This is a genomic window from Paenibacillus glacialis (genome assembly GCF_001637205.1).
GTDB classification, from domain to species: domain Bacteria; phylum Bacillota; class Bacilli; order Paenibacillales; family Paenibacillaceae; genus Paenibacillus_AQ; species Paenibacillus_AQ glacialis.
Genome location: NZ_LVJH01000003.1, coordinates 57,672 through 115,342, shown reverse-complemented (window position 1 = coordinate 115,342; position 57,671 = coordinate 57,672). Strand labels below are relative to the sequence as shown.

Sequence of the window (57,671 nt, the reverse complement as noted above, 5' to 3'; positions counted from 1 at the left end):
CAGCCCAAAAACTACAACTCACACCAAAACTACAAATTAGGGTTATACTAAGTAACATATCCGCTTCCACACAAGGATGATTTAAAAATAGCTATTACAACAGGAGGAATCAGGCATGGAATATAGACTCGTCAGGGAACATGAAATGAAAGAAGCTGCGCTTTTAGCAGAAGAAGTATTTTGTAAAGACAAAGAGCGTTATATGGAATACTCCTTTCCTACATTATTTCGACCAGGGGTGAGCCAATCCTATGCCGCCTTCAATGATCAAGGAAAACTTGTATCCTTCATCGGAATGGTTCCCTTCATTATTCACTCTGATAATGTACGTCTATATTCATATTCGATTGGTGCGGTCTGTACAGACCCAGCATATCGGGGACAAGGACTTGCGGGAGAGTTGTTTACTCTATGTCAGCAACATGCTAAAGAAGCCGGTGCTTCACTGATGTTCATTTCCGGGGATCGTTCTTTATATACTAGAGCAGGTAGTGTGACATTTGGTAAGTCTAAAAAATACACCCTCGAAGCGACTATTGCAGAAAAACTTAATACTCATACATCTCAGTGGACATTTTCTGAATTTGAACCAAAAGATATGTTTGCTGTTCATTCTTTAATGCTAGATAAATCCTCTGCCATTCAATGGAGTCTAGCAGAACTTGCCCAATTCATTGGTGCAAGTCCAATGGCAAACATTCACAATATGAATCAACGTATCCATGTAGCTAGAACGCCAGAACAAGTGATTGTAGCAGTTGCTGTATTCGCTGTACCGAGAATCCCTTCTCCCGACAATGTTGGGATGCTTATAGAATACGCAGGGTTACCCTCTGCTGTAATTGGGCTTCTCTCCAACGCTCTCACCCAGTTCGAACTGACTTCCCTGAGCCTGACAATACCGTGGCAAGATGTAGAACTTGCCAATCTTCTTCAAGCTGTCGATGCCTCTGTAGAGCGACAAAATAATATTGGAACAGTTCTTGTTATCGATGGGGAGGCATTGATTGCTCAATCTGGTTATAGGAAATCTGCTACCAATAATATAGCAATCTCCGTTCTGTCTGACGGTCGTTATGAGTTACATACACCTCATGGATCATCATTTATTGATGGTAACCCAGAGTTAGTATCACTTTTATTCGATCCTGATTCTTCTGTAGAGTATCCAGCGGACGCTAGACTGCAACCTATAGCTTTGCCTTATATGTATGGTTTATATTTTATCTAGATTCAAAATACAAGGGTAATAACACACTATTAATAAGGAAATTGAAAACAAAGACTCGCAATTTCCTAATTAGGATATTGCGAGTCTTTGCTTCTAATCTTATTCACTAATGAGTAGCTGTAGATTTATTCCCCATACATTTGACGACAATCTTGAAAACAGCAAATCCCAATAAGGCGCCCGAAACATTTAGTATGAGATCATCCACGTCAAAACTACCGATTAAAAAAATAACCTGCGCGCACTCTAGGCTTAAACTTAAAGCAAGAGATAGAATAAATACCATTATGAATGACATTTTTTTATGTCTAGTCATGAGTATAAGAAAAATTCCGAACGGCATAAAAAGAGCAATATTACCTAACAAGTTAATTAAATCATGGCTTGATAACCAATGAATATTGTTGGATATTTCTTTAAACGGAGTAAAATTACCTGAACGCATTCGTTCTATCATATTGTCCGGATTTCCTAGATTCCTCTGAAGCTGATGCCGCAGAAAGGTCACATCCATTGTACCGAACTTAAACAAAATAACTTTGATTAATACATACAGATACACTGCAAATAGTATGGGCACTATGATGCCATTCATGAATTTTGATAGTTTCATACCACATCCTCACCTTCTTGAGATTATGTACAACGAAGTCAGGGATGTATAGTCACAATGACGCCGTCTATATTGTTACCTGACACCTCATAGCGGCGAACCGTCGGCATGAGAATCGTCGTATTTTTCATAATAGGATAATAGGAGATCTCGTATTCTTCATGATCTATCGTTGTAGTAATGGTCTTCTGTTCTTTCAAGAAATCCAGATATTGTTCCAACGTAAGATTCTTCTCCTGCATAATCACACTGTGTGGTAATCCCACATAGCGATAATGCCATGGTTCATACTGAATCCCTGTGATTGCTGATTTGTCTTTAGGATATCTTAAAATAAACCCATATGTAGAGGCATTTTTTTGTAACCACTTTCCTTCTTCCGCTTTATTCATTGCCATTTCAGTAGATCCTATATCAAGCGATAAGCCTAAGTTATGTTCGCTATAGCCCGCTGGCAAAGCATAATCGGAACCCATTTCTTCATAAAGCCGATTCTGATCTTGCTCATCTCGATAACCGCTACTTATCAAAAAATGACGAACGCCATCTCGGGCAGCCTCATCGATCATCGTGTTGAATTGTTTCACTACACGTTGTGACAATTGAATCGTGTTATCCAGCAACCCATATCCTTGTACGAGTTCCTGATTCTGAAACAGATTGATCACATCAGGCGTTACACCCTCTTGATGTACCGGATACTCCTTGTTCACTAACAGGAGATCCCCCTGGTAGATCTGATCCATTCCCACATCTATCGATTGATTATCATCTTGATCTATCGCATCTATCGCTTGATTATCACCTTGATCTATCACATCTTGAGCAAGATAGTCTTCTATGGATAGATGATCCTTTGTGACTTCTGGCTCCTGTTTCATGACTTCAAAACCAAATAGTAAAAGTAAAATAACAAGCAAAAAAGCCCACTTCTTCATCTTAAATTTCCTCCTCAACCTATCATTCATTAAGAATAGAGAAAACTGTTTAAAAAGAAGTCGGGCAAATATAAAGTTTTTCTTAAATTTGTGTCATCATTGCGGTAATCGCACTTCAAAAATCGTACGAATCACACTACTTTGGACAGATATCACTCCGTTATGCTGCTCCACAATATTCTTCGCAATGAGCAAACCCAGACCAGTACCTCCATCTTGATGCGTTCTCGCCTGATCACCGGTATAAAACATCTCAAAGATATGAGGTAACTCTTGCTCAGGAATACAATCGCCATAATTGATCACTTGAACCACGATCTCTCCTCCATCAAGATGGCAGTTCATATCTACAAACTGTCCGTCCTTACCATAACGCGTGGCATTGGCCAGCAGATTCTCAAATACACGTGCCAACAACTCACCATCACCCGAAATATTCACATTCGGAGTCACATTCAATCTAGCAATTAGATTATTTTTCTCAAAGACAGGATATAATTCTTCGTTTAATTGGTTGAGCAGCTCACTAAGATCGATGGATTGTTTATCAATGGTAATCATACCGTAATTCATTCTAGTGATCTCAAATAGTGAATCGATGAGCTTCTCTAAACGTTGAGATTTGGTGAACGCGATCGTCGAATAATGTTTGACTTGTTCTGTTGTTAGTTGATCATCCTGAAGAATCAAATCTAAATAACCTATAACTGAGGTCAGTGGCGTACGCAAATCATGAGCTAAATTCAAGACCAACTGGTCCTTACTACTTTCTGCAAAATCCCCTCTTACTACCGCTTCTTGTAGTTTTTCGCTTGCCAAATTAATGTCTTCCGCAATATCCTTGAACTCGTCATTGGATGAAATATGAACGCGATTGTTAAAGTCACCATTGGCAAGACAATGAATTCCCGTAGATATCTCCTTGAAATAGGTTGCGTAGGGTTTGGTCAGAAAAAAGAAAAACAAAATCGCTAGCGGAATGAAAATAATCAAAAAGAAGTTGAGATCCCCAAAGTTAGCTATGACTTTGCGAACTTGAGCTAATGGATCTTCAAACCGAACCTTCACATAATAAAGTTGAAGAGCTTTATAAATAATAAAAGTGATAGCACCTGAGAACAGCATACTTAAACCTAATAACACGATCATTTTAGACCGAAAACTTCGTATCATGTTAGCCATTGAATGTATATCCAACCCCCCAAATGGTTTTAATCCATTTGTTTTTATTTTTATCTTCTCCTAGTTTCTTCCTTAGCGTGCGAATATGCACCATGACCGTGTTACCACTTTCAAAATAAGCTTCGCCCCACACTTGTTCAAATATATTCTCAGCGCTGAATACTTTCCTCGGATGACCCGCAAGTAGATACAGAATATCGAATTCTTTAGGTGTTAACACAATATTCTCACCATATAAAGTAACGGTTCGTTGTTCAGGATCGATGGTCAATCCACCGACTTCCAATACGGATTGTCCCTCTGTTGTCGATCCGTTCAACTGCATAGAACGTCGTAGTTGAGCATTGACCCTTGCAACCAATTCCATGGGGTTAAACGGTTTGGTCATATAATCATCTGCCCCCATCACCAATCCCGTAATCTTGTCCAAGTCAGACGTTTTGGCACTTAAAAAAATAATGGGCATATGATACTTTTCTCGAATCTGACGTGTCACTTCGTAACCATCTAGTCCGGGCATCATAATATCCAATATCGCTAAATCAATCGAATGCGATTGAACAGCATGAATGGCTTCTCTCCCATCAGATACTTTGATGAGGTGGTAGCCCTCTTTTTCTAAATGCAACGCAATGAGATCTGCAATCTCTGCTTCATCATCAGCTATTAAAATCGTGATTCGTTTCATTTATATCGTACTCCTCTATGCAAGTAACTTTAACTATAAGTGTATCCTACCATAATATTTATTTAACATTCGTTATAATAGAGAAATAACCTAACTATACCAAAAAAAAAAACTTTCAACCCTATGCTCATGGGTCTGAAAGTCTTTGTAACATCGACTTATTTAATGATGAATAATCTCCTGTGTTCTTCCTTTTCCTTTTAATGAATTCTCGAACATATCAATAATCTCCAGAAATCTTTCTGCCTCACGGAACACATGATCTGCAAGCAATGGATGAATAATGCTCTTAATTTTACATTGATCTATGAGATCGCGGGCTGTTTTCTTGAAATCACGTAATGACTTTACAGACACCCTATTCTGATCCAGGAACTGATCTAATATCGGAGCGGTCTGAGATTGAGGTCTCATCGAGTCGATATCCCTTGCTTGGACTAGTAACTGATCAAAATCATTACTAAAATCTCGGGCTTGCTCAGCAAGCTTGCGTTCCGATGGATCTAACAAGTGACCAATAAACTGAGCATGTTCGCCCATAATTCTTAAGAAAAACACATTCTCATCAATAATTGCATCATATAATGGTTCTAATTGACCTCGATTTAACTCTTCTAAACGATTTCGAAAGTAATTGGCTTCCCTACTCACATGGTCGACCAGAAGTGGGAAGTTTGTCTGACCAGGCAGTTTACAACTAAGTATTAAGCCGAGTACTTTTCTTTTGAATGCCCAAATGTGACATACAGCAGAATGTACCTCTTTATTAAATTCTTTAATCGTATTGGGATCCACGTCAAGGGTGAAGCAGTGAACCCGCCTTTCAATGTCTTCAAACACACGATAGAAATGATCCGCTTCTTTTTTAAGCACGGTATCCTCACAACGAAAACCCAATCCTAAAAAAAATGAATGTTCCTTCATTATTCTGGACCAAAAGCTAACCTCATCTAAAGACTGCGCGACAAATCGATCTGACATTCGTTCCCCTCCCAATTATGCATTAGTTAAAGCATATGCAGAATAGGCTTGGGCTAATGTCAGATCCTTTTAGACTTAAGGACAGGTATCCGTCTCTTCGGAAACATAAGAAATAGCCAATCAAGTGAAACTTATACTTTCTTATATATTAAGAATGACAGCAAGGAGCAGAAATTGAATAGCACCTACAATCTCGATAATCCCTACTTTCGTAGGCTTGATCTGTTTGCCAGCCAATGCGAACGAACGTACCAATGGAAAGACATAACCAATCATCATCCATGGATTTCCTAGAACCATAGGAATCAGTACACTCAAGACATGATAGATTTGTGCGTATACGATCCAACGTTTATTCTTCCGTTCACGAAATACAGACTTCACAAAAAATACGGTGCCCATGAAATAGATAACGTTATATATGACGATCATAGCCATCGTTCGATCCCAGCCTCCACCACCTAATAAATATGCTGCGGCTCCGCCAAGGGAGAAGATGATAATCGCACACAGATTATTAATCAGTGCCCGCTCTATCTTGTGCTTTACATGCCAAATATTCACGCTAACGAACACAAGCAATAGCGGTCCAAAGAAGAAGATTGGAGGATAACTAACTAATGGAGGAATTAAAGATAGAATAGCGATAGAGCTATAGATCGAACCCCACTTCATGAATCGATGACGATTCGCATTCTTCTTCATCATTTGAAGAAAAGAATAAGAGGACATGTACAAGAAAAACCATGCAAGAAATAGAAACAGATGCATCCATTGTGGATTGCCTGTCATCATACCCATGGTAAACGGAACGATGACCATTGCCCATCCTCCATGTTCATGAGGGATAACCATTCCTTGTTGTTTCATTATTCCCGCTCTCCTTAATCTCACATGTTATCCACCAATATAGGACATGTTTATTTTCTTACGATTGATCGCTGTTTGTTCGGTGCGGATGTCCGAATAGCGATCATCGCGAACTTCCCATACGTTGCGTATCTCAGCAAGTAAGTCATCGTCCGATACACCCTCCCGAACAAGATTACGTAGATCAAATCCTTGCGAAGCAAACAAACAGGTGTACAACTTGCCGTCGGATGATAATCGCGCTCTTGTACAAGTCGAACAGAATGACTCGGAAACCGAAGTAATAAATCCGACCTCCGATTCACAATCCGTATACTGGTATCTCTGTGCTACTTCTCCAAAGTAATGTTGCTCCACAGGCTCTAGTCCATAAACAGCGCTCAATTGATCAAACATTTGTTTCTTCGTAACGACACGCTTGTAACTCCAGCCATTGTCATTTCCGACATCCATAAATTCAATAAAACATAACGTAATACCCTTTTCTTTAAAATAGGCTGCCATCGGGAGTATTTCTTGATCATTCACTCCCTTTTGCACAACCATATTCACTTTAATCCGAAAACCTATGGACTTAGCAAATTCGATATTCTCTAAAATAATGGAGGGTTTAATCCCACGCCCATTCATTTGTGCGAATAAATCTGGATCAAGTGCATCCAAGCTAATGTTCAATCTGCGTAAGCCCTTATCATACAAAGCCTGTGCATGCTGCTTCAATAAGAGTCCATTGGTTGTTAGACCGATATCCTCGACCCCTTCTATATTCAAAAGCATTTCTACTAACAGTGGCAAATCCCTGCGTAATAAGGGCTCCCCACCCGTTAAGCGAACCTTCTTCATTCCGAGAGATGCAAATAGACGGGCCACGCGATGAATCTCTTCAAAGGTCAAGAGCTCGTCTTTCGGCAGAAACATGAAGTCATCACCGAAAACTTCCTTTGGCATGCAATAGGTACATCGAAAATTGCATCGATCCGTGACCGATATACGCAAGTCACGGATTGGGCGTTGTAATAAATCATACGTGGGCTGCGTGGACATCATTTATCCTCTCTCTTTCTATATTTTGCAACAAAATATAAGGGCTTCTCGGTCAAAATAGACCGATTGCCCTCATACTCGTTATCATGTTATATCGCTAAATGTTCCTACGTAACGGACAATTTCTCCTGAGTCATCCTTCACTGCATTAATGATTAACAGCTCTAAGTATTCTTCCCCACTTTTTCTACGATTCCAAATCTTCCCTTGCCATTGACCATCTTGTGTAAGCTGCTTCCACATCTCTCCATAGAACGTGTGCGACTGCTTACCTGATTTCAGAATACTTGGGTTCTTATGGATAACTTCTTCCTCTAGATAACCTGTTAACTTCGTGAAGGCCGGATTCACAGAAATGATACTTCCGTTCATATCAGTAACCATTATTCCTTGTCCGGTTGATTTAACCACTTCAGAAGATAAAGATAATCTATCTTGGTAATAAAGCCAGACCACAAGGATCAGACTCGCGAGTGCCACTTGTGACAATGCCATAAACCCGATCGAATATTGCCCTGTCATCGAGTGAATGATCGAAAGCATCAATGGAGGGAAAAACCCACCTAATCCGCCCATCATGGAAACAATGCCGTTCACCGTTCCTGCCTGTTTATTGAAATATTGAGGGACAAGTTTAAAAATAACGCCATTTCCTAAACCCGCACAGAAAGCAATCGTCAAGCTACCAACTGTATACAATCCGATCGACGGAGAGAAGGCCAGTAGAATACCTGCCAGAGTAAGACCAAAGAATACACCCATAAGTAAGATCAAAGGCTTAAACTTATCCCCAAGCCATCCCCCAATAGGTCGTAAGAAAGTCGCTACTGCGATAAATCCAGCTGTTCGCATTCCTGCATCTACTTTTGAAAGATCAAAATAGGTGACAAGGAAATTCGGTAAATAGACTGTAAAAGCAACAAATGAACCAAACGTAATGAAATAGAATAGCGAGAATAACCATAACTTTTGGTTTTTGTATACGCCTCTCATTTGTTCAATGATCGGTGTCTTCACTTTAGGTTCATGTCGATCCCCAAAGAAAATATTCAAGAGTGCAAAAACAACTAACAGTATCAGGTATAACTTCACCGTCGTGGACCATCCCACTTGAGTCGCAATGATCGGCGCTGAAAAGGTGCTGATCGCTGTTCCAAGATTCCCAATACCATAGATCCCGTTAACAAAACCATGTCTTTCTTTCGGATAATATTTCGGTAGCGATGTGACCCCAACGGAGAACACTGCACCCCCAACCCCCAGAAACAATCCACCTACGACCAAATCTTTAAAGGAAGAAGCCTCACTAATATAGAATACTGGAAATAACAGAAGAATAAAACTGGTAACAAATATGACTCGTGCTCCAAAAACATTTGCATAGTAACCAAATGGAATCCTTAGAATCGATCCCAATACGATGGGTATAGCCGTGACAATGGCAAGTCGATCCGCAGGAATTGAAATATCTTCCCGAATGAATGGAAGTAGTGAAGAAATAATAACCCATACCATAAATCCAAGTATTAGATTCATCGTTTGCAATGGTAGTTGTACTTTTTTAATCATCCACATCACCTTTTCCCTGTGTGTAATGAATGACAATTGTATTGATTCCCATGTCTATTATAAATGGATTTCTTCCAAAAAAATAATAGGGATTTCCCTTATTCACCCAAGGAAATCCCTATTTCTCCTTCAGAAATCGAGCAATTTCTTCTTCAATGCATACTCGACAAGCTCCGGTCGGTTCTTCAAGTGTAGTTTCTCCATAATCTTTGCCTTATGCACTTCCACCGTTTTGACCGAAATGAACAATTTCTCAGCAATATCTTTATTCCCATACCCTTTTGCGATCAGAGGCAAAATTTCAATTTCTCGGTTGGACAATATTTTGAATGGATCCGAATCGTTGGCGTCTTGATTCTTCTTCATTAGTTCTCTAACGAGGGATGTCGCCATTTTGGAATTAATGTATGTATCGCCCTTATGGACTGTACGTATAGCTGCCAGTAGTTCTTCATCCGGTGCATTCTTCAACATGTAACCAGATGCACCATTCTTCAATACGTGAAACAAGTATTCCTCATCATCATACATCGTTAAGATTAGAATTTTTGTATCTGGATAATCACTACTTATTTTGCCTGTTGCAATTAATCCACTTTCACCTGGTGGCATGCTTAAATCCATTAATAAGACATCAGGATGGTGTTTGGCAACCATCTGGTAAGCCTCTAACCCATCTGCGGCTGTAGCGACGACCTCCATATCCTCCTGATAGCTTAGGATCATTGAGAATCCGCTCCGAACTACCGCGTGATCATCTGCGATGACAATTCTCATTATATCGACGCCTCCCCCTTATTCATTGGGTGATACAGGAATGCTTAAGTGAATAACCGTACCTTGGTCGATCTCTGATCTCATCATTAATTGCCCATGGACTAACTCGGTTCGTTCTCGCATACCGAATAAACCAAGACCGGTTCCCTTAACGTCTCTAGAATTGAGATTAAATCCGGAACCTTCATCCCTCACGACTAACTGCAGCTTCCCCTGACTCTCGAATAGGGTTACATGCACTTCATCTGTATTTGCATATTTGAGCGCATTCAGAATCGCTTCCTGACATATACGATAGACTACCGTTTCGATCTCATTGTTATATCGAGCAGAAGATAATTCGGATGAGAATCTGACGAGAAAACCATAGTTTTTCTCAACCCATTTGAAATGAGAACGAAACGCAGCCTCCAAACCTAAATCATCTAACGATGCTGGTCGTAGTTCCACAGATAAATGGCGAATCTCTTCCAATAATCGGGTTAATGATGCTTCCGTTTGCTGAAGTTTGTTCAATACGACTTCATCTACATTCATATATTTTAAGACCCGTAAATCCACGAGTGAACTAAGCAATTCTTGAGCAACGCTATCGTGCAATTCACGAGAGATACGCTTTCGTTCATCTTCTTGTGCTTTAATCACATATTTGGTCATATTGGATCGATATAACATTTCTTGTGTTTTAAACTGTTTGGTTAAGTCAAGTAGCATAAATACATGTATACCTTGCAATTCATCAATCGTATGATAGCTTGCAGCATAGGGAACAACCCCTAAATCTTTCGTATTGAAATATACTTGAAATGAGGAGAAGTCCTCTTCAGGATTGGCCAAATAACAATTCAGACAAGAGATCATGGCCTCCTCGTTCGTATAACCAACACAAGTTTGACAGATGGATACCTCTTTGTTCGAGTACATCTGCTCAATAATTTCAATATCTATAATATTCTCAGCAGCCGGATTCATAGCCATAATCTTTCCCTCATTGCCGATAAAAAAAATAGCTTCTTTGCTGTTTCTGTACATTTTATCTAGAAGTTCTGCCATGTAGACTTGATTCGTTGGAATCATTGGTCTACCATCTCCTTGGTATCTAAAGATCCGAATACCGGTTCGATTTCGCTTTGAAACTCTTCAAATATGTCTTCCGTCAATTGGTTGCCATGACGAAATCCTACCAATAACACACCCATCACCCGATTACCCTTCCATAATGGAACAGCACCTAAGCTTTGAAGTTGCTCCGCAATAATGATCGGGTAATTGAACAAATCTTTGGAATCTAGGCCCATATTTACATCCTCCATAAATATCGGTTTGCCTGTCTTAAACACGATTCCAGCCACACCCTTACCTGAATATAGAACAATTCTTTTGTAACGCTTATTTAAATTACCCGAAACATACTGCCAGGTTAATACAAATTGATCTTCTGCCGGTTGCACTAGTGCAATAGAAACAAAGTCAAATCCAAAACGATTCCGAAGTGTGTCGATCTCTTGTTGATAATCAACATTAGACTCGTCATTCATTCCAATTAACTCCTCACATATAGAAAAGAAGGCATTCCGCCTTCTCCCCTCAAGTCAATGTCTACGGTTCTTTCTATACAGAATATAACTTCTACCTACATAGTTCAACGGAACACTCCACACATGAACAAGCCGTGTAAATGGCCATAATCCCAATATAGCAAATCCTGATAAGATATGAATTTTGAAAGAAAGGGGTACGTTCAACATCAAGCTAGCATCTGGTTGTAACGTAAATAAACCACGGAACCAGATGGAGACTGTCTCACGATAGTCAAAGCTCGGCTCTACCACATTCGTAACAATGGTGCTATAAAGTCCCATAAATACGATGAATAACAGGAGTATATTTACAATAATATCAGAAACGGAACTTAATTTGCGGACATTTTTAATTGATAAACGACGGGTTGTTAAGATAATCATTCCACCCAGCGTAAGAAATCCGAACAAACTACCAATATATATGGCACCTAGATGATACATATGATCATCAACTCCGAGAGCATGCATCCATGATTTTGGAATCGCAAGACCTGAAATATGACCGGCAATCACGGGCATGACACCCAAGTGAAACATCATGCTACCAATCCTTAACTGCTTCTTTTCTACAAATTCACTAGACTTTGCGGTCCAATTGAATTGATCATTACGGTAACGGAGAATATGTCCCACAATGAATACTACAATACAAGCAAAAGGAAATATGACCCATAGGAATTGATCAAACATGTTCATGGGTGTTCGCCTCCTGCTCAATACAATCTTTTAACGTTTCACGAATGGCCTTGATAAGATTGTAATAAGGGCTATTCCATTTCTCTAACGCTTGTAAGAGATGATATGTTCCATCTTCAATCACACCGATCATCACTTCAAAATCCCTAGCAGCGTGTGGATTCCCCCGCCACTCCGCGGCGTAAATAAACTCGCACATCAGCGGTAGATAATCAGACAATTCTTGCTCTGGCATATCAAGTCCAAACATTTGGTACATGATTTTGAGCTTAACAAGCATTTGCCCTCGTTCCTTGGAATCCTCAAACTTAAAGTATGTCATATACAGCGTTGCTTCCTTTTGAAAGTCAAAGGTTTGTGCATACAACTCCTCGATCTGCTCCAAGCTGTATTCTTGCATAAGACTCCAATATTTCTGAATATAATCATACGCAGGTGCAGCGGAATCCAGCCAGTCATCGATATCCAGTGGAAGAAAATCAAGCTTCTGCGGGTACGTTAGCTGCTGAGCGAACAAACCAAACACTTGTTTATGTTCATGTAGTATCTCTAGATTAATCACGCCAGATCCCCCCATAGAACTTCTCATCGTGAACTGGTTTACCTTCATGATCCATCGTTGGACCTGCGGGACCACAGCCTCCGCAATTCATATCAAATCCCTCAGATCCTTGCGAGCGATAAACGTCCATGTGAGTTTCCTTGTGTGATGTTGGAATGACAAACCGATCCTCATACTTCGCGATAGCAAGTAGGCGATAGATTTGTTCTGTCTGGTGCTTGGTTAGGCCTAATCGAGCTAGACGGCTTTCATCAAAAGGTTTACCTGTCGATACAGATCGCATATAGATACGCATCATAGCCAGTCGCTGCAGGGATTCCTTCACGGGCTCTGGATCTCCCGCAGTCAGCATATTCGCTAAATATTGAACAGGCATACGCATTTCTTCAATTGCAGGGAAGATCATATCTGGATTCTGAATAGAGTCTTTGCCTTCAAAATAATTCATAATCGGGCTAAGTGGTGGTACATACCACACCATCGGCAAGGTCCGATATTCTGGATGGAGTGGGAACGCCAGTTTATATTCAATTGCCAATTTATATACAGGTGAATTCTGTGCAGCTTCGATCCACTCTTCCGTTAACCCATCTGCGCGGGCCTGGGCAATGACCTCAGGATCATTCGGATCGAGGAACAAGTCACACTGAGCTTGATACAGATCTTTCTCATCAGGCTTAGATGCTGCTTCCAACACTTTATCTGCGTCGTACAACAATACGCCTAGATAACGAATTCGTCCTGTGCACGTCTCGGAGCATACTGTTGGTAGCCCTGCTTCAATACGTGGGAAACAGAATGTACACTTCTCGGCCTTATTCGTTTTCCAGTTGAAATACACCTTCTTATACGGGCAACCTGTCATACAATGGCGCCAGCCACGACAAGCTTCCTGATCAACGAGTACGATTCCATCTTCATCTCTTTTGTACATCGCACCGGATGGGCAAGACGCTACACAACTTGGATTTAGACAATGCTCACAAAGACGTGGTAAATACATCATGAATGCTTGTTCAAAGTCGAACTTGATCTTCTCTTCAAGCTTCTCAATGTTGGGATCCTTTGGACCTGTCACGTGCGCACCAGCTAAATCATCTTCCCAGTTAGGTCCCCACTCCAGATCCATCGTTTCCCCTGTTATCGCCGATTTCGGACGCGCCACAGGCTGATGTTTCTTCTCCCCTGCGTTCGTTAAATGCTCATAATTATACGTCCATGGTTCATAATAATCTTTCATTACAGGCATATCCGGGTTATGAAAGATTTTACCGAGTGCAATCTTGGATAATTTACTCCCCGATTTGAGTTCAAGCTTACCCTTAGTAAGCTTCCAACCACCTTTATAAAGCTCCTGATCCTCCCAGCGCTTCGGATATCCGATGCCTGGTTTCGTCTCCACGTTATTGAACCACATATATTCGGCCCCAGCGCGGTTGGTCCACGTCGTCTTGCAAGTCACACTACACGTATGGCATCCGATACATTTGTCCAGATTCATAACCATCGCAACTTGTGCTTTAATCTTCAAGCCAATCCACCTCTTTCATTTTACGGACAGCTACATAGACATCCCGCTGGTTACCGATCGGTCCGTAATAATTAAATCCGTAGCTGAGTTGAGCGTACCCACCTACCATTTGTGTTGGTTTGACGTGGATTTTGGTTGGTGCATTATGACTTCCGCCACGTTCCTTCGTGATCTCCGAGCCCGGTACATTGATATGCTTATCTTGCGCATGGTACATGAACATCGTGCCTTTAGGAATACGATGGCTGACGACCGCCCGTGCGGTTACGACACCATTACGGTTATATACTTCAAGCCAATCATTATCCTCGAACCCTTGATCCGCTGCATCCTCGTTACTGATCCAGACAGTCGGACCTCCGCGGAACAGCGTTAACATATGCAAATTATCCTGGTACGTACTGTGAATATTCCATTTACCATGCGGTGTTAAATACCGAAGCACAAGCGCATCCTTACCGCCCACGATCTGATTGTCCCGCGGACCAAATACCATAGGGGGAAGTGTCGGTTTATACACAGGTAACGCTTCTCCGAATTGAAGGAAGATTTCATGATCAATATAGAAATGCTGTCTTCCTGTAAGGGTCCGGAAAGGAACGAGACGTTCGATGTTCGTGGTGAACGGTGAGTACCGTCTTCCCATTTTGTTGGACCCGCTAAATACCGGTGTGGGAATAACCTCACGTGGTTGTACCGTAATACTCTGGAAAGTAATCCGTTCTGCTGCACGATCGGCTGAAATATCTTTTAGTTCAACACCCGTGTCTTGTTCAGCAGATTCCCATGCACGTTGTGACAACTTCCCATTTGTTGCCGATGACAAATTCAAGACAGCATTTGCTGCTTGGCGAGCGGTATGGAGTTTCGGAAGGCCATTCTTAATCGTCTCATCGAAATAAGAACCGTTGATCTTTTTCAATTCCTCATATTCTTCAGCCGCAGAGAAGCTGATGCCGTGAGCCCCTACTTTGCCTGTTGCCAAATTAGGCCCAAGCGACACATACTTATCGTAAATTTTCGTATAATCGCGCTCCACGATCGTCAGATTAGGCATTGTTTTCCCTGGAACAGCTTCAACCTCACCCTTCTTCCAATCCTTGACTTCACCATACGGTTGTGAAATTTCATTCACAGAGTCATGCGTAAGTGGCGTCATCACAAGATCCTTGTGTACCCCTGGAAGGTGTGCTTTCGCCATCTCCGAGAAGGTCTGTGCAATCGTCCGATAAATATCCCAGTCCGAACGGGATTCCCATAACGGATCAACAGCTGGATTAAATGGATGCACGAAAGGATGCATATCTGTTGAAGATAGATCTGTCTTCTCATACCAAGTTGCGGCCGGTAGCACAATATCTGCATACATCGGAGTTGACGTCATCCGGAAGTCGAGTGCTACCAATAAATCCAACTTTCCTTCAACATCATCACGCCATGTAATTTCATCTGGTTTATCTTCTATATTGGGTGTAGCTAGAAGTCCATCGGATGCTCCTAGTAAATGCTTCATGAAATACTCTTGTCCCTTGGCCGAGCTAGATATTAAGTTAGAACGCCACACAAATAATGAGCGCGGGAAATTCTCCGGTGCATCGGGATCTTCAACAGCGAATTGTGTTTCTCCCGAGACGATTTGTTTCAACGTGTGTTCTACAATCTCATCATTGGTTGTCTTACCTTGCTGTGCCGCTTCCTCAGCAAATGCCAAGCTACTCTTATTAAATTGCGGATAAGAAGGGAGCCATCCCAACCGCGCAGCAAGTACGTTATAATCCGCAGGATGCTGATACCGAATGTCGCCACCTGTTGGCGATTTCAGTGATTCTGCACCCGTCTCCTCGTATTTCCATTGATCCGTAGCAAAATAAAAATAGGAAGTTGCATTTTGCTGACGTGGTGCTCCTTGCCAATCTTTTGCGAACGCAATCGTCGACCAACCCTCAATCGGACGCAATTTCTCTTGTCCTACATAGTGCGCCCATCCACCACCATTTACACCTTGTGAAGCGGTGAGAATAACCAGGTTCAGAATGGACCGATATATGGTATCACTGTTAAACCAGTGATTAATACCTGCGCCCATAATAATCATGGAGCGTCCATCTGTATCCAGTGAATTTTGTGCAAACTCACGAGCGATTTGAGTGACAATGGATGGTTTGACACCTGTTATTTTCTCCTGCCAAGCAGGTGTATAGAAAGATCTCACATCATCGTAACCTGAAGCTTCCAAGTCACTTCCGATCCGCTTCACACCATATTGGCTGAGCATGAGATCATACACAGTAGCAGCCAACCGCTCTGTTCCATCCCCAAGTTGAATCTTCCGAACTGGAATCGGACGTGTAAAGGTGCCATTCCCACTATTGTCGAAGAATGGGAACACGATTTCCTGCCAATGTGCGCCGAGTTCTTCAACTGAAAGCGCAGGATGGATCTTCGTGCCGTCTTCTCGTTCAAGAATTAGATTCCACTTCTTATCCTTCTCCCAGCGTTGTCCCACCGTCCCATTGGGAACCGTGATTTCATTCGTTATTTCATCCACAATAACTGGCTTCCACTCCGCGTGCTGTGAATGATCACCCAGATCACTAGCTCGAAGGAAACGACCTGCTTTATAGGTATCCTCATGTTCATCTAGCAAGATAAGGAATGGCATATCTGTAAATTGTTTCGCATAATTCAGGAACATCGGTTCCTTGCGTTCTTGATAAAATTCACTCAAAATGACGTGCGTCATCGCTTGTGCAATAGCCGCATCCGTTCCCGGGTTTGGTGATAACCAGTTATCCGCAAACTTCACGCTTTCCGCATAATCAGGTGCAACAGATACTACTTTAGTTCCCTTATAGCGTACTTCCGTCATAAAATGGGCATCAGGCGTACGGGTTAATGGTACGTTCGATCCCCACATGACGATATATCCAGCATTGTACCAATCACTCGACTCCGGTACATCGGTTTGCTCACCCCAGATTTGCGGGGAAGCTGGTGGAAGATCCGCGTACCAATCGTAGAAACTTAACATTTCGCCACCAAGAAGCGAAATAAACCTTGCACCCGACGCATAGCTGATCATGGACATGGCTGGAATAGGCGTAAAGCCAGCAATGCGGTCAGGTCCATATTTTCGAATCGTATAGATAAGCTGCGCTGAAATTAATTGGATCGCATCTTCCCATTTCACACGTACATGACCCCCTTTGCCGCGGGCCTGCTTATATGAATTCGCTTTGTCGGGATCTTCCACAATACTTGCCCAAGCAGCAATAGGATCCGAGTGTTCTATCAATGCTTGCTTCCATAAACGCCACAAACGCCCACGCATATAAGGATATTTCACGCGCAAAGGGCTATATTCATACCAGGAAAATGAAGCACCACGCGGACATCCACGGGGTTCAAATTCTGGCATATCTGGTCCACAAGATGGATAATCAATCTGCTGATTCTCCCAAGTAATAATTCCGTTCTTCACAAATACCTTCCAACTGCAAGATCCTGTACAATTCACGCCATGCGTCGTACGTACCACCTTGTCATGCGACCAACGTTCGCGGTACATATTCTCCCATGATCTATCTTTTTCTTCGAGAATCGACCAATTTCCTGAATAACTTTCCGTAGGTTTAAAGAACTTAAGTCCAAATTTCCCTTTCATCGGATACGACCACTCCTTTTTCGGAAATGACAAAGATTTGAGGGGAATCAATGATTGTCTATTCTTATACCTTCATTATGAAAGGGAGCCATGCGTGTTCCTATTAGGGAATCACCTATATTCTACGAGGAAAGCCCTATTTCCAATTTAATTGAGTTCGGATGGTCATACCAAGTGCGACAAGAGGTGGCATTGCGACATACAAAACATACGTTCGTTTTATTATTGACAAATTACATATTGTGGGGTATATTGAATGGAAATCAAACATTGTAGCGAGCGAAGCACCTCGCAAGAACAGGCGTAATAGCCTTTCTTGAGAGGTGCTTTTTTTGTGCATGACCATTCTTATAGATAGGGGTTGAAGGAATTGATGAAGGGTATAAGTAGAAGATGTCTTTGGAGTAGGTTGATTGTGATTCTCTGTGTATCGACTATCTTGACTTTGTTACAAGTGAATGTACCGCAGGTACATGCATCGGATCGTTGGGATACTGCATTGGCACAAATCGATATTGTTTACGATGATGTTACAGCATTGAAAGTAACCACGCTGTCAGAAACACAACATATTCAAGAACAGCGTACAAAGAATACTGATGCATTGAAGCTGGTGAACGTAAAGATCACCGCCATAGACGTGGAATGGATAAAAAAACTGCAAATAGAATTGGACCAGACATTACGGAAACATACTCCTTTATTAGAACAGTACACAACACTTAGTAAACAGGCTTCTGCCGCTAAGCAGAACAAGAATAAGAAGCTATCAGATCTATTGGATCTAAAGCGTAATAAGTTACGCGCTTCTGTGGAAGCAGCCCGTACCGATATTAAAGTTAAGAAAGCGGCGCTCTCTACCGCCAAAAAACAGCGTGCAACCAAGGTGAAGGTGGTTAAGGATGCACTCGCACCTGTGCAGAATTTCAAAAAACAAATTACAGCTGAGAATAAGACGATTGCTGCTATTAGACAAATCTATTCCGCAGCGGAGAAGAGTTATAAAGCTAGTGTAAAAGAGGGCAACGCAGTAACCGCCGCAGACAATATCACGCTTATGTATGAGCAAATGGTACTCATTCATACCTCTTTACAAAAGGTATACGACTGGGAGAAGCAAATTGCACAGACTATTGTGATAGCAGAGTCCAAGTTACCGAAGTAGTGATGAAATTTAGTTCCCATAGCAATGGTAAACGCGAATAAGAGAAATAGAGATCCTTATTCGCAGTTAAGCAATAAGGATCTCTACCGATTACATCATGTTATATTTGACACTAATCACTTAAATTCATACCAGAATATTCTATAGTCAAAATAAGGTGTCATTCCAAGACTTTTAGCCACAGTAATAGATCCCGTATTGTCCGGAGAACAATCCCAATAAGGGGATATCCCTCTTTGTTTGCATTCTTCCATAACTGCTCTAGCTACTGCTGTGCCATATTTATTTCTTTTATATCCTTCTAACGTTTCTATATCGATAGCATGTGTCTCATTGTCCACAAATGCAGAGAAACATAAACTCACCACGTTATTGTTATGCTCCACCATATAGCCAAACCCTAGTTGTAAGAAAGCATCTGTGGAATCCCAATAGCGATTAATTTTCTCTTCTAAAAATGTATGGTTTTCCAATCTCATAGAATTCAATATGTTCTCATCTAGTCTTCGAATCATGATCTTATCTTCTATGAACTCACTAGTGTCTATATTCCGTTTAAGGGTAAACACATGCTGAATATCACTAGAAATGTCGCGGGAATTGAAAATCTCCTGGATCGTTTCAGCCCATGAATCCGTTTCACCACTGATCTCGACCCAGTTCACACCAAGCTTCTGTAGTCTGGGTTCAATATGTTGTGTCATATATGCTTCCAACCCTGTCCGAAAATGTCCACTTTGTGCGTCCCCAATAATGTGGAAACCTTCCTGACCTTGAATCCATACTAAGGCAGCTGTAGGCTCTGTTGGATGATCTATATAGACCCAACCAGGATTATTTCCATTCACCACAGCTCTCACCTCAATATTGTTACACGGGTCAGTGAGATGTTTTATTGTATAGAAGTCTTGTTTATTTAATTCTGTTATCATAGCTACACCTCCGAATGGACTACACAGACATGTTCTCCGAGGCTAGCGAACAACCTTAGATCATTAACGAAAAATTCTTGTTAAACAATGTCCATAATCTATTAGTTATCTGATTCGTTTTTTAGCATTCAATAGTGTTATCTACATAGATTGAACTAAAGAAGAACCCGCTTTAGTGTACAATCTATTTACTAAGCTCTACACAATATCTTACTTCCTCTTTAATCATATTAAAGCCAACTGATCCGTATAGTGACAACGCGGAGTTATTCGTAGTTAATACCATCAATTCAGCAGACTCTAGCCCATTCCCTTTTAAATAGTTCAGCGCTTGTATCAACATATATTTTGCAATGCCACGATTTCTCCATGGTTCACGTACGAAGACATCTTCTATAACTCCTTTACCTTCTTCCCGCCATGCCATTAAGCTACCCACAATCGTATCCGCTTCGCGGACAACCATCGCTGTCCACAGTGGATTCTGTTTGTATTGAGATAGTCTTTCCATTCCTAGCGCTGTATCAGGCCAAATCTGTGCTTCTAACTGTAAATACTCAATTTCTTCTTGAGAAGACTCCATTGCCCAAGGTGTACATTGAAGGTCATCGCTTATTTGCAACTCTGGAATAGACTGTGTAAGGTCGCGTTCCATTGTAAATAAACTTTCCCTATGACGGAAACCCTTCTGCTGAATGAAGAATTGACTATTGGCATTCTCTGACGGATCGTTACCCACACAAAGTAATGTACCATGTTCATGGGACAAGGACTCTTTTAACTCCATAGCACGTGAATATAGATATGGGTAGAGTTGTTCTAATAGATTGAGATCAGTTTCTCTTTCTGCGATGGTCTTTAAATTAAGATAGATCAAATGTTTGCTTTCAGCAGAACGACCAGACGGAACTATATCAATGATACTCACTTGCCCCTTAGCAATCATTTTCCCTTGTTCAAAAGCACAAAACACATTAACCCAGTTATCGGAGTCGCCCACCCACCAAAAAGTAGCATTCTCCCTTGAATTAACCGAGTTGTACAATTCGCCTAGTAATGGCATGTCACCTTCTTGAAAATTACGTATTTCAATCTCATCTAACAGCTCGACTGATTCCACCAATATAGTACCCCTTTCGATACATTTATCCATTTATTTCATGGCAAATTTTTACTAATAATATCAATAAGGTATCACGTGTAAAATCAATTTCCTAGTTAAAATAAAATTATAATCAATCTTTATCCTTCATCTATATAGATTGAACTAAAGACGAACCCCCATATTCCTGATTCTCTTTAGAAATGATTGAACTTATGAGCGCAGACTTTAGTTCAATCTATCTATTAAAAAAATCAACCTGAGTAGATTCACTTTATTTGTTCAAATTCATATTTAAGTCTATTAATAAACCTTCGTGCGATCTGCGAAGCATGTTTACCTGCGGGTACCACAGAGCCAAAGTGTTTCGTATGGGAATCGGGATATCGTAGTTCAATTGTTTTCATGACTGAATGCATTACCTCGGAAGTTTTTGAAAATGAGTAATCCAGACCAATTGTGATAGCTAGACCTTCTGCAACTGCATTCTCGATCGCCCGAGTATTATTACTTACAAATAGGATATTGACCGGTCCATCGTTGGATAAATATCGCTTAACATAATCCAGGATATAATGATCATCGTACAATACTAACGTTTGTCCTACTAATTGCTCGTGCGTAATTACCGTGTATAACGCTAGCGGTGAATTCGGATGAACCCCAACGACAATTTCCCCCTCCATTAAACCCTCAAACATGAATCCCTGATGTTTCTCGGGCATACCCTCGGGCCACACCATAAGGCCTATATCCATTTCCTTATGAAGCACATTATCTAGAATCTCTTTGGGTCCCTTTTCAAAAATCTCTATTTTTACATTAGGAAAGTCTTCCTTAAAGCCCGATATTACCTTCACCAATAGATGCATAGGTCCCGGAATCGTTGCAATTCTCAAATGCCCACTCAACGTATTACTGAAAATTTGTGCCTCTGTTTTCAATTCATTCACTTTCATTAGAACCTCATTCGCCTTAACTATAATGGCTTGTCCTTCGGCCGTTGGAACAGCTCTAAGTCCTCGCGAACGGGTAAATAATGTGACTCCAAGCTCTGCTTCTAGCAGGGTGATCGACTGACTAATAGCCGAAAGAGTGATATGACGGTTCTGTGCAGCTTTGGTAAGTGAGCCTATCTTTGCAACTTCAACAATATTCTCGCACTGCTCCAGATTCATTGGACACGCTCCATATTCATTATTACTTAACAAGTATTAAATATAGTTAAATTTCGCTTAATAATAGACAATGCTACAATGTAAATAAGTTAGTAAATAACCTTTCTTACTATACCAGCTTTCAATAGTAGTATAACTATATTTCACGAGGAGGAAACTCATATGATAGAAAAAAGAGTTGCCGTAATAACAGGTGGAGCAAGTGGAATCGGTAAAGAAACCGCCATTAAATTTGCAAGTAAAGGTGACCGAGTTGTCGTTGCCGATTTCAATGAACAATTAGGTGACGAAACGGTCGCACAAATTATTGCAGACGGTGGCGAAGCTATTTTCGTCAAAACCGATGTTTCTAAATATGAAGATGTTGAATCGTTAATTCAGAAAACCGTAGATACCTATGGTAGAATCGACGTGATGTTCAACAATGCTGGAATCGGACGTGTCACTCCTGTTCTAGACCTAGACATGAAGGATTATCATCGTGTCATTAATGTCAATCAGCACGGTGTAGCTCATGGTATTATTGCTGCAGGTAAAAAAATGCGTGAGCTTGGCATCAAAGGTGTTATCATTAATACCGCTTCGGTATTTGGATTCTTGGCATCCCCAGGTACATTCGCCTATCATGCTTCCAAAGGTGCGGTCATTATGATGACCAAATCCGCAGCACTTGAGCTATCTGTTCATGGTATCCGTGTAGTTGCTGTCGCTCCTGGAGCTGTTGATACACCAATCATTCAAGGGTATAAAGATAAAGGCATGATTGATGATATGAAGAGAAAAGTTATGGGTAACAAACTAACTCAGCCCGAACAAGTTGCAGATACGGTGTATTTACTCTCCTTACCAGAAGCTAGCGCAATTAACGGTAGCGTTGTAATGGCGGATGAAGGATTTGCTTCGTTTAAATAAAACTGAACGTAAGATACTAAAAAGGGATGTCCTANNTAGGACATCCCTTTTTAGTATTTGAATTATTTACATTCGCTTCATATAATCTCTGTTCTGTTCGTATGTTTCCTTTAAAGGTTAATTTGCGATTTGATTGATTGATTTAAGTGATTTCAGTTCATTAATGCGTTCTTTAATTATATTTAGTCTGACTCTGTAAGTTAAATTATGTGGCTTAATAAATAACAAAGTGAGATAAAACATGTAGTTAACATAAATCAAACCATCTTGAAGCTTATTTTTGCGATCATCATGGAAAAAGGTATTCTTCAACTCGTTCACTCCTTAAAAAGAATGCGATCTTACCAATAATAGTATTACGATCAACTAAGTACATTAAAATCAGTAACAAGACAAACTACGTTGTCGTCAGCATCGAATCCCCAATAAGAAGCATAGAAGCCGTCGCCATAACCAGAACTGAACATGACCACATTGAGCCCAGTATCTTCACACACGATCACACTTCCCCAATTGTCATCACGTTCGCTCAGCACATCTTCTATAAGATTATCGTATAAGCTGATAAAATCATCTCCGAGATCACGTTGCAATCTGGCTTCCATCTCATCCAGCTTATCGATCGCTTCCACATCCCCGAAACAACCTAGACCGGTATCCACTGGATAACCGAATATGCTCCCATCCTTCAGTTCGTTCACGTTCTGTCCCGGTCTTACAGCCATTTCCCAACGAATGGGTCGTGTGTCAGACAATTTCAATTCGGCTGCAGCAATGCGTTCTTCTTCCTTGTGCCACCAAGCAACGACCGGATACTTACCGGACTGGATCGTCCGCTCGAATGGGTGGTTGTGGGAAATGAGCGGATCGCACGCAACCATTTTTCCAGAAACAATGGTTATCTGTTCCAGCGTTTCAGGGCGGAGAATTCCGCTTTCTGGTTTGGCTAATTCAAGCAATAGATTTGACATTATCGTCATCCTTTCTATTTTGGTTATTTCCATAAGAGAATTCTCTCTATTATCTTACAAGTAGTACATACATAATTCGGTAGTAATAAGTCGATTCCTTGTTTTATTCTCTCAAATACTAAGAAAATCCTGACGGTTTCGTATATGTCCAAAAACCCGCATTTATATGCGGGTTTAGCGTGTTTCTATCGAAAATTCAATTCTGTACCTGGTTGTAATGAATGCAAACCCTTATGACCTTCATCCAGCAATCTCGCGACAACAAGATCAGTTTCTTCTTTGGGTGCATGTACCAAAACCGCTTGGGTGCTTGGCACTTCATTCAACATCATGCTCACATCGGGTAGTCCTTGATGAACTTTATAGCATATGTGCTGCACACTGCATCCCGATGGCATCGTTCCTTTATCTAATATTTTCCTAGCAAATGAACCACGTGCCGTATGACCTGTCAAAATAACTGCATGTTTGGCCGACTGTGATAATTGATCATAATACCAACGCGCTCGTGGGGATTCCATCATTCCGTCCCCGGTAAATATTATGCTGGGCACGTCACTTTCCAACAAAAAACTACGTTCCTGATCATCAATCGGAGTAACCACTTTGTTGCTATTCAATAACTCTTCAATCCGCTGTAGAGCGCCTGCACGGAGCCATTCTGACCAATTTCTCATTCGCTCAAGTCCAAGCCAAATCTCTTGTTCTACTATAATTTCATATTGTGAAAATACTTCTGACGCCCAAACGAGTAATTCCTGACCGCGGCCAAGTGTCGGAACCGGCAGTAGCAAATGACCCCCTGCACCAAGAACACGCTTTGCTGCCTGTGTAAGCTGCTCCAGCTTTACTTGCTGCGGGTCGGCCTCCATACCATATGCATTATCCACTATAGACAGATCGACTTTTGAACTTCTAGGTGAATCTGCGTCCAGCAATTGAGATTCACGACTGTAGTCCCCGGAGAAGAATAACTTACGTTCCTCCATCTCCAGCAAAAACCATACAGAACCAGCCAGATGCCCGCTTCTTCCCCATTTTATTCTCAAGTCCTTACTCAGTTCGAACCATTCATCAGGTGAGGCATAATCCTCAAGATAACGGTACGTCATCGCTTCTACATGTTTCTCTTTGTACGGAAGTTCTCCCCCGCGTCTGTTCACATATCTACGCCAACTATCGAAATAGCTTCCGAGTTGTTCCGCAGTTGCCCGTGTTGTCCAGATATCTCCCTTATATCCGTGCTTATATAATAGTGGAAGTCCTATGGAATGATCCTCATGTGCATGCGACAAAAAAACAGCGGTTAACTGTGATACTTCCTCGGCAACAAGAAGCGGGTAGATACCTACTCCCTCTTTTTTGACACCACAGTCCAACATAATCCGGTTCTGTTCTCCGGATAAGAAATAACAGGAGCGGCCATGTTCGCCCGCTCCACCCCAAATTTTTAGTTTTATCATCAAGCATTCCACTTTCTTTTGGAGCCCAGGCTCTCAATAATTACAAGCATCACGGTGGTGAGCCCTACAGACACGACGGCCATCGCCATGCCCAAAGATACTTGTCCTTGTTCAAATTGAGCAAATATATACGTTGCCGAGGTTTGAACGGACGGTGGCAAAATTAATAGCGAACCCACTAGTTCCCGTGAGGCGATGGTGAACGTCATCATCCAGCCAGCCATCATACCGGGTACTATTAAAGGCAGCAATACACGGCGAAAAACATAGTGTGGTTTCCCGCCAAATACTTGTCCCGCTTGAAACAACGAGGGGTCAATCTGGCCAAAGTCGCTTTTTACATATTGTACGGTATATGGAACAAACAAAATGACATACGTCAAAATGACCATACCATATGTGTTGTACAACGGAATCGGCATCCAAGGGGAATTCCACAGCAGGATCAACCCAACGACCATAACAATTCCCGGCACGGTATTCGGTAATAGACTGAATAAATCAGTCGTTCTCTCCATACGGGTACGTGATCGCCCAATGACAATAGCAAACCAAGTGCCAAGTATCACGGCAATTGTTGAAGCCGCTAGTGACAGTAGCACACTATTCATCAACGATCTCATGCTAGTAGAACCCCAGGTCAGCAATTCCTTGTAATACTCCAGCGTAAGGTTGTTCCAAGCAAGTCCTACTCCCCTCAGCTTCATGGTTGAAGCTGCAATGATTGAGAAATAGGGTACGCCAATGGACAGAAGTAACACTACCGCGACAAAAATAACATAAATCCATGTCCCTCGGCCTTGCGAATGCAAGGAAGAACGACGAATACCCTTACCACCTACTAGACTATAAGTGAAGCGTCGGCTTAGAACCGACTGCGCATACCAAATCAGCAAACATGCCGTAAGCAGCACGGAGGCTAGCGAAGTCGCCTTACCAAAATCAATCGGCCAGCTCGATATATATTTGTGAATCTCCGAGGTCATTACTTCATACCCAATACGTTTTCCGAACGTGACGGGCGTTCCGAACTCGGCGATCGTTTTAACGAAAATAAGCATAGCTCCCATTCCGTATGCAGAGAGCAATAATGGTGCAATGATACGCCGAAACCGATATGTGAAAGGCGCGCCAAGCACAGCTCCCGCTTCTTCAAGGCTACCGCCTATCCGCTCAAGCGCTCCGCGCAGTAGCAAGTACAGAAATGGGAACAAATGTAGACTCATAATCGTGACCATGCCTCCAAAGGTGAAGAAGGAGGGTGTCACCGATGCAAGCCCAGGTACAAGTTGCTCCAGATACCCGTTTTTTTGCATAAACAGAATCCAGCCCATAGACCCAATATAAGGTGGTGTCATGAAGGGGATCAAAAAAACGATATCCAGCCAGCGCCACCGAGCTAGCCGGGTATTCACCATGATCCAAGCGAGTGGTAGTGCGAGCACGGTTGTACCTGCTATAACGCAAATCCCTAGCCAGATTGAACCAAGTAGAACTTTGAGAATCTCAGCGTCGGCCAAAGTACGGAATGGAGCTGCCAATTGCAGCTCACCATCCCGATATACGCTTTGAATAAATATTTCAACCAAAGGGACAACAATCATTATCGTCAGTACAAGTAAAGCTAGGGCAATCGACCATGCTCGAATGTGTCGCAAAGATGAAGAGTTTCTCATGATTATTTAAATAGTTTCGTGAACTTATCTGTCACATCTGCTCCATTTTCATTCATCCATACCCAATCAGCTTTGAGTAGCGGAATCTCATCCAGATTAGCACGATTCTCAGCCTTGATATCTGTACGACCTGGAAGGAGTGCCGCATTGGAAACCAGCTTCTGCGCTTCATCTGATAGTAGATAGTCAATGAATGACTTGGCGTTCTCTTCATGCTGGGTTGATTTCATAATCGCCGCGGGACGTGGACTAATCACTGTACCTTCCTTCGGATACACGATATCAACCGGCTCTCCCTTTGCTTTCGCTTTATAAGTCATGTAGTCAACCGCACCTGCTACCATGCTTTTAGCGCCTGTGATAACTGGATCCAGTGCTTCCTGATTGGCTCCTGCAACAGCTACATCGTTATTATTAAATTGCTCGAACAAGGACCAGCCACTCTCTCCCTTGTCACTGAGATAACCTGTTATGAAATCAAGCGCCGAACCCGATAACGAAGGATCAGGAATGTTGATTTGTCCCTTGTATTCCGGTTTAGTTAAGTCTTCCCAAGAAGTCGGCGGTGTTGTAACAAGCTTCGTGTTATAAGCAATACCTAGAGCAGAAGCACTACTGCTGAAATAGTTCCCTTCTTTATCGGACCAATCAGGGTTAAGCTTGTCTGCATTTTTGGCTTCCGGGTAAGGTAGTGTCAGCCCATCGTTCTTCAACCCTTGTGCAGAAGGTAGTGATGCTAGTATCACAACGTCAACAACTGGGTTGGATTTCTCTGCTTCCATACGAGCTAGAATTTTACCTGTTGTTCCTTGGAACATCTCGACCTTCACACCTGTTTGGGCTTCATACCCTTCAATGATCTTGTTAGCCAGCCCTTCCGGTCCCGCACTATATACAACGAGCTTTTGATCGGCAGCTTGGGTGTTTGTCACACTGTTATTCGCTGAAGGCGAAGCCTCCTTGGCAGTTGAATTAGAATTAGTACCGCAGCCCGCCAACGTTAAACCTAGTGCCAGAACCAATGTAAGTGACGTTCCCTTATTCCATCCAGTCTTAATCGTTGTGAAATTATTCATAATTTAATCTCTCCCTTTATTTAGATTCAACCAAGTGATGAAGGCGATGATGCGGTAAATAGACCTCTCTCTTCGTACCTACAGCCAGTCGAGTATGGTGGTAAGCAGTCCATTGCTCCCCATGCCCCTCTGCTTTGACTCTGAGTTCATATCGCTCTCCTACGTAGCTGACATGTGTGATCTCTACCATAAAAGAGTGACAATCTTCTCCTGTCCGATCCCATAACAGGTGCTCTGGACGGAACATCGTGTGGTCTGGCACAAGCCAGTTGGATTTGCCGATAAAGCGAGCAACAAAGGCATCTGAAGGTTCACCATAAACCTCTTCTGGTGTTCCTGATTGCAAGATTCGACCACTATTCATAACCACTACTTCATCAGACATGGACATCGCCTCAATCTGATCGTGTGTGACATACAGAGCTGTAAGCCCCAGATCACGAACTAATGACATCATCTCCACGCGCATGTCCTCACGTAGTACTGCATCCAATGCGCTTAGCGGTTCATCGAACAACACAAGACGTGGAGTGATAGCTACGGCACGTGCAAAAGCTACACGCTGCTGTTGTCCACCAGACAGTTGGTGAGGGTATCTATCATGCATCCCTGTCAACTTAACCTTGTCCAACGCTTCCATCACGGTTTCACGTATTTTGGAAGTACGCTTACCCGCTCGAAGGCCAAAAGCAACATTTTCAAATACCGTCATATGCGGCCACAATGCAAAATCTTGAAATACCATGCCGAAGCCACGCTGGTGTGTCGGTACCACCCTCTTACTTGGCCCCGAAAAGATCACCTCTTCCCCCATCGAGATCGTACCCATATCCGGCGTTTCTAGCCCTGCAATCATGCGAAGAATTGTTGTTTTTCCGCAGCCCGAAGGACCTAGTAGTGTCGTAAAGCTTCCCTGACGTACGGTCAAATCCGTCGGATGCAAGGCAACAGTTCCACCAAAGGCTTTACCGAGCCCTCGTATGTTCAAATCCATATGATTACCATCCTTGTATGCTTTGGCATTGTGTAATGAATCACTACTTACATTTACCAGTCTACCTGTGAAGTACAATACCCGTGTTAAATGAATGTAAAGGCAAAATTAATATTTTCAATGAATACTGTTAACATTCATAGATAAAATCTATAGATAAGAAACAACGAAAGTGAGAGACGATGATGATGAACCTGAATCTATTAAAACTACGCATTGTGGAGTTGCTCGAAAAGCACAAGAAAATTACAACTGTCGCAGACATCCTTGAATTAAAACAACCGACCGTCACCTTTCATATGAAGAACATGGAACGGGACTACGGAGTCAAGCTGTTCGAAGCGCGAATGGGCAGAATCATTCTGACAGACGCAGGCCATGCCCTGCTCCATTATGCCGTCAAAATCAATGCGCTCGCTGCCGAAGCGGAGCGTGTCGTCTTGGAGTTCGACACGCTCCGTAGGGGTAGCATCCGTATCGGAGCTAGTTACGTTCCTGCTACTTATGTACTTCCCGCTGTGTTACATCGGTTTGGTAAGGAGTATCCGGGAATCCAGCTTTCCCTATTTGTCAAAACGGCTCCCGTCGTAAAAGATATGCTAGAATGTCATGAAATCGATATCGGCATTATCTCAACCGAACCATTCGCGGCTCCTGCATTGCTTGCTGAAGCAATATGCGAAGATGAATTGGTGCTCATTTATGCACCAACTCATCCCTTAGCCTTCCTAGAAAATGTAACACCTGAACTGATTACCTCTTCATCCTTTGTTCTTCATGGCAAAGAATCCAGCACCCGAAGGATGACGGAGAAATGGCTAGAAAACCACGAACAGCGTCTACCTTCCTATTTGGAGCTGGATTCGCTTGAAGCTATTAAACAAGCGGTTATACTTGGAACGCATGTATCCTTTGTATCCCGTATGGCCGTCGAGAGTGAGGCCCAGCGCGGACTGCTCCAAATGTGCCCCATCCCCGGAAACCTGATAGAACGTTATGTTTATGCCGTGACGAATAAAGAACGCCATCGCTCCGCATTGATTAATCAATTCAGCAGCTATTTGTTCTAATCAAGTAGAAACGGCTATGCCGTCCTTTTCCAAGAAGCTTATGCTTCCGATGCTAGCGATACTTCGTATCACTTTAAGGCACCCGTTTCAGCGGAAATATAAGGAATAGAGTATCAATATAGATTGAACTAAAGACGATACCCCCTATCAAAAATCCCACATTATGCAATGCTTCGCATAACGTGGGACTCCTGATTCCACTATTGCTATTGGCTTACCAATCGAATAACAGTCAATTCGGGTTTCTCGAATAAACGTACAGGTAATCGGGTCGTCCCGATTCCTCGGTTTACATAAAGCGTCAGAGGTCTGATCTTTCCTTCAAGTGAGTACAACCCCTCAATATATTTATTGCCTAACGAAGTTGTAATCAGTGGTTGTAGAAAAGGAATACGAACTTGCCCGCCATGACTATGTCCAGAGAGTTGTAGATCAACCGGATAATCTGTGAATCGATCCGCTACATCTGGTTGATGAACGAGGAGCAGATTGAAATCCTGGGCCCGGAGCGATTGAAGCGTACGTTCAATCATCGGTTTGCCTAACAAGAAGTCGTCAAGCCCTGCTATGTTCATTCTTTCACCGGTAGCAGATATAATCGAGTGAACCTCATTCACGAGTACCATGAACCCGGCTTCCTCCATGTATTCCTTGTACAGCCGACTTCCTCCTCCCCCTCTATCGTGATTACCATATACAGCATATTTACCGAAGGGAGCTTCGATCTTTGCTAATACCTTTTGGGCTAACTTTCTATTCTTAGAACCATATTGCGCGTAATGATCCATTAGATCGCCTGTGAATACCACAATATCCGGTTTCATTAGATTCATGCGATCAACTAACGATTGAAGCTGGTCAACCGTATAATCGGGACCTAAGTGCGTATCCGAGAATTGAACGATCGTCATACCATCAAATGACTTCTGTACGTACTTATTCTCAATATCGATTCGAGTCACGGACAGCGCCTTAGGCTCAATTTCTGTTGCATAGAATCCGATTCCTAAGATCATGAGTATGTTCGTGCACAACCCAATCAATATCTTTCTGACAATCAATTCCCAAGACCTTTCTTGATCGCATTCCAAATGGGATTGTCCGATGTTTCAGGAATGAAGGTCTCCCCTTTATCTCTCGCGTCCCAGTATTCATAACCTAGCTTCTCGCTCCCAAACTCATAATCCATCCCATCCCAAGTATCTTCACGGAATGCGTAGTATGACCAGTGCCAACCCTGTTCATTGAAAATAGAAATAAGATCAGTCATGTATTGATCTGCTCCCTTGACCATTCGGTTCGTTCCAAATTCTGATGCAATAATCCGATTGGCCGGAACATGATGCTCCGTTGCCCACTTAGCCACTGGTTCCACGAATTGTTTAAGAGCTTGACGATTAAACTTCATTTCCTTCTCGTCATTTCCGACTTTGACTGTTCCTGGATAAGAATAGGTAAATCCTTTGTTCTTATTCTGGCTAGTCAATTCATAAGGCTCATACATATGAAAAGCATATAGAACGTTAGGGTCATCAATCGGTTTCAAATAATTAAATGCCCAAGGCGTTGCATAAAGACCTGAATCTAGAATAATTGGTGTAGTCGTATCGACCATCCTAATCCCTTTGATTATTGCATCATAGAGGACGTTTAAGTCTGCTGCCGTATTCTCTACTTTGTTGTACCACGCTGTATAATCCTGAGTCCAGAAATCATTAAAGCCCGTTGCCGTCTCTGGATGTGGCTCATTAATAAGGTTATAGCCAATAATGGCAGGATGATTCTTCAGTCGGGTGGCAAGATCCTTCCAGAAAAGGGCTGATTGACTGTGATAGTCACGCTCTTGCCAAATACGATCATCATTCTTTGCTCCGTTAAACTGCCTCCATCGATCTCCCGGTAGACTTAGTACCGTCAGCATGACTTTCATTCCTTTGGCTTCCGCCGCATCCAGATCTGCTAAGAGTCTCGCAAAATCTTCTTCCACAATGCCCTCATATCGATCCGAGCTACCAATCAGAAAATCTTCATTAGGTTTGGTATCCGGTTTATCGTTAAACAAGTGATCACGATCTTTGCCCCATTTGTCAGGCGCGAGCCGAATGAACTCGATTCTCTGTTCCTTAGCTGCTTGGTAATTGTCCGTTAACGATGTGGAGTTCATGAAATTGGACCCTCTTCGCTGTTCATTCCAATAATCCATCTTCCATGCATTGATATCTACTTTCTCTATTTGGCTACTGTTCTGTCCTTTCTCTTCCAAAGGTACAGACGCGTTAGTACTACTGCATCCTGCAACAAGCGCTAGAATGGTCGATATAAGTACACTATTTCTTATGATTGACCATCTATCTTTTTTTCTTAACTGGTTCATTATTGAATCACCTCGAAAATAAGCATATTCTATCTATGTTACGCCAATATGACAAACAAAAAAGAAACGGCTACACCGTCCCTTAAGGACGTGTACCCGTCTCTTCGCAGCGAAATCGCCACCATGTCTCTTCATTCATCTGACCCCACCGCCAAGGAAAAATAAAATTCAATCTCTTGATTCTCTGCATGGATTCCGTGAGGCGCCTCATGTTTGTCCAAGATGACTTGCACGATAGATAGCCCCAACCCCGAACCACTAAGCTGCTTATTCCTTGAGTGATCTAGTACGAAGAAAGGCTGCCATATATGATTCACATCCTGCTCATCCAACGTTCGAATGCCATTTCTAATGGTGAATACCAACCGTTCTCCTTCATTCACAAGTGATATATCTATCTGTGGCCCACTGGCATATTTCAGCGCATTGGTTATGAAATTATCCAGAACGATCCTGATCTTCTGTTGATCTCCTCGAACAATAGGATGATGCAGTTGGCTATCATCTACCTCAATTATCTTCTGCTCTTTCTGTATCGCCACTTCCAAATTATCTAGCACATCACCGAGTAACATTTTGAAATCAAAATGTTCCATCTCATAAATCTCATTCTGAAGCTTGGCTAAGTGAAGTAACTTGTCCACTAACTGGGACATTTCATCGGTTTTTTTATCAATAACACTTAGGAATGTTCCGTCGTCCATTTCATCTCTAATGCCTGAGGAATACGCCTTTATTAGAGCAATTGGCGTTTTTAACTCATGCGAAATATCGGAAATGAAGCTCCGTAAGTTTTGATTCTTCTCTTCCAAAGCTAAATGCGCTTCCTCCAGTTTATGGCTCATCCGATTAATGCTTGCCGCCAACAGTTCGATCTCATCACCTGTCTTGATGTTGGTTGTACGGAATTTCAGATTGGAGATATCTTCAGCGTTATTTGCCAACTCTTTGATAGGACGAATGATTTGTCTGGCGATCACCCACGCTAATCCAAGCGTTAAGAACATCGCCCCTATCGCAATATACAAATTGAACTTATTCACAGCACGAATCGATTGATCTGTATGTGCGATGGAATCCCCGACGACGAAGATCGTATCGTCTTTTCGAAAGATCGTGACTAGAAAGCTGGTATTAAGCTTCTTCTGACTGTATAAATTGTAGACCGTCTTCCCATGTTCAAGATCCTGAATACTCTCTTCCATAACCCAGAATTTCGCCAGCGTAATACCTTTCCTACTCAGCTCTGTTCGAATAACATCATTCAAAATATTCGGATTCTTCACAAATTCTGTGCTTACGATCGTTACGTTGTATTGCTGTTCCAGCTCCCCCTCGGTTTGGATGAGAGATTCAACCGTTTCATTGCTCATGAAATTCGTCAAATGCGCTAAATTCACCTTTTGCTGATACAGGATATATTTTGGCAGAAAAAATGTATTCACCAAGAATGAGACAGCAAATACCACACAAATCATGCATGCAATCCGCCAAAATAGCTTACGACTCAGCTTACTCATGGGGAATTTCCAGACTATACCCACTGCCTCGATACGTCTTAATTAACCCTTCTCCCACTTTCTCCCTAAGTCTGCGAATATGGGTATCGACAGTTCTTTCTTCCCCGATATAATCGAATCCCCACACTTGGTCCAACAACACTTTTCTACTTAGAATATTCCCTTTGTGTTCAAGCAGGCACTTCATCAAATGGAATTCCTTATTCGTAACTTCGAGATCCAATCCGTCCTTATAAATCTTTCCGCCAGGGATGTTTACTCGCAACCCCCCGAACGTGATATCTTCCTCTATATGAAGTAGCTTCTTGGCTCTTAGAATCAAGATACGAGGTTCAAAAGGTTTGCGTACGTAATCATCAGCCCCTATCTCTAGTGCCTTCAATTCATCTTCCTGTTCGCCTTTTGCGGTTAACATCAACACTTTAGCGAATTGTTGCTTCTTTAATTGTCTACATACTTCGATACCACTCACTTTGGGCATCATCCAATCGAGGATCGCCAAATCTATCTTGTGATTCATACATATATCTAGAGCTTCTTCTCCATCTTGAGCAGTGAATATTTGAAAACCTTCTTTTTTAAAATAAGCAACCACGATTCTAAGCATGTCCGGATCGTCATCTGCAATCAGTATGTTCATTCTGTACTCCTTAACAATAAATTAGGGACAGACAAATTGTAATCAATTTGACCTATCCCTATATGATCATACATTTATCTCTTCTGAACTGCAAAAGTAGTGGATTTCATGATTTCTTTAATATCTGTTGAAGTGCTGTATCCAATGTACTATATCTGAACTTATAGCCTTCTCTCTCTAACCTTTCTGGAATAACCCACCTACTCTTCAGGATCAATTCGGTTTCTGTCTTAATGATGACTGAGCCCAATTCGAGGAGCCATTTAGGAGATGGCAATCCTACTTTCACATTCATCACATTTCGCAAATGGCTCATTAACTCACGATTGGTGACTGGATTAGGGGAAGAACAATTGAATACACCGCTTAATTCCTCGTGGTCTTTAAGAAAGAGAATAATTTGATATACATCTTCGATATGAATCCAACTGAATTGTTGATTACCAGGACCTTGAGGGCCACCTAGTCCAAATCTGACTAAGTTTTTGAAAGGATTCATCACCCCGCCATTCTCACCTAATACAATAGCGATCCTTAAGGCAACCTGCCTCGTGCTAGCTAAGTCAAAAGAAAAAAATGCGTTCTCCCACTCTTTGGCAACGTCAACGGAGAAGCCTGATCCAATCTCACCACTTTCCTCTGTCATGGGCCGATCCTCAGCATGTCTATATATCGTCGCTGTACTCGAATTGATCCATAGTGAAGGTGGGTTGTCGCATGCTAATATGGCATTGCCAAGGATGTTGGTTGTCTCAGTTCTTGAATTCATGATCTCTTGTTTGTTCTTTGCATTGTAGCGGCAGTCTACTGACCTCCCTGCAAGATTAATGAGTAGCTCTGAATGATTTATAGCATCCACGATCTCCGTATTATTATTCCAAGAAATATGACCTGCTTGTCTTGAGATGATCATCACTTCATATCCAAGATGATTGAACTTCTCCTCTAAGTATTGTCCGATAAAGCCCGTACCACCGGCTAAAACAACCTTTTTATCCATGTGATCAACTCATTTCTCTTTTTAAAAGATTTTCAAAAGATAACGTAAGCATCAACGGTTGCATCAGGCTTCAGTTAACGTTGTAGATATACGAAATAACCCAGCCTTAGAAACTCCTATCCTAGGCTGGGTCATTTGTTGTCTAACGCTTCTCTCATAATTATACATATAATAACCAAGAGGTCATAGCCTGAAGCATAAATTTTCTGTAGCGATAAATAAGCGAGAGAGCTAATTGCAAGAAAAAAAGGAACACCACAAGCGTGTCCCCTTCTCATTTACCGCGAAAAACGTTTATGCAACAGTAACTACTTCCCGGAGTTTCTCAATCGTCATTCGGTCAATAAATCTGCTATACTTCTCTTTCTTTTTCCCCTGCTCTTGAAAGTTTGCAATTAATTGCGTAACGATCGGTACAAGCTGTTCTTCTGAAACGCCAGACATGAGCCGCTGTGCTAATTTAGCTTTTAAGCCTTTGGATTCTCCGCCCACATAGATATCGAATGTATCCCGCATTTTAACGACGGCAATATCCTTAATTAAAGGTTCACTTGTCCCTAGCGCACATCCTGCATATCCAATCTTTAATGGGCTTGGTACCTCATGACCTGAAATCGCCTCGTCCAAAACTTTAGCAATTTCTAGTCCAGCTTCCTCGGCACCACTACAGAAGTTACAGGCGATTAAACTTTTTGTGACAAATCCAGCTGGGTGAATTTGCAGTCCAACCTTTCTGAGCGCATGCTGTACTTCTTCTAAACGCTCTTCCTGCATCTCTACGTAAAGCTGCTTGAATGTCGTCATTTCAATTGTGGCATCCGCACCAACAATAGTACCTAGAATGGCCAGTTGTTCAGGTTTAAATAGGGTACCTCCCACCTCAAATCCAGGTGTTACGGCAAATTTTATTAAGCCCAATTTATTCACTCTCCCATCTAACACTTCCGTCTGCCGATTAAGGAACCTTTGTCATACAAGGCACGACACAACAACCGTTTCCCAGATACGTTCCTTTAGACTACATCGTATCCTTGTTCTTCAATCGCTTCTTTTATGGCTTCCAGCGTCAGCTTATTCTCGTCGTAGGAAATCGCTACAGACTTGTCTTTCAAATCTACTTTCCCGCTTGCACCTAGTGTTTTCATAGCACTTTCAACGGAATTGACACAGTGTCCACAGGACATACCTTCTACTTTTAATGTTACGTTTGTCATAATAATCATTTCTCCTTTTATTGTAAGTTTATTGTTATTTCATTAGCTTCTGATGGGTCTATTACCTAAACCTTCATCCGCTGAAGTCGGAGTGCATTCAGCACTACGGACACGGAACTGAGTGCCATGGCTGCTCCCGCAACCCAAGGAGCTAATAGCCCAAGAGCCGCAATCGGGATACCTAAGGTGTTATATCCAAGTGCCCAGAACAAGTTCTGTCGGATATTACTCATCGTCTTACGGCTCATATATATCGCATCAGGAATGCTGTTCAAATCGCCACGCATCAAGGTTACATCCGCCGCTTCCATCGCGACATCCGTTCCAGTTCCGATAGCCATTCCGATATCAGCCATAGCTAGTGCTGGTGCATCATTGATGCCATCTCCAACCATCGCTACTTTCTTACCTTGCGCTTGCAGCTTCTTCACTTCTTCCGCCTTGCCTTCCGGAAGCACTTCGGCACAAACATGCTCGATCCCAACCTGTTTGGCAATCGCCATGGCTGTGCGCTCATTGTCACCTGTGATCATAATGACTTCGATGCCCATTTGTTTCAAGCGTGTTACCGCCTCTTTGGACGTTTCTTTGATGGTATCGGCAACCGCAACTAATCCAGCATATTTTCCGTCAACCGCGATCAACATCGCTGTCTTCCCATCCAACTCCATCTGCGTCATACTCTCTAAAGCATGCTCGACTTGGACGTTGAATCTTGCCATCAACTTACGCGTTCCGGCTAGAATTTCTTTGCCTTCAACGACCGCACGAATTCCGAACCCTGGAATGGCTTCGAATTGTTCCGTCGCAGGAACCTCAATACCTTTGGCTACAATACCAGATACAATCGCTTCTGCGAGTGGATGTTCTGAGTCCTTCTCAGCAGCACCAACCCAGCGGAGGAACGTGGCTTCATCGATATTATTTTCGACTACGATATCTGTAAGCACTGGCTTACCGTTAGTAACGGTACCCGTTTTATCAAGAATGATCGCATTGATTTTATGTGTTGATTCCAGATGTTCGCCGCCTTTAAATAGTACGCCAAGCTCAGCTGCACGACCCGATCCCGCCATAATCGATGTAGGTGTTGCAAGTCCAAGCGCACATGGACAAGCAATAACCAGAATAGCAATCGCTTTTTCCAGTGCATTCGCGAAGTCACCAGGCGTAACCCAGAAATACCACACGATGAAGGCCAAGACAGCAATCCCAACCACGATTGGAACGAAGATACCAGAAATCACATCAGCCACCCGTTGTATCGGTGCTTTCGATCCTTGTGCTTCTTCTACTACTTTAATAATCTGAGCAAGCGCCGTTTCCTTGCCGACCTTGGTCGCTTTTACTTTCAGTCTACCGTTCTTATTAATCGTAGCACCAATAACGTTGTCTCCTGCCTTCTTATCGACAGGAATACTCTCGCCAGTCAGCATCGATTCGTCTACAGCTGAAGTCCCTTCAAGCACTTCTCCATCAACCGGAATCTTCTCCCCCGGTTTCACAACCACAACATCACCCGTGAGTACTTCTTCGACTGGGATCGTCATTTCCTGCCCGTCACGGATGACTAAAGCTGTCTTCGCTTGCAGACCCATAAGCGTTTTGATCGCTTCAGACGTACGCCCTTTGGCTAGTGACTCGAACAACTTACCCAGAATAACCAATGTAATCAACACGGCACTTGTTTCGTAGTACATCGCTGGACCATGATGAACGTTTCCGCCATTCGAAGCCCATTCGATTGTTAAATAGAGGCTATAGAAATAGGCTGCCGACGTTCCAAGTGAGATAAGTACATCCATATTTCCGCTTTTGTTACGCAGTGACTTATATGCCCCGACATAAAACTGCTTACCGATGTAGAATTGAACAGGTGTCGCAAGAGCCAACTGGAACCAAGGATTCATGAATAAATCCGGCAACCATATCCAAGATAAGAAGGAAAAATGACTGACCATAGACCACAACAACGGTAGAGAGAGAATCGCGGAAATGAGTAACTTACGCTTTTGCTCCTTGATCGCCTTCTCCCGATGTTCTGAAGGATCTCCATCCTCTTGCTTGGTAACAGCCTTGTAACCCAGCTTTTCTACTCGCTGTTGAATCTCAGTTATGGATACATTCGACTTGTTATATTCCACTCGGGCCGTCTCCATCGCAAAGTTAACGACAGCGTTTGTGACACCTGGTGTTTTGTTTAGTACTTTTTCAATCTTGACGGCACATGCGGCGCAGAACATACCTACAAGGTCCAAATCAACGACTTCTTTCGCAACTCCGTAACCGAGCTTCTGAACATTTTGTTCCATTTGTGCAACATTGATCTTGTTCGGATCGTACGTTACAGTTGCGCGTTCCATCGCAAAGTTCACATTTGCTTCTGTTACGCCTTCCAATTTATTCAGACCTTTTTCAATCCGATTTGCACAAGCAGCACACGTCATGCCTGTTATTTCTAAAGAAGTTTGCTCCGTTGCTATCCGGGCTGTTCCCATCATGCACACCTCGTTTTCCTTATTAAATATGATCGGTTAAGCTACCTTCCGATTGCCCCTAACCTACGCGTTCAGGGCTCATACGATGGAGTCGGTTTTGTTCGACCTCTTGAACGTAGTATACCCCCCTACCCTATAAAAAGTCAACTTTTTTATATTATTTCCTTATTCATCCGGTTAAAATCCATGAAAAAAAGGATTCTTTCGAATCCTTCATTAAGTCACTCACTTATTTCATTAGTTTATTAATTGTCGTCAACAGTTCATCGATCACTTCATTCTCGCCATCTTGAAGACGCTCGATCACACAACTTTTCATATGATGCTCCAAAAGAAGCTTTCCTACGCCATTCAAGGCGGATTGGATCGAAGAGATCTGATTCAGCACATCATCGCAATAGGTATCCTTTTCAATCAATCCTTTAACTCCGCGAATCTGACCCTCAATCCGATTGAGGCGACTAATGATATTTTTTTTTGTTTTATCGGAATGATGACTCTTTCTGCCATTGGTGCCGCAGGATTCGTGTATTGTGGACTCCTGAATGTGTTCGTCCATAGAATCGCTCCCTCTCTTCTTGTATCCATTGTAATAATAGCCCCCTCCCCTATACAAATCAAGTTAGGGTCGATTTATCACTGTTTTGGCCTATGCAGAAATAGAGCAGATACTGTTATCTTATGCTAACTTTTTATCGCTGTTTATATTATGATCTTTATCTAACGGTGCCTTCAGAATACCTATAAGTAGAATAATCCACAGCGGGGAGTTTCCAATTGCATGTACAGCAAATGAAGCCCATGTTGAGCCCGTATGTTGCGCAATCCAAGGTGTTATTAACATGCCAGGAATCATTCCGATAAGATGCCATTTGAGACAAGCATGGATTACCCAAGCCCACAATAATCCGTTAATTACCCATGCGTAAGCACCGAATGTATTGTTCTGTAAAGGTAGGATGTATCCCCTCCACATTAACTCTTCGCTAAACATCGCAAGAATATGTATTGGAATAAACAAGGTAAGTAGTTTCCAATTCCCCCTTAGAGGTACATCGAAAAATCTAGTTGGCGGTATTGAAAATTTCTTAAGTGGATTAAATGGTGCCGGCAAGTAACTCGGTGGAGAAAAGAATTGTAACTTTGCAAAATATTTGCCTACCGGTTCTAAGAGTTGATCAAAGATGATTGTCACCATAACTGCTCCGATAACCCAGAACCAATCACTCCCCTGAAAGGATATAAGATGAAATCGTTGATTGAACTCTTGTATTGACATGGTTCCCCCATCTAACCAGTAGAGAAAGATTGATAATGGTAACAAGATAATAACAGGCATCCATAAAAAAAACCAAAAAGAAAAAATTAAGGGTACCCCTTTACTCACTAACCTCGGTGTCCAATAGTGAATTCCACAATATAATAAGATTCCTGGAATTCCAAACAATAAAAGTTGCACCCACAAAGACATTCATTCATCCCCGCAATCTTCATGATTTAACTCCTCTTCATTCAGAAACAAATGCTAGTACTTCATTAGGATCATTAAAAAAATGTTTAGCTTCAATTCCATGATTATTCTTTGCACCCCATACGGCTAATCCAAATGAAACACCCGCATCTCTAGCGCATTGATAATCATACATCGTATCTCCAATGTAAATTGAGCTACTAGGGTCTGCACCAGAAATCTCTAAAAACTTCTGAATCGGTTCAGGATTCGGTTTATGTAGTAATGTATCATCTGCACATACAACAAAAGATAGATATTCCATCAAGCCAAAAGGCACAAAATCATCTTCTAATTCAATCTTAGTCTTTGATGTTACAATTCCGATTTGAATATTGCGTTTATGAAGAGTACTTAACAATTCTCTGATTCCTGCAAAAACATGAATAGAATCCATGAACTCCTTCATATAAACGTTCCAAAGAATATCTCCCTTTTCAGTATCCTCAATTCCTAATACAGGTAATGAGCTAGACCCCGGTATACCCCACACAAATTCTAATTCCTCAAGCTCCATTGTTTTGTTGTACTCTATAGCTAGCATTTTTTGAAGTGATCCTAGTACCGCTTTTTCTGTATCTATTAATGTTCCATCGACATCCATAATGATCGTTTTGTACATGTTTTCGCTCCTTATGACTTTGTTTATACACCAATTATAATGGTCTTTCTAAGCGTGTCACTAATTTATTATGATAGTTAGCAGACAAGTGAAATAATTTCTTCTGCGCTCTCATAGGGCGTCCTATCTTTAGTATATATAATATGTTTAGCAAGTTTATAATTAGATTCATGCGTTAGGAAATGACTATTTATATCTACGCACTCTCTTTCATTTAGAATTCTTAGTGACTCCGCCTGATTGTGGGAAGGCAGAATCAAGAATATGTTATTCTCACTATCTAATACATTCTCTACGATGGAGAACAGTGTTGGATCTTCGTATACCGAATGTCCTCCACCAAAATCAATGACATGATCTTTGTATTCTTGAAATATCCTTACAACAGCATGTGCTTCAAAAGGCTTCCAATACTTATATACACCTTCAAAACCAAAGTTACTTCTGATTGCCTTCTCTTTTTCCGAGCTATACCCAAGTTCCTGATAAAACTTCCATCGCACATCATCAACGCAACATCGAGGATATTCTAGTCTATCTGATACTATGTCTGCTAACGTTGATTTACCTGTTCTGATTGGACCAATTAGAATGATATTGGACATGATCTTATCTACCCCTTATATTTACGAATCCAATGAAAATTAAATCGCTGAATCTTTACACCTAAATTAGATGAATGATATTTAATCATGCTTATGTATCTCCTGAGTTCTCAACAATAACTCTTATCTCATGTAATTCTCTAATAGTCCATGTTGTATTAAGCGGTTTATTCTGGAAGTCATCTTCTTTCCATATGGATCTCATGCCCACATTGAGGCTGGCTTCAATATCATTACTAGGATGATCCCCTACATATATTGAATCTTCCGGTTTCACTCCGAGAAGATTTACAGCTCTTAGAAAAATCTCAGGATCAGGTTTTCTAATTCCTTCGCGTTCTGATATCAGAATCACTTCAAAATAATCACTAATATTTAAGGCTTTTATATTGTTATCCTGAAATCTCTCATACCCATTTGTGATCATGCCCAATTTCATATTCTTTTCTTTTAAGAAATCAAGCATCTCAACCATCCCAGAAAACCCAACACAATGGTTTTGAAAGCCTTCAATATAATCATCCAATAGATCTTGCCAATCTAACTTAGCTTCAAATTCATTAATAAGTGATTGGTACACACGATCTTTCCAAACATAACCTCTCTTATCCAACTCAATAAATCTTTGAACGAACTCTTCTTTTTTCACATGATGCAATGCATCGTAACGATCATATTGATGTTCAACGAAATTGTTTAATGAACGATCACGATCGAGTAGAGTACCGTCCAAATCAAATATTATCGCTTTTAGAATGTTTCTCACCCAGTTTCTATTTAACAGTCTTCCTTTATCTACACCTCAATAATTCCTTGTACTTCATATGGGTAGTCTATTTGTTTCTTAATGATATCTACGGCTTCCTTGTTTAGGAAAAGCTCAACAATATACAAGGCAAGATCAATGGATGTCGATACCCCTCCAGCTGTGATTAGGTTTCCATCTTTCACTATTCGAGACTTCATTACTTCTTTACAATATGGTTCTAACAATTCATACGCAGCAGGATGGGTTGTTGCTTTCTTATTCTTTAACAATCCAGCAGCGCCCAATAAAAGTGAGCCCGTACATACAGATACTATGTGTTCTACTTGCTCTGCTTGTCGTAGCCATGAAATAAACTCATTATCAAATCTAAGTTCTCGAGTTCCCAAACCTCCTGGAACAAACAATAGATCATATTCTGATAGGTCTGGTTTAATCTTATTCACTTTAATTGTTAATCCTAATTCGTCAGATATTTCTTCGGTAAAGCCACAAATATCCCACGTTGTACCCTTCGTTTCATCAAACAAATTCAGCTGATAGATTACATCATAGAATCCAATAAAGTCTAGAAATGTGAGCCCGTTAAAGACAACAAAAGCAATCCTCATAACAACTACCTCCTAGATTTTTCACCAAAAGAAAACCGCTCACTAATTCTCCAGTAATTTGCCTTCTTCCATATAGCAGTTATCGAAAAATCTTTGTTATACGAATTTTTTTGAAAAAATTGTATCATAGAGTTTAAAATTCAATTGTTTTATTTAACAAACCTTCTCCCTAGTTCATGACCAAGTAACACTATCGGTAGTAGCATAAGCCCCACAGGAATACTTAATAAAACCTCTCCCCAGGTAACTAATCCCTCACTAATCAATCTATAAAATAGATACAGCGAATAAGGGAGAGTAATAATCACAGCACTCACTACTCCTGGCGTATACATCTTCAGATAGATGGATTGCCCTACATGTGTAAATACATGGATTAAAAACAGCGTATTAAAAGATAGGAATATAAAGAACTTTCCTTGCTCCGCTGCTAGAAAAGTAAATGGAATAAAAATAATAAACTCAAGTAAAACAGCAAAGGCAAATTGACCACTCGTAATATTGAACATCTTCTCTAGCTGCTTCTTTAACCTTGTAGGAACCACACGAATAACATGATTTCTGTTCTTCTTAATCCACACCTCAACCCATATAATCTCCTCTAAATCATGGAGCATAAAAGCTACGATGAATAACCAGACCAATGTTGATGTAGTCATCTCATGTATTAGATTCATCATTAATTATCCATCTCCTCGAAAAAAAGAATATGGTGTCACATTCTACCTAATTTAAGTTGTTTGAAATTTCTTAATATATAGTTGAATCCAGAGTATAATGTCAGGATTACAGCTATTAGCATAAGAATATAGTCAATCTTAATGCTAGTTAGCAATTCAAATGGATAGTTGTTTAATAACACTGCAACAATAGCAACTACTTGCATAACCATTTTTATTTTCCCATAATTATCAGCTGCTAACGCAATTCCTTGTCCCGATGCTGCCATTCTTAAACCTGTAATGATAAACTCTCGACCAATGATAATAACAGCCATCCAAGAAGGAATCATACCCAACTGGACCATCATAATTAATGCAACGGATATCAATAACTTATCCGCTAGTGGGTCTAGCAACTTCCCAAGGTTAGTAATTTGATTATATTTCCTTGCAATATAACCATCTAACTTATCGGTTCCCGCGGCTACAATAAATATCACAATTGCAATGTTAATTCCGTATTGATTCATGAAACTGAAGAATCTACTTTCATCAGCTAGCCACACGGGATATTTTGAAAGAGCCACGATAAATAATGGTATTAAACAAATTCGTGCAATTGTAATTTTATTCGCAAGATTCATGCTAGCCCTCCTTATGGAATCTACGACTAATACAGTCTCTTCTCATACGTCTCTTTCAATGATTTCGCCACATCTTCAGCTGTTACATCCTTCATATTCACATGATCTGCCAACACCTGTGATATAACGGGTAGATCTTCTTTTTCCGGCCACTTACTCGGATCCCACAGACTAGACCTTTTGAATGCTTTGGCACAATGCACATAACATTCTTCGACTTTCACCCCTATACCTAACAAAGGTTTCTTATCGTTAACCTTCATCTCTTCTAACAAATCATCGTCATTCACGATATAAGCATTCCCATTAATCCTTAAGGTTTCTTCTAACCCTGGAATGATAAATATAATCCCAATACAAGGGTTGGAAAGTATATTTCTCAATGAATCCAGACGACGATTTCCTGGACGTTCTGGAATGATCAAATGATTATCGTCGATCACATGCACAAAACCTGCTTTATCACCACGAGGAGAAACATCACAAGTCCCCGAACGATCAGCAGTTGCAATAAATGCCATTGGGGATTGAGATATGAAATGACGACAATGCTGATCTATACTATGAATCGCTTTCCTTGTTACTAATTCGCTGGAATATCCTACAATATCTCTTAGCTCTTGTTCAGTCGTGATTTGATGTTTAAATATCGTTTTATTCATCATTGGAATTAACCCACTTGACTCCTGGCATGCTAGAAAAGCAAGTTCTTGAGCATCCATCACTTCGACTCCTTTTATATTAATCTCAGAATTTGCACCCGATATATCATGCGATAACCTATTGTTATGAGATGTAAGAGCGACTCAAATCACTTCAAATTCTTTATGTGTTCTGAAACATAAGACCCATCCTTGTAAATCAGACAGTTTAATTGCAATCCATATGCACATCCACCGTCTATCCCAATCTTATCTTCATCAACCCAGATGTCTGCCGAATCTTGGAGTTCAATCGTTCTTGTATGTCCAAATATAACTTTCTTATCAACAATTGTCTTCGAGCGGTGGAATTCCGACTTAATATACATGAAATCATGGTCCGACTGCTCTTTCCAATTCCTATATTGAGGGTTTAAACCCGCGTGTACATATATATGGTCGTTATCTTCATGATACAAGGGTAACGATTCCAGAAAATCTATATGAGCAATGAAATTGCTTCTGATGTAATCTATTGCTTGTAGAAATAGACTCTCATCCATTGAATGATCGACAAAATCACAATAGCTTTGAAGCGTTTGTAATCCCCCATGCTCTAAAAACTTCGACTTCACTACCGAGTTATCAGTTCTTATTAGATCAACCAATCTCTGATCATGATTACCACGTAAGGCAATCACATTATGGTTCTCCACTAAGTCTATTACTTTATCGACGACTTCCCTACTCTTTGGTCCTCTATCCACATAATCACCTAGTACAATCAATTGATCATTAGATGATTGGTAATTTAGAACTTCCAACAATTCATTAAATGGATCAAAACATCCATGAATATCACTGATCATTAGGATTCTTTTCATAAATTACCTCCTATATATATCGATATAAAATTCCGGCAAGTAACCATCGGATGAACCAAGGGCTATTTGCCGGAACCATGATTTACGTTAGTAGCTACAAAGATCTTAGATCCTTACTGTATATTTTCGTGAAGTCGCCGCTAAGCTTCGGTGCTTTCTCTATGAAATTCCATCCAAATCTTTCGTAGTAATCGTCATGCGTCGTAATTAAATACAAGTCGCTATATCCTAATTTTGTCGCTTCTTCTATTACACGATTTTGTAGTTCTCTTGCTATGCCCTTACCTCTCTGCTCTTCATCGACATACAAGCTTGCTAACCAAGGAGAAAGATCTTGTCTACACGATAGATCGTTCATCCAAAAAGATACTGTCCCTACAGGTTCTTCACCATCTAGCGCTACAAATGTCATTGGCACACGATCAATCTGAGAATTATGTAATACGGCATATCTAACAAATTCGATTGGCTTATCACTAGCCCATTGTTTCCAAAGCCACTGACATACTGTTTCAAAATATTCCTTGTGCTCTGCAAGATTAACGATTTGAATTCCCATCATTGTCTCCGTCTCCTCTTTGTCTGTTTTTTCATTTGAAACTTCTTTAAAATTGTTCGGAAAGAGCCGCTTCTACTCTCCATTCAGAAGGTTCTGAATTCTCCGCCCAGTACTCATCGATTCTTATGATTCGTTCTTCCTCACACTGATTCCCCATCTACCTGGATATATCCTGTTAGCTTCTATTAAAATAACCTTCCTCTTCACCTCTTTGAATCTTACACTCTTCCTTCATCAAAGTAGGTGATCTCTATATCTTCTCTTATAATTCTACTTAATCCTTCTTTGTAATTATGGCATCGGCATTAAATATTAACATTAATAGTTCACGGAATAACTTCCATGCTATAAACAACAATATAAAACAGATGCCTCCTAAGATTATTCCAAGGAAACTATTATTTGTCTCCTGTCCTGTATAATATTCATCTCCGGTCCCTACTGACTTTATATAGGTATTGGTTAATGATATATATTTCCCAAAAGCAGTAAATTCATATGAATTTATTGAAATATTTATGATTTTCTTCTAAACAGTTTTTTGAATATAACAAGCAGACATATCGTCATTATGATCGGGAATATAAACAATATAATAATAAAAGCATATACATTTTCCTTTATTAATTGAGTAATATCCTGCATTGTTATCACCTCTTGTTTATTTTTTAAGCTATACATTCATTTTATGGGTATTCGAATTATATAATGCTTGGCAATTCATTAAATATTATTGATATAAATAGCTATGCATACTCGATATTCAAGTCCTTTACATATACTGCGGTTCCAGAAATAAATACGTCCATGTGATCAGATTCCGTTCTATATACTTCGACGTTTACTCTACCGTCTCTTCCTATTTCTTGTCCTTGTTCAACATTGAAATGAATTGAAGGTAGATTCCGTTCCACATAATTCAAATAATAGGCTCCCATGACACCAGATGCTGTACCTGTCACTGGATCTTCAATGGTTCCTGACAATGGAGATGAGAAATGTCTAGCGTGCATGAGGGTGCCCACATCGAAGGTTTGTAAACAAAATGGGTGAATTGACGTTTAGGAAGTTCAGTTAATATCTCTGGAAATAGTGTGTTTATGGGTTTCATTCTATTAAAACTTTCTATATTCTTAATTGGAATTAATAATGTCCATGCGCCTGTGCATCCGTATACGATGGGTAAATCCTCTTCTATTTCCCTCGATGTTAATCCCATTGAGGAGGCAAGTCTTTCCTTGTCTCCATTAAATTCAATAAACTGAGGCTTATCTTGCTTCATTCTAATCAGAATTTGATTGTCTTTATTAAGGCTAAATTGGATGGGTAATACGCCAACATTGGTTTCTATATTTATTGAACTGACCTCTCCAAGTATCCCTCTAGTCTTCAAACAATATAAAGATGCCATCGTTGTATGACCACATAAATTTATCTCGTGTCCTGGAGTGAAATATCTTAGTCTTAAATCGGTTTTTGGGACTTCACTACAAACACTGTTTCAAACCCCACTTGGTATGCAATAGACTGCATATCACTGGCACTTAGTTGATGGGTATCCAATACTACCCCGGCAGGATTCCCTTTGTTTGGGTATTGTGAAAAAGCATCATAGTGGAATACTTCCACATTTCTCATTGTTGTATTCCCTCTCAGGTCAATCTCTTATAACCTTTACAAAATTTTAATTCGGGATTAGAATTTAAGGATTCAACAGGAACATATACCGTATTGTTAATTAGAATAGGTGAGAATTTAGACGTAACATTGGTTCCATTTAACTCAATTTCAACATTAGGTTTTGCAATAGCTATTGAAGAATATGATAACAACAAGCTAACCATGAATAACACTGTAAAAACTTTTATCTTCATAGAAGGCTTTCCCCTCCAAAATAATGATTTTAAAATACTAACTCTTCTTATCATCCGATTCCGATTCAATATATTCTTCTAGTTCCTCTTCAATCTCCTGATCAGTCATATTAAAATCATCTTTATCCTTAATTCCTAACTTCTCCTTTATCCTCTGCAAATCCAACTGAATTTCTTTAGTTCTAATGTGTGTACTTAGAGCAACTCCAAAGGTGATAGCAATGAGTATCAAAATTCCATATGGGCCTCCAAGAACAATAGATAATAAAATAGCAACTAATATGGCGATTATTGTAGCAAAAATGGTCATGTATGATCCTTTCAAATCATTTTATTATTTAGTGGAACTCATTACACAAGAATTCATTAATTTTTACATTAACATATTGAGGATTCTCTAAATTAAGCAGATGACCTGTCTCAGGGACAATTTTGGCACGTATATTCTTGCATATTTGCGTTGCTCGGTAGAATGCCATATTGACGTCATTAATGACTTCCTCTTCCCCGAGGAGTAGAAGGACAGGCATAGCGAGTTTCTTAAGCTCGTCTTCACTATAAACATCTGGTGGAACTTTTAATGAAAGAGAACCATATCTAAAGGCAGCATGAAATTGGTCTACTAACGCTTTGTTTAATTGATGTCTCGATAACCACTTTATAAATTTGGACACACTCCATTTCAATGGAATTGCATTCATTGCAATCACCCGATAAATGAATTGTTTGTGTAGTGGTGCAAATGAGGAAGCCGGACTAAGCAAAAACATTTTTTTCACTTTATGAGAAGCATACATAGCATAATTTATAGCCAGAAACCCTCCATAAGAAATTCCACCGATATAACACGAATCAATGTCCAATCCAATCAACACCTCGTCTAACCATTCCCCGCACTCTTCCCTATTCACAGGTAGTACGCTTGGTACACTCTTATTCAAATCCCCGATAAAGTCTATCGCATACACTCTGTATTTACGTGCTAGCTGTTCAATATTAGGGAACCAGATCGTTGAACTAAATCCCATGGCATGCAAAAGAATAAGTGGTTCCCCATCATCAGGACCGCAAGTTATGACATGTGTTTGTCCAAACCGTGTAGGAACATAGAATGTCTTGTAAGGAACATGCCATAAAGAAAGACTTTTTTCGTATTCAATATTGTATTTCATTTCCTTCTGCGAGGTTTTAAAGTGCAACAGATTTCTTGATCCTACCTGAGTCTTGATACCATGCATTTTCATAATTACCCCCCTATAATTCAATCGCTTTTTCATGAGAGCCAAGCTTAGAAAGTATTGATTTCAATTCTTTTTGCTGTTGATTCCATTCTTGTCTATGCTGAGACATTAACAATTATCTTAGGCTGGGTCGTATGCTATCTGAGCTACTTCTATGTTGATCTGCACAATACTTCTTTATATGTTTTTTACAAATCCTGTATTCTTTTCTATTATAAATCCAGATTCCCCATAAAAACTATGTATTTTTTCACTCTTAGAACTTGTCATGAACATAAGTTCCTAACAATTCAGCAAAAAAAACAGACCGCTCATTAGAGTAATCTGTCTTCTGCTGCTTCCCCTTGTACACTTACAATCATTTGAAAATAAGCTCTTTCATATAAACCATGGATTGATATATTAATATAAGTCCCATAATCAAACATATAACAATCAAAAACATATTAATCCCAAACAAAGGTACTGTAAACCATGCAGGTTTAATCTCTTTCAACTCAATTGATGCCGATTGCAATGTAATTATGTTAATAATAATAAACATGCTATTTAGCTTTATTACACGATACAATGGTTTTTTTGCGTGTTTAAGTACATATTTTCGACGTTCATATTTATCCCGTAATCCTGAATGAATAACTCCTTTTATATAATGCTCCCATCTGAAAGCTCCCATGCTTGCAACTAATGCCGCAATAGATAATGTGGATGTTATGTTAACTTGTACAAATGTTTGGATAAACTCATTTATATCCGTTGTACTTATTACTTGTAAATAAAAGAACATACCGAAAATAATAATTGAATATACTAATACCCATCTTTCAATAAACTTACTTTTACTTTTTATAGTCTCTGAACGTGGTTGCATTTTACACCTCTGCAAATTGGATCTCTGGGATTTGGTATAGCGTGTTCTGTTCGGCGAACCATTCTATTATATTCTATAATATACCATCAAGATGCAACAAATTCAGACAAAATAGACATACTACTCCTTCGAGCAGTATGTCTTCTGGTACTTGCTTAAATTCCTATGATAACACCGATTTTAAAAAGAGAATTCTTATGGATTCCTCTTTAAAAGTTCCAAAAGGACGCCTTACAAACGCTCTTTCTCTTTAGATCAACTAGCTCATTTACTCCGGCTTTTTCTAACTTTTCTATGAGAGCGTCAGCTCCCTTTTTCAATTTAAAATCCATCTCTTTCGTATAAATCGGAATCAGACTAAAGAAATGTATCCTCTTGCCGTTAGATTCTAAAGTGAAGAAATCATTGGCATTATCAACTGTTGTAGGAATTGAAAGGATCATTCCAGAAAACTCAGTGTTCGTAGCGAATGGTTGTGCTGGATCACCATTAGGTATCGTATGTGCGTGGTATAACCATGTTTGATACTCATGTGGAAATCTTGCTAACTTCTTCAACCAAAGTATAGGCCAATAATTCTCGTCTTGCTTAAATGCTTCATCAGACATCTTCCAATCACTAGGTAGACATATAACCAGTTCAGCAAATCTGAAGTTATCAGCGCCCTCTGGAACCGTCATAGGTAGATTACTCATCCCACATGTAACTAATGTATAATAATTCTTTTCTTTCGTTGGTTTCACAATAAGAATATCCAGATGAACAAGATCAGATATGATCTCATGAAACACAGTATCAATTTTCCCTATGTATTTTTCCACATGATCTGAAATAACCTTGATAGCCTCTTCATCTCCAGACGCAAGAGTGAAGTCCTCTTTTCTCTCCTCATAACGAAAAATGGCTTCTCCTGATGGAGCGAGTTCCTTATTCATAGTGCCTCCTATTAGATATTTATTTTCTAAGTACCTAATCATTTCGCCATCCACATTCCAATACCCTCCAAAACATACAACAACAAACAACATATTAAGACAAAAAAATACAGAATGCTCGTTAGAGCAATCTGTATTTCTACACATTCGTTAGCACTCACAGAGCACTATTTTATTAGTTGTGAGAGAAGCAATTACTCACTTTCTTTCGACTGGTAGGTCAGAACTACGACACCAGAACTAAATGTCTTTGTATCTACAAGTTTAAAAACTTTCTCATCGATCTTGTCTGCGAAGAGACGTTTTCCGTTCCCTATAACAATAGGAAATACCATCAGACGATATTCATCAATTAGGTCATTTGCTATTAACGTTTGTACGAGATCACAGCTTCCAAAGACCAAAATATCTTTACCAGGCTGCTGTTTAAGCTTTGATATTTCTTCAACGATATTGTCCTTAATCAGAGTTGAATTATTCCACTTCACTTCATCCAACGTCGTTGAAACAACGTGCTTGGCGTAGCCGTTCATCATCTCACCGTATTCGCCTGTCTCCTCGATCATGTTAGGCCATGCTTGTGCAAACCCATCATAAGTTACTCGTCCCAGTAGAAGTGCATCGCTCGCTTTCATCTCATCGAATTTATACTTGTCCTGTTCATCACTGAGGAATTTGAAAGTCCACTGCGGATTTTCCATAACGCCATCCAGCGTCACAAATTCAGATACACATAGTTTTCTCATTATATTTCCTCCGATAATTCATTTAATTGCACATTAGATAATCTTATTATTACCTTATGTAATTGAAACATAATCAACTTCGCTAGTTCAAGAATAACGAAGTCTTACTAATCACTTTTGGCTTTTTCTATACTGGCCTTTAATGATTCTCCAAACTCGGAAATGATCAAATAAATAATTCCTATAATGAAAGACAACACACTTAGGATCACAGGTCCACTTCCCACGGAATCCAACATAGCCTGAAATAGAGATTCATTCCACGAAGATACGTTAGATCCGAAAATCGCTGCACTAATATATCGAATCCCATACAAGAATGCGCCAATACTAATAAAAATTATCCCTGTTCCTCTTCTATTCATAAATCGCATTCCTCCTATTCACAACTTGTTAAGCTCGATTCGAGCTACTCCTCGAGTGTATTATTATCGGAGAAAGTTAGACCTTTACTCTCTAGCGCGAGACGAAGCTGTCTAATTGCGTTTGGACCTATGCCATGTAGTTCCTTAAGTTCCTTCTCACTAAGCTTCGCGACCTGCTCCAATCTCGAGAGACCCTTATTGGCAAGCGCACGTAACGCTGGTTTAGCCAATCCCATTGGAAAATCACTTTCTTGCGTATTGTTTTGATTCAAATCCAAGATTGGTTCCCTCCCTATCATGACCTATATGAATTATATATGGAAATTTATGTTATAGTAAACATGTGATTGTGAAGCTACTTGAGAACATTTTAATTGAATCTAAGGGGAGTTGTAGTAATGAAAAAGATATTTCCATTCATCCTTTTTATATTAGTGATTTTAGCAGGATGTACTACTAATGCTGCTGATACCGTTGATACACCTCTTTACGCCGGCAAGCCTTTGGTCATTGGCATAATAGGCGACTCTCCAGCGGTACGCGAAAATAACGTGGAGTTTAAAAATATTACCTTTAAGCAATTAGAAGAAGTCAACAATCAATCGTCTGAATTGGATGCCATTATGATTATGAAGGAACATCTATCCGAGGCTGCCGAAAGTAAGTATGCTAAAGTGTATAAGAATCCCAGCATTCCATATTTCTTTATAGAATCTACCAAATCATATGTACCCTTTATTATTGAGGAATTATCCTACGAGGAGGTGCCAGAATTAGATAATCTAAATTATGTAACGGGCTATTTCAACACAGGCGCTGACGAAAACCAATTTCAATCTTGGGGTTATGGACTCTACAATGACAAAGTAAATGAATCTAACATTAAGAATGTATATACACAAATATTTACGACTATTGCGTCTAGTAAGATATAAAAATATGACCCGACCTGAGATAGCACAACTATCCTAGGTCGGGTCTTATATTGTCTAAATCATTTTTTGAAATACCATAAAAACGATCTACCTCTGAGTATTAACCACAAGTCCCCGAACCCACCCTCACCCTAATCAATAAATCAGTACATGGTAGTTACAATAATGAATACTCCCTAATTGCATGCTGTCGCACTCTTGTTACAATACTGGGCTAATTAGTTATTACTAAGATATGGCCCTGCATCTCTTTTAGTCCAACTACCCGTTGGCGGGTTGTACTCACCTTTATTGACTAGGGCTACCAACTTGGTTATGCCTCTATTAATTCAATCGTCCAATTCTTTTCTTGAATTCTGAAATCAAGTTCTCGATAATTCTTAGACAGTTCATCTACTTGCTTCTGGAGCTCATTAATATCTACCGTTCTATAGTACTTCACCTCGGAACGACTGAATCGATCCTGCTTAATGGATGCAATCTCAAGTAATTCATTTAATATATTTCTCTTTTGCATACAATGATCACGTTCAGCAAGCGCATCTGAAATGCTCCTAGTTGAATCAAACGCAATGGATGAGTTGGTTTTGTTGATTCTTTTAATCCATCCTGTTAATTCTTCTAAAGTTCTATTCAATTCTGCCAAAAGAACACTAGGATCCTCACCGGGTTCTTCACCTTCTTGTACCTTTACAACTCTTTCTAGTCTTTGTTTCAGCTGCGCTACTTTCCGTTGACAATCTGCCCTTAGAACCAAGGCTTCTGCGAGTTTCATAACTTTCCCTCCTATGTTCCATATGGAATGATCATTTTATATTTAATTAAGTCTAAACAAGCTCAGGTGGATAACGATAATTAGTCGCCTGTTCAAAACCATATGCTATTCGTATCAACGTAGGTTCACTAAATGCTTTGCCGGAAAATACAACGCCAAAAGGACCCTTTGTCGAATCACCATCGAAGTCAACGACACCTGTAGACGAATATCCTGCTGGAACCGTAATCAGGGGGTATCCCAATCGTGCCGCAATATACATCCCATCCACATCTCCAGGTAACATTAATGCGTCTAAACCATGTTGTTCTAACACATAATCTATACCCTGAGTAAGCGCTAGCGTATCATATTCTTGTTTCTTCTGACGATATTCTTGCTCAGTCAATGTTGATGCTGCTGACCTAATCAGCGTGTCTTGCCCATACTTTAAGGCAACTTCGGCATGGTTCTCATTATATGCAATCAATTCTTGCAAAGAGTGAATCGGTACGGAATCAGATAATTGTGATAAATATTGATCGAGACCTGTTTTAAATTCATAGCATATAACGTCATTATTCCAATTGTTGTGTTCTACATGAAGACTAACTGGATCTACAATCGTAGCGCCCGCATTTTTCAAAGCCAAGATCGCCGCTTCCATAATAGCCAGTCTTTCTTCGTCTAAGTTCTTATAATAATGTCTAGGAATACCTATTCTTGCTTGTTGTATATAGTCTGCATCTAGGAATGGGGTGTAATCACCATAAGAACATTCCTTACTCAAAAGTGTAGCATTATCTTTGTCGTCAATGCCAGTTAATGCACCTAAAATAATAGCCGCATCCGTAACGGTCCTAGCTATCGGTCCAGGCGTATCTTGGCTCACCGAAATAGGAATAACCCCAGCTCGGCTAACGAGTCCAACCGTCGGTTTGATACCTACGAGGAAACTTTGACATGCAGGACCCACAATAGATCCAGCTGTTTCCGTACCTATTGCTGCCGCTGCAAAATTTGAAGCTACAGCTGCCGCAGATCCAGAACTAGAACCACTAATGAATATCTCGCCTGGCCCATAGGGGTTTAGTACGAGTCCTCCTCGTGAACTGTAGCCCGCTGGCATCCTACTCGACATGAAATTCGACCATTCGGACATATTCGCTTTCCCAAGAATCACCGCACCTGCTAATCGAAGCTTGGACGCTACGAATGAATCCGTTGCAGCAAATGATTCAGCTAAAGCTACTGAACCAGCACTGGTATGCATATTATCGCCTGTGTCCAAATTGTCTTTTAGTAGAATAGGAATACCATGTAACTTCCCACGACTTCCTGATTCTTTACGTTCTTTATCTAAGTCCCTCGCAATTTGCATCGCATCTGGATTGATTTCTAATATTGAATTAATCTCTGAGTCGTACTTATGTATTCTGTCTAAATATTCTCGCACGATATCTTCAGAGCTTATGGAACCTGCTTCCAATGCCGCTTGCATGCTACTAATATCTGCTTCTATAATCCATTCTTGGAGCCTAATATCCACTTAAGCCACCCCTTTGGGAAAATATGGTTTTTAACATTCTTAACTAACTTACCATATTTCTTTAACGCAATGACATGGAAAGATTGATTATAACTGTATTAGGCTAATTGACTTCTAAAATAACCCCTATTCCTGATATTCAATCGGATCTACGCTACTAATATTATATTAAACTGTGATTAAAGAGCTTGACCTCTAGGTGCTATCATACTATAATTTCGTTTATTATTATAAATATCGAATGAGCGACGACAAGAACTTTATTAAGCCGGTCTCCCTGTGAACAGAGAATCAGTGGTTGGTGGAAACTGATACAAAGATTAGGTGAATTTCATTCTTGGAGCTTTTTTTATACTGTATCTTATTGAAGTAGTATAAAAACGGATCAAACCGTTATTTGACCAAGTGGGAAACACGTATTGTTTCCAATTAGGGTGGTACCGCGTGAAGAGCCACGTCCCTATCGTTAAAGATAGAGATGTGGCTTTTTTCTGTCTTTTGCTTTGTTTTTTTAAGGACATAATAAAAAAGATTGGATTGATAAGCGTGCAAACAACAGAGCAATGGTCATCGAAGATTGGTTTTATTTTATCAGCAGCAGGTTCAGCTATTGGGGTAGGCGCAATATGGAAGCTCCCTTATGTTACGGGCATCAGTGGGGGCGGTGCATTCTTCCTTCTATTTATCTTATTTTCTCTATTTATGGGTTTTCCATTGTTATTAGCAGAGTTCATTATTGGTAGAAGCACACAAAAGGAAGCCATTAGTGCTTATCGTAGTTTAGCTCCTAATACCAAGTGGCATTGGATTGGAAAGTTAGGGGTATTCACCTGTTTTCTATTATTGTCTTTTTATAGTGTCATTGGTGGTTGGATTGTCATCTATTTTGTAAAAGGTTTGTTCGGTGGAATCATTAGTGAAGGTGCCGATTATGGAGCCGTCTTTAACGTGACGATTGGAAATCCTATCTTGGTTATTGGAGCTCAATTTGTATTTCTGGCTATAACCGTATTAGTTGTGGCTAAAGGGATTCAGAATGGTATTGAAAAAGTAAGTAAAATCTTGATGCCTACGTTATTCGTACTATTCATTGTTCTAATCATTCGCTCACTTACACTCGATAACGCTATGGAAGGTGTAAAATTCTTTCTAGCACCTGATTTCTCGCGTATCACATCTCAAA

57 protein-coding genes, 1 pseudogene and 1 other annotated feature (1 of these 59 only partly in view) are annotated in these 57,671 nt (G+C 40.6%); of the genes and pseudogenes, 6 read left to right on the top strand and 52 right to left on the bottom strand.

Annotated features, from left to right (window positions below):
- The first annotated feature begins 115 nt into the window (after positions 1-115).
- Positions 116-1,231, top strand: coding sequence for a GNAT family N-acetyltransferase (locus tag PGLA_RS03395; RefSeq protein ID WP_068528694.1), 1,116 nt, complete (start codon positions 116-118; stop codon positions 1,229-1,231).
- A 106-nt stretch (positions 1,232-1,337) separates the two neighbouring features.
- Here PGLA_RS03395 and PGLA_RS03390 read toward each other — a convergent pair whose 3' ends face one another.
- The 15 genes from PGLA_RS03390 to PGLA_RS03320 all read right to left on the bottom strand — a co-directional run bounded on the left by PGLA_RS03390 (position 1,338) and on the right by PGLA_RS03320 (position 17,929).
- Entirely contained in the window at positions 1,338-1,844 is a 507-nt protein-coding gene (locus PGLA_RS03390) for a VanZ family protein (protein ID WP_068528689.1), read from the bottom strand.
- A 38-nt stretch (positions 1,845-1,882) separates the two neighbouring features.
- Entirely contained in the window at positions 1,883-2,782 is a 900-nt protein-coding gene (locus tag PGLA_RS03385; RefSeq protein ID WP_068528685.1) for a M15 family metallopeptidase, read from the bottom strand.
- 96 nt (positions 2,783-2,878) lie between these two features.
- On the bottom strand, positions 2,879-3,964 hold the full coding sequence (locus tag PGLA_RS03380) for a HAMP domain-containing sensor histidine kinase (protein ID WP_068528682.1): 1,086 nt from the start codon (positions 3,962-3,964) through the stop codon (positions 2,879-2,881).
- Positions 3,957-4,652 carry a response regulator transcription factor gene (locus tag PGLA_RS03375; protein ID WP_068528679.1) on the bottom strand — a complete coding sequence of 232 codons (696 nt, stop codon included), beginning with the start codon at positions 4,650-4,652 and terminating at the stop codon, positions 3,957-3,959. The genes PGLA_RS03380 and PGLA_RS03375 overlap by 8 nt, the downstream gene beginning before the upstream one ends.
- A gap of 162 nt (positions 4,653-4,814) precedes the next feature.
- On the bottom strand, positions 4,815-5,633 hold the full coding sequence (locus tag PGLA_RS03370) for a DUF2935 domain-containing protein (RefSeq protein ID WP_068528675.1): 819 nt from the start codon (positions 5,631-5,633) through the stop codon (positions 4,815-4,817).
- Between the two features lie 141 nt (positions 5,634-5,774).
- Positions 5,775-6,503 (bottom strand): YwiC-like family protein, encoded by a 729-nt coding sequence (locus PGLA_RS03365; protein ID WP_068528672.1) that lies wholly within the window; start codon positions 6,501-6,503, stop codon positions 5,775-5,777.
- A 27-nt stretch (positions 6,504-6,530) separates the two neighbouring features.
- Entirely contained in the window at positions 6,531-7,547 is a 1,017-nt protein-coding gene (gene moaA, locus PGLA_RS03360) for a GTP 3',8-cyclase MoaA (protein ID WP_068528669.1), read from the bottom strand.
- Positions 7,548-7,631: 84 nt separating this feature from the next.
- Complete coding sequence (locus PGLA_RS03355; protein ID WP_068528666.1) at positions 7,632-9,116, bottom strand: nitrate/nitrite transporter; 1,485 nt, start codon at positions 9,114-9,116, stop codon at positions 7,632-7,634.
- 129 nt (positions 9,117-9,245) lie between these two features.
- A complete protein-coding gene (locus tag PGLA_RS03350) occupies positions 9,246-9,893 on the bottom strand; it encodes a response regulator transcription factor (protein ID WP_068528663.1) in 648 nt (215 codons plus the stop codon).
- Positions 9,894-9,911: 18 nt separating this feature from the next.
- Positions 9,912-10,970, bottom strand: coding sequence for a sensor histidine kinase (locus tag PGLA_RS03345; RefSeq protein WP_068528660.1), 1,059 nt, complete (start codon positions 10,968-10,970; stop codon positions 9,912-9,914).
- The gene (locus PGLA_RS03340) at positions 10,967-11,431 is read right to left on the bottom strand and encodes a GAF domain-containing protein (protein ID WP_068528657.1); all 465 of its coding nucleotides are present in this window, start codon (positions 11,429-11,431) and stop codon (positions 10,967-10,969) included. Before PGLA_RS03340 ends, PGLA_RS03345 begins: the two co-directional genes overlap by 4 nt.
- Positions 11,432-11,485: 54 nt before the next feature.
- The gene (gene narI / locus PGLA_RS03335; RefSeq protein WP_068528654.1) at positions 11,486-12,172 is read right to left on the bottom strand and encodes a respiratory nitrate reductase subunit gamma; all 687 of its coding nucleotides are present in this window, start codon (positions 12,170-12,172) and stop codon (positions 11,486-11,488) included.
- Positions 12,159-12,734 (bottom strand): nitrate reductase molybdenum cofactor assembly chaperone, encoded by a 576-nt coding sequence (gene narJ / locus PGLA_RS03330; RefSeq protein WP_068528651.1) that lies wholly within the window; start codon positions 12,732-12,734, stop codon positions 12,159-12,161. Before narJ ends, narI begins: the two co-directional genes overlap by 14 nt.
- Entirely contained in the window at positions 12,727-14,265 is a 1,539-nt protein-coding gene (gene narH / locus PGLA_RS03325; protein WP_068528648.1) for a nitrate reductase subunit beta, read from the bottom strand. Before narH ends, narJ begins: the two co-directional genes overlap by 8 nt.
- Positions 14,255-17,929 (bottom strand): nitrate reductase subunit alpha, encoded by a 3,675-nt coding sequence (locus PGLA_RS03320; protein WP_068528645.1) that lies wholly within the window; start codon positions 17,927-17,929, stop codon positions 14,255-14,257. Before PGLA_RS03320 ends, narH begins: the two co-directional genes overlap by 11 nt.
- 439 nt (positions 17,930-18,368) lie before the next feature.
- Here PGLA_RS03320 and PGLA_RS03315 point away from each other — a divergent pair, with 439 nt between their 5' ends.
- Positions 18,369-19,094, top strand: a complete 726-nt coding sequence (locus PGLA_RS03315) for a hypothetical protein (protein ID WP_161487833.1) — start codon at positions 18,369-18,371, stop codon at positions 19,092-19,094.
- 116 nt (positions 19,095-19,210) lie between these two features.
- Here PGLA_RS03315 and PGLA_RS03310 read toward each other — a convergent pair whose 3' ends face one another.
- From PGLA_RS03310 to PGLA_RS03300, 3 genes are all read right to left on the bottom strand, one after another.
- Entirely contained in the window at positions 19,211-20,026 is an 816-nt protein-coding gene (locus PGLA_RS03310) for a GNAT family N-acetyltransferase (protein ID WP_068528638.1), read from the bottom strand.
- 184 nt (positions 20,027-20,210) lie between these two features.
- The gene (locus tag PGLA_RS03305) at positions 20,211-21,089 is read right to left on the bottom strand and encodes a GNAT family N-acetyltransferase (protein ID WP_084410725.1); all 879 of its coding nucleotides are present in this window, start codon (positions 21,087-21,089) and stop codon (positions 20,211-20,213) included.
- 308 nt (positions 21,090-21,397) lie between these two features.
- The gene (locus tag PGLA_RS03300) at positions 21,398-22,306 is read right to left on the bottom strand and encodes a LysR family transcriptional regulator (protein ID WP_068528633.1); all 909 of its coding nucleotides are present in this window, start codon (positions 22,304-22,306) and stop codon (positions 21,398-21,400) included.
- A 162-nt stretch (positions 22,307-22,468) separates the two neighbouring features.
- Here PGLA_RS03300 and PGLA_RS03295 point away from each other — a divergent pair, with 162 nt between their 5' ends.
- A complete protein-coding gene (locus tag PGLA_RS03295) occupies positions 22,469-23,218 on the top strand; it encodes an SDR family NAD(P)-dependent oxidoreductase (RefSeq protein ID WP_068528630.1) in 750 nt (249 codons plus the stop codon).
- 362 nt (positions 23,219-23,580) lie between these two features.
- Here PGLA_RS03295 and PGLA_RS03285 read toward each other — a convergent pair whose 3' ends face one another.
- From PGLA_RS03285 to PGLA_RS03265, 5 genes are all read right to left on the bottom strand, one after another.
- Complete coding sequence (locus tag PGLA_RS03285; protein ID WP_068528624.1) at positions 23,581-24,189, bottom strand: DUF4241 domain-containing protein; 609 nt, start codon at positions 24,187-24,189, stop codon at positions 23,581-23,583.
- A 185-nt stretch (positions 24,190-24,374) separates the two neighbouring features.
- On the bottom strand, positions 24,375-25,652 hold the full coding sequence (locus PGLA_RS03280; protein WP_068528621.1) for an MBL fold metallo-hydrolase: 1,278 nt from the start codon (positions 25,650-25,652) through the stop codon (positions 24,375-24,377).
- The gene (locus PGLA_RS03275; protein WP_068528618.1) at positions 25,652-27,328 is read right to left on the bottom strand and encodes an ABC transporter permease; all 1,677 of its coding nucleotides are present in this window, start codon (positions 27,326-27,328) and stop codon (positions 25,652-25,654) included. The genes PGLA_RS03280 and PGLA_RS03275 overlap by 1 nt, the downstream gene beginning before the upstream one ends.
- A 2-nt stretch (positions 27,329-27,330) precedes the next feature.
- Positions 27,331-28,404, bottom strand: coding sequence for an ABC transporter substrate-binding protein (locus PGLA_RS03270; RefSeq protein ID WP_068528615.1), 1,074 nt, complete (start codon positions 28,402-28,404; stop codon positions 27,331-27,333).
- A 16-nt stretch (positions 28,405-28,420) separates the two neighbouring features.
- Entirely contained in the window at positions 28,421-29,398 is a 978-nt protein-coding gene (locus PGLA_RS03265; RefSeq protein WP_068528611.1) for an ABC transporter ATP-binding protein, read from the bottom strand.
- A gap of 188 nt (positions 29,399-29,586) precedes the next feature.
- On the opposite strand from PGLA_RS03265, the gene PGLA_RS03260 reads away from it, so the two are divergent.
- Positions 29,587-30,468: a LysR family transcriptional regulator gene (locus PGLA_RS03260; protein ID WP_068528607.1), complete on the top strand. Its 882-nt coding sequence runs from the start codon at positions 29,587-29,589 to the stop codon at positions 30,466-30,468.
- A gap of 206 nt (positions 30,469-30,674) precedes the next feature.
- Here the strand turns inward: PGLA_RS03260 and PGLA_RS03255 are convergent, their stop codons facing one another.
- From PGLA_RS03255 to PGLA_RS03120, 27 genes and pseudogenes are all read right to left on the bottom strand, one after another.
- Positions 30,675-31,574 (bottom strand): metallophosphoesterase, encoded by a 900-nt coding sequence (locus PGLA_RS03255; protein WP_068528604.1) that lies wholly within the window; start codon positions 31,572-31,574, stop codon positions 30,675-30,677.
- Complete coding sequence (locus PGLA_RS03250) at positions 31,526-32,842, bottom strand: glycoside hydrolase family 5 protein (protein WP_084410697.1); 1,317 nt, start codon at positions 32,840-32,842, stop codon at positions 31,526-31,528. The genes PGLA_RS03255 and PGLA_RS03250 overlap by 49 nt, the downstream gene beginning before the upstream one ends.
- A gap of 131 nt (positions 32,843-32,973) precedes the next feature.
- The gene (locus PGLA_RS03245; RefSeq protein WP_068528601.1) at positions 32,974-34,362 is read right to left on the bottom strand and encodes a sensor histidine kinase; all 1,389 of its coding nucleotides are present in this window, start codon (positions 34,360-34,362) and stop codon (positions 32,974-32,976) included.
- The gene (locus PGLA_RS03240) at positions 34,355-35,002 is read right to left on the bottom strand and encodes a response regulator transcription factor (RefSeq protein ID WP_068528599.1); all 648 of its coding nucleotides are present in this window, start codon (positions 35,000-35,002) and stop codon (positions 34,355-34,357) included. Before PGLA_RS03240 ends, PGLA_RS03245 begins: the two co-directional genes overlap by 8 nt.
- Positions 35,003-35,108: 106 nt before the next feature.
- A complete protein-coding gene (locus tag PGLA_RS03235) occupies positions 35,109-36,002 on the bottom strand; it encodes a TIGR01777 family oxidoreductase (protein ID WP_068528596.1) in 894 nt (297 codons plus the stop codon).
- A gap of 294 nt (positions 36,003-36,296) precedes the next feature.
- Positions 36,297-36,920, bottom strand: coding sequence for an NAD(P)/FAD-dependent oxidoreductase (locus PGLA_RS03230; protein ID WP_068528593.1), 624 nt, complete (start codon positions 36,918-36,920; stop codon positions 36,297-36,299).
- A 95-nt stretch (positions 36,921-37,015) separates the two neighbouring features.
- Positions 37,016-37,216, bottom strand: a complete 201-nt coding sequence (locus tag PGLA_RS03225) for a copper ion binding protein (protein WP_068528590.1) — start codon at positions 37,214-37,216, stop codon at positions 37,016-37,018.
- 65 nt (positions 37,217-37,281) lie between these two features.
- On the bottom strand, positions 37,282-39,717 hold the full coding sequence (locus tag PGLA_RS03220) for a heavy metal translocating P-type ATPase (RefSeq protein WP_068528587.1): 2,436 nt from the start codon (positions 39,715-39,717) through the stop codon (positions 37,282-37,284).
- 226 nt (positions 39,718-39,943) lie between these two features.
- Entirely contained in the window at positions 39,944-40,273 is a 330-nt protein-coding gene (locus PGLA_RS03215; protein ID WP_068528585.1) for a metal-sensitive transcriptional regulator, read from the bottom strand.
- Between the two features lie 120 nt (positions 40,274-40,393).
- A complete protein-coding gene (locus PGLA_RS03210; RefSeq protein WP_211269492.1) occupies positions 40,394-40,993 on the bottom strand; it encodes a CPBP family intramembrane glutamic endopeptidase in 600 nt (199 codons plus the stop codon).
- A 229-nt stretch (positions 40,994-41,222) separates the two neighbouring features.
- Positions 41,223-41,846: an HAD family hydrolase gene (locus PGLA_RS03205; protein ID WP_068528579.1), complete on the bottom strand. Its 624-nt coding sequence runs from the start codon at positions 41,844-41,846 to the stop codon at positions 41,223-41,225.
- 77 nt (positions 41,847-41,923) lie between these two features.
- On the bottom strand, positions 41,924-42,451 hold the full coding sequence (locus PGLA_RS03200) for a nucleoside/nucleotide kinase family protein (protein ID WP_245699691.1): 528 nt from the start codon (positions 42,449-42,451) through the stop codon (positions 41,924-41,926).
- A 91-nt stretch (positions 42,452-42,542) separates the two neighbouring features.
- Positions 42,543-43,217: an HAD family hydrolase gene (locus tag PGLA_RS03195; protein ID WP_245699690.1), complete on the bottom strand. Its 675-nt coding sequence runs from the start codon at positions 43,215-43,217 to the stop codon at positions 42,543-42,545.
- A gap of 29 nt (positions 43,218-43,246) precedes the next feature.
- A complete protein-coding gene (locus PGLA_RS03190) occupies positions 43,247-43,828 on the bottom strand; it encodes a DJ-1/PfpI family protein (protein WP_068528573.1) in 582 nt (193 codons plus the stop codon).
- A gap of 149 nt (positions 43,829-43,977) precedes the next feature.
- Entirely contained in the window at positions 43,978-44,487 is a 510-nt protein-coding gene (locus PGLA_RS03185; protein ID WP_245699688.1) for an HXXEE domain-containing protein, read from the bottom strand.
- A 56-nt stretch (positions 44,488-44,543) separates the two neighbouring features.
- Positions 44,544-45,134, bottom strand: a complete 591-nt coding sequence (gene pgsA, locus PGLA_RS03180) for a CDP-diacylglycerol--glycerol-3-phosphate 3-phosphatidyltransferase (protein WP_068528570.1) — start codon at positions 45,132-45,134, stop codon at positions 44,544-44,546.
- Positions 45,135-45,160: 26 nt separating this feature from the next.
- Complete coding sequence (locus tag PGLA_RS03175) at positions 45,161-45,796, bottom strand: pyridoxamine 5'-phosphate oxidase family protein (protein ID WP_145939474.1); 636 nt, start codon at positions 45,794-45,796, stop codon at positions 45,161-45,163.
- Positions 45,797-45,945: 149 nt separating this feature from the next.
- Positions 45,946-46,659: a metallophosphoesterase gene (locus PGLA_RS03170; protein ID WP_068528567.1), complete on the bottom strand. Its 714-nt coding sequence runs from the start codon at positions 46,657-46,659 to the stop codon at positions 45,946-45,948.
- A gap of 94 nt (positions 46,660-46,753) precedes the next feature.
- A complete protein-coding gene (locus tag PGLA_RS03165) occupies positions 46,754-47,221 on the bottom strand; it encodes a GNAT family N-acetyltransferase (RefSeq protein ID WP_245699686.1) in 468 nt (155 codons plus the stop codon).
- Positions 47,222-47,964: 743 nt separating this feature from the next.
- Positions 47,965-48,856 (bottom strand): annotated as a pseudogene (locus tag PGLA_RS03160) (PhzF family phenazine biosynthesis isomerase).
- Between the two features lie 273 nt (positions 48,857-49,129).
- Positions 49,130-49,402, bottom strand: a complete 273-nt coding sequence (locus PGLA_RS03150; protein ID WP_068528561.1) for a hypothetical protein — start codon at positions 49,400-49,402, stop codon at positions 49,130-49,132.
- Positions 49,403-49,430: 28 nt separating this feature from the next.
- Entirely contained in the window at positions 49,431-50,336 is a 906-nt protein-coding gene (locus PGLA_RS03145) for an alpha/beta fold hydrolase (RefSeq protein ID WP_161487831.1), read from the bottom strand.
- Between the two features lie 355 nt (positions 50,337-50,691).
- The gene (locus PGLA_RS03140) at positions 50,692-51,204 is read right to left on the bottom strand and encodes a hypothetical protein (RefSeq protein WP_068528558.1); all 513 of its coding nucleotides are present in this window, start codon (positions 51,202-51,204) and stop codon (positions 50,692-50,694) included.
- 209 nt (positions 51,205-51,413) lie between these two features.
- Positions 51,414-52,139, bottom strand: coding sequence for a suppressor of fused domain protein (locus tag PGLA_RS03135; protein ID WP_068529344.1), 726 nt, complete (start codon positions 52,137-52,139; stop codon positions 51,414-51,416).
- 194 nt (positions 52,140-52,333) lie between these two features.
- On the bottom strand, positions 52,334-52,885 hold the full coding sequence (locus PGLA_RS03130; RefSeq protein WP_068528555.1) for a dihydrofolate reductase family protein: 552 nt from the start codon (positions 52,883-52,885) through the stop codon (positions 52,334-52,336).
- A gap of 107 nt (positions 52,886-52,992) precedes the next feature.
- Positions 52,993-53,250 (bottom strand): hypothetical protein, encoded by a 258-nt coding sequence (locus tag PGLA_RS03125; RefSeq protein WP_068528552.1) that lies wholly within the window; start codon positions 53,248-53,250, stop codon positions 52,993-52,995.
- A gap of 44 nt (positions 53,251-53,294) precedes the next feature.
- A complete protein-coding gene (locus PGLA_RS03120) occupies positions 53,295-53,528 on the bottom strand; it encodes a helix-hairpin-helix domain-containing protein (RefSeq protein ID WP_342671676.1) in 234 nt (77 codons plus the stop codon).
- Positions 53,529-53,648: 120 nt separating this feature from the next.
- Here PGLA_RS03120 and PGLA_RS03115 point away from each other — a divergent pair, with 120 nt between their 5' ends.
- Positions 53,649-54,185, top strand: a complete 537-nt coding sequence (locus PGLA_RS03115) for a putative periplasmic lipoprotein (RefSeq protein WP_068528546.1) — start codon at positions 53,649-53,651, stop codon at positions 54,183-54,185.
- 313 nt (positions 54,186-54,498) lie between these two features.
- On the opposite strand, the gene PGLA_RS03110 is transcribed toward PGLA_RS03115, so the two are convergent.
- Positions 54,499-54,960, bottom strand: coding sequence for a DIP1984 family protein (locus PGLA_RS03110; protein ID WP_068528542.1), 462 nt, complete (start codon positions 54,958-54,960; stop codon positions 54,499-54,501).
- Positions 54,961-55,012: 52 nt separating this feature from the next.
- Entirely contained in the window at positions 55,013-56,488 is a 1,476-nt protein-coding gene (locus PGLA_RS03105) for an amidase family protein (RefSeq protein ID WP_068528539.1), read from the bottom strand.
- A gap of 239 nt (positions 56,489-56,727) precedes the next feature.
- Positions 56,728-56,953, top strand: a binding site (T-box leader).
- An 81-nt stretch (positions 56,954-57,034) separates the two neighbouring features.
- Between PGLA_RS03105 and PGLA_RS03100 the strand changes: the two genes are divergently transcribed.
- Positions 57,035-57,671, top strand: the 5' end (the start) of a protein-coding gene (locus PGLA_RS03100; protein ID WP_068529341.1) for a sodium-dependent transporter. It continues 725 nt past the right edge of the window; only the first 637 of its 1,362 coding nucleotides appear in the window; it begins with the start codon at positions 57,035-57,037; the stop codon falls past the right edge of the window.

Bases quoted from the DNA above. Each gene is read 5' to 3' on its own strand.
- PGLA_RS03395 (WP_068528694.1), top strand. From the start codon at position 116: ATGGAATATAGACTCGTCAGGGAACATGAAATGAAAGAAGCTGCGCTT.
- PGLA_RS03390 (WP_068528689.1), bottom strand. From the start codon at position 1,844: ATGAAACTATCAAAATTCATGAATGGCATCATAGTGCCCATACTATTT.
- PGLA_RS03385 (WP_068528685.1), bottom strand. From the start codon at position 2,782: ATGAAGAAGTGGGCTTTTTTGCTTGTTATTTTACTTTTACTATTTGGT.
- PGLA_RS03380 (WP_068528682.1), bottom strand. From the start codon at position 3,964: ATGGCTAACATGATACGAAGTTTTCGGTCTAAAATGATCGTGTTATTA.
- PGLA_RS03375 (WP_068528679.1), bottom strand. From the start codon at position 4,652: ATGAAACGAATCACGATTTTAATAGCTGATGATGAAGCAGAGATTGCA.
- PGLA_RS03370 (WP_068528675.1), bottom strand. From the start codon at position 5,633: ATGTCAGATCGATTTGTCGCGCAGTCTTTAGATGAGGTTAGCTTTTGG.
- PGLA_RS03365 (WP_068528672.1), bottom strand. From the start codon at position 6,503: ATGAAACAACAAGGAATGGTTATCCCTCATGAACATGGAGGATGGGCA.
- moaA (WP_068528669.1), bottom strand. From the start codon at position 7,547: ATGTCCACGCAGCCCACGTATGATTTATTACAACGCCCAATCCGTGAC.
- PGLA_RS03355 (WP_068528666.1), bottom strand. From the start codon at position 9,116: ATGATTAAAAAAGTACAACTACCATTGCAAACGATGAATCTAATACTT.
- PGLA_RS03350 (WP_068528663.1), bottom strand. From the start codon at position 9,893: ATGAGAATTGTCATCGCAGATGATCACGCGGTAGTTCGGAGCGGATTC.
- PGLA_RS03345 (WP_068528660.1), bottom strand. From the start codon at position 10,970: ATGATTCCAACGAATCAAGTCTACATGGCAGAACTTCTAGATAAAATG.
- PGLA_RS03340 (WP_068528657.1), bottom strand. From the start codon at position 11,431: ATGAATGACGAGTCTAATGTTGATTATCAACAAGAGATCGACACACTT.
- narI (WP_068528654.1), bottom strand. From the start codon at position 12,172: ATGAACATGTTTGATCAATTCCTATGGGTCATATTTCCTTTTGCTTGT.
- PGLA_RS03320 (WP_068528645.1), bottom strand. From the start codon at position 17,929: ATGAAAGGGAAATTTGGACTTAAGTTCTTTAAACCTACGGAAAGTTAT.
- PGLA_RS03310 (WP_068528638.1), bottom strand. From the start codon at position 20,026: ATGATAACAGAATTAAATAAACAAGACTTCTATACAATAAAACATCTC.
- PGLA_RS03305 (WP_084410725.1), bottom strand. From the start codon at position 21,089: ATGCCATTACTAGGCGAATTGTACAACTCGGTTAATTCAAGGGAGAAT.
- PGLA_RS03300 (WP_068528633.1), bottom strand. From the start codon at position 22,306: ATGAATCTGGAGCAGTGCGAGAATATTGTTGAAGTTGCAAAGATAGGC.
- PGLA_RS03295 (WP_068528630.1), top strand. From the start codon at position 22,469: ATGATAGAAAAAAGAGTTGCCGTAATAACAGGTGGAGCAAGTGGAATC.
- PGLA_RS03285 (WP_068528624.1), bottom strand. From the start codon at position 24,189: ATGTCAAATCTATTGCTTGAATTAGCCAAACCAGAAAGCGGAATTCTC.
- PGLA_RS03280 (WP_068528621.1), bottom strand. From the start codon at position 25,652: ATGATAAAACTAAAAATTTGGGGTGGAGCGGGCGAACATGGCCGCTCC.
- PGLA_RS03275 (WP_068528618.1), bottom strand. From the start codon at position 27,328: ATGAGAAACTCTTCATCTTTGCGACACATTCGAGCATGGTCGATTGCC.
- PGLA_RS03270 (WP_068528615.1), bottom strand. From the start codon at position 28,404: ATGAATAATTTCACAACGATTAAGACTGGATGGAATAAGGGAACGTCA.
- PGLA_RS03265 (WP_068528611.1), bottom strand. From the start codon at position 29,398: ATGGATTTGAACATACGAGGGCTCGGTAAAGCCTTTGGTGGAACTGTT.
- PGLA_RS03260 (WP_068528607.1), top strand. From the start codon at position 29,587: ATGAACCTGAATCTATTAAAACTACGCATTGTGGAGTTGCTCGAAAAG.
- PGLA_RS03250 (WP_084410697.1), bottom strand. From the start codon at position 32,842: ATGAACCAGTTAAGAAAAAAAGATAGATGGTCAATCATAAGAAATAGT.
- PGLA_RS03245 (WP_068528601.1), bottom strand. From the start codon at position 34,362: ATGAGTAAGCTGAGTCGTAAGCTATTTTGGCGGATTGCATGCATGATT.
- PGLA_RS03240 (WP_068528599.1), bottom strand. From the start codon at position 35,002: ATGAACATACTGATTGCAGATGACGATCCGGACATGCTTAGAATCGTG.
- PGLA_RS03235 (WP_068528596.1), bottom strand. From the start codon at position 36,002: ATGGATAAAAAGGTTGTTTTAGCCGGTGGTACGGGCTTTATCGGACAA.
- PGLA_RS03225 (WP_068528590.1), bottom strand. From the start codon at position 37,216: ATGACAAACGTAACATTAAAAGTAGAAGGTATGTCCTGTGGACACTGT.
- PGLA_RS03220 (WP_068528587.1), bottom strand. From the start codon at position 39,717: ATGATGGGAACAGCCCGGATAGCAACGGAGCAAACTTCTTTAGAAATA.
- PGLA_RS03215 (WP_068528585.1), bottom strand. From the start codon at position 40,273: ATGGACGAACACATTCAGGAGTCCACAATACACGAATCCTGCGGCACC.
- PGLA_RS03210 (WP_211269492.1), bottom strand. From the start codon at position 40,993: ATGTCAATACAAGAGTTCAATCAACGATTTCATCTTATATCCTTTCAG.
- PGLA_RS03205 (WP_068528579.1), bottom strand. From the start codon at position 41,846: ATGTACAAAACGATCATTATGGATGTCGATGGAACATTAATAGATACA.
- PGLA_RS03200 (WP_245699691.1), bottom strand. From the start codon at position 42,451: ATGTCCAATATCATTCTAATTGGTCCAATCAGAACAGGTAAATCAACG.
- PGLA_RS03190 (WP_068528573.1), bottom strand. From the start codon at position 43,828: ATGAGGATTGCTTTTGTTGTCTTTAACGGGCTCACATTTCTAGACTTT.
- PGLA_RS03185 (WP_245699688.1), bottom strand. From the start codon at position 44,487: ATGACTACATCAACATTGGTCTGGTTATTCATCGTAGCTTTTATGCTC.
- pgsA (WP_068528570.1), bottom strand. From the start codon at position 45,134: ATGAATCTTGCGAATAAAATTACAATTGCACGAATTTGTTTAATACCA.
- PGLA_RS03175 (WP_145939474.1), bottom strand. From the start codon at position 45,796: ATGAATAAAACGATATTTAAACATCAAATCACGACTGAACAAGAGCTA.
- PGLA_RS03170 (WP_068528567.1), bottom strand. From the start codon at position 46,659: ATGAAAAGAATCCTAATGATCAGTGATATTCATGGATGTTTTGATCCA.
- PGLA_RS03165 (WP_245699686.1), bottom strand. From the start codon at position 47,221: ATGATGGGAATTCAAATCGTTAATCTTGCAGAGCACAAGGAATATTTT.
- PGLA_RS03150 (WP_068528561.1), bottom strand. From the start codon at position 49,402: ATGACCATTTTTGCTACAATAATCGCCATATTAGTTGCTATTTTATTA.
- PGLA_RS03145 (WP_161487831.1), bottom strand. From the start codon at position 50,336: ATGAAAATGCATGGTATCAAGACTCAGGTAGGATCAAGAAATCTGTTG.
- PGLA_RS03140 (WP_068528558.1), bottom strand. From the start codon at position 51,204: ATGCAACCACGTTCAGAGACTATAAAAAGTAAAAGTAAGTTTATTGAA.
- PGLA_RS03135 (WP_068529344.1), bottom strand. From the start codon at position 52,139: ATGAATAAGGAACTCGCTCCATCAGGAGAAGCCATTTTTCGTTATGAG.
- PGLA_RS03130 (WP_068528555.1), bottom strand. From the start codon at position 52,885: ATGAGAAAACTATGTGTATCTGAATTTGTGACGCTGGATGGCGTTATG.
- PGLA_RS03125 (WP_068528552.1), bottom strand. From the start codon at position 53,250: ATGAATAGAAGAGGAACAGGGATAATTTTTATTAGTATTGGCGCATTC.
- PGLA_RS03115 (WP_068528546.1), top strand. From the start codon at position 53,649: ATGAAAAAGATATTTCCATTCATCCTTTTTATATTAGTGATTTTAGCA.
- PGLA_RS03110 (WP_068528542.1), bottom strand. From the start codon at position 54,960: ATGAAACTCGCAGAAGCCTTGGTTCTAAGGGCAGATTGTCAACGGAAA.